Source organism: Sphingobium xanthum (assembly GCF_019737615.1).
Lineage (GTDB): Bacteria > Pseudomonadota > Alphaproteobacteria > Sphingomonadales > Sphingomonadaceae > Sphingobium > Sphingobium xanthum.
The window spans coordinates 57,672-114,823 of record NZ_JAHKKS010000010.1 but is presented as its reverse complement, the minus strand read 5'-3'; the positions used below and the strand labels follow the sequence as shown (position 1 = coordinate 114,823).

General features: G+C 65.2%; 51 protein-coding genes (2 of these 51 cut by a window edge). 29 read left to right on the top strand and 22 right to left on the bottom strand.

The genetic code is table 11. From position 1 onward, the window contains the following. Positions 1 to 317: the beginning of an HAD family hydrolase gene (locus KM135_RS15850; protein WP_221715008.1), read on the bottom strand. The gene continues 343 nt to the left of window position 1, outside the view; the window shows 317 of its 660 coding nt (coding positions 1-317); its start codon is at positions 315 to 317; the stop codon falls past the left edge of the window. Positions 318 to 468: 151 nt separating this feature from the next. On the opposite strand from KM135_RS15850, the gene KM135_RS15845 reads away from it, so the two are divergent. Next, positions 469 to 2,337 carry a hypothetical protein gene (locus KM135_RS15845; RefSeq protein WP_221715007.1) on the top strand — a complete coding sequence of 623 codons (1,869 nt, stop codon included), beginning with the start codon at positions 469 to 471 and terminating at the stop codon, positions 2,335 to 2,337. A gap of 82 nt (positions 2,338 to 2,419) precedes the next feature. Here KM135_RS15845 and KM135_RS15840 read toward each other — a convergent pair whose 3' ends face one another. The 4 genes from KM135_RS15840 to KM135_RS15825 form a co-directional block, all read right to left on the bottom strand. Then, complete coding sequence (locus tag KM135_RS15840) at positions 2,420 to 2,758, bottom strand: carboxymuconolactone decarboxylase family protein (protein WP_221715006.1); 339 nt, start codon at positions 2,756 to 2,758, stop codon at positions 2,420 to 2,422. Beyond that, positions 2,755 to 3,606 carry a p-hydroxycinnamoyl CoA hydratase/lyase gene (locus KM135_RS15835; RefSeq protein WP_221715005.1) on the bottom strand — a complete coding sequence of 284 codons (852 nt, stop codon included), beginning with the start codon at positions 3,604 to 3,606 and terminating at the stop codon, positions 2,755 to 2,757. The genes KM135_RS15840 and KM135_RS15835 overlap by 4 nt, the downstream gene beginning before the upstream one ends. 35 nt (positions 3,607 to 3,641) lie before the next feature. Beyond that, the gene (locus tag KM135_RS15830) at positions 3,642 to 5,723 is read right to left on the bottom strand and encodes an acetate--CoA ligase family protein (RefSeq protein ID WP_221715004.1); all 2,082 of its coding nucleotides are present in this window, start codon (positions 5,721 to 5,723) and stop codon (positions 3,642 to 3,644) included. A 248-nt stretch (positions 5,724 to 5,971) separates the two neighbouring features. Continuing rightward, positions 5,972 to 6,364 carry a carboxymuconolactone decarboxylase family protein gene (locus KM135_RS15825; RefSeq protein WP_221715003.1) on the bottom strand — a complete coding sequence of 131 codons (393 nt, stop codon included), beginning with the start codon at positions 6,362 to 6,364 and terminating at the stop codon, positions 5,972 to 5,974. Between the two features lie 233 nt (positions 6,365 to 6,597). On the opposite strand from KM135_RS15825, the gene KM135_RS15820 reads away from it, so the two are divergent. Continuing rightward, positions 6,598 to 6,939: a carboxymuconolactone decarboxylase family protein gene (locus tag KM135_RS15820; RefSeq protein ID WP_246606216.1), complete on the top strand. Its 342-nt coding sequence runs from the start codon at positions 6,598 to 6,600 to the stop codon at positions 6,937 to 6,939. A 13-nt stretch (positions 6,940 to 6,952) separates the two neighbouring features. After that, positions 6,953 to 7,075, top strand: coding sequence for a hypothetical protein (locus KM135_RS20050; RefSeq protein WP_281422187.1), 123 nt, complete (start codon positions 6,953 to 6,955; stop codon positions 7,073 to 7,075). Between the two features lie 46 nt (positions 7,076 to 7,121). On the opposite strand, the gene KM135_RS15815 is transcribed toward KM135_RS20050, so the two are convergent. Continuing rightward, complete coding sequence (locus KM135_RS15815) at positions 7,122 to 8,009, bottom strand: LysR family transcriptional regulator (protein WP_221715002.1); 888 nt, start codon at positions 8,007 to 8,009, stop codon at positions 7,122 to 7,124. Positions 8,010 to 8,096: 87 nt separating this feature from the next. On the opposite strand from KM135_RS15815, the gene KM135_RS15810 reads away from it, so the two are divergent. Together KM135_RS15810 and KM135_RS15805 are read left to right on the top strand one after the other, a co-directional pair. Further along, positions 8,097 to 9,254: an isovaleryl-CoA dehydrogenase gene (locus KM135_RS15810; RefSeq protein WP_221715001.1), complete on the top strand. Its 1,158-nt coding sequence runs from the start codon at positions 8,097 to 8,099 to the stop codon at positions 9,252 to 9,254. A 139-nt stretch (positions 9,255 to 9,393) separates the two neighbouring features. Then, positions 9,394 to 10,995, top strand: coding sequence for a carboxyl transferase domain-containing protein (locus KM135_RS15805; protein WP_221715000.1), 1,602 nt, complete (start codon positions 9,394 to 9,396; stop codon positions 10,993 to 10,995). Positions 10,996 to 11,042: 47 nt separating this feature from the next. Here KM135_RS15805 and KM135_RS15800 read toward each other — a convergent pair whose 3' ends face one another. Next, positions 11,043 to 11,360 carry a GIY-YIG nuclease family protein gene (locus KM135_RS15800; protein WP_221714999.1) on the bottom strand — a complete coding sequence of 106 codons (318 nt, stop codon included), beginning with the start codon at positions 11,358 to 11,360 and terminating at the stop codon, positions 11,043 to 11,045. Positions 11,361 to 11,506: 146 nt separating this feature from the next. Here KM135_RS15800 and KM135_RS15795 point away from each other — a divergent pair, with 146 nt between their 5' ends. The 3 genes from KM135_RS15795 to KM135_RS15785 are packed head-to-tail and all read left to right on the top strand — an operon-like array spanning position 11,507 to position 14,773. Then, positions 11,507 to 13,429 carry an acetyl/propionyl/methylcrotonyl-CoA carboxylase subunit alpha gene (locus KM135_RS15795; RefSeq protein WP_221714998.1) on the top strand — a complete coding sequence of 641 codons (1,923 nt, stop codon included), beginning with the start codon at positions 11,507 to 11,509 and terminating at the stop codon, positions 13,427 to 13,429. Between the two features lie 34 nt (positions 13,430 to 13,463). Further along, positions 13,464 to 13,919, top strand: a complete 456-nt coding sequence (locus KM135_RS15790) for a MaoC family dehydratase (RefSeq protein ID WP_221714997.1) — start codon at positions 13,464 to 13,466, stop codon at positions 13,917 to 13,919. After that, entirely contained in the window at positions 13,916 to 14,773 is an 858-nt protein-coding gene (locus KM135_RS15785; protein WP_221714996.1) for an HpcH/HpaI aldolase/citrate lyase family protein, read from the top strand. Before KM135_RS15790 ends, KM135_RS15785 begins: the two co-directional genes overlap by 4 nt. Positions 14,774 to 14,775: 2 nt before the next feature. On the opposite strand, the gene KM135_RS15780 is transcribed toward KM135_RS15785, so the two are convergent. From KM135_RS15780 to KM135_RS15750, 7 genes are all read right to left on the bottom strand, one after another. Continuing rightward, entirely contained in the window at positions 14,776 to 15,132 is a 357-nt protein-coding gene (locus tag KM135_RS15780; RefSeq protein ID WP_221714995.1) for a dioxygenase, read from the bottom strand. Positions 15,133 to 15,211: 79 nt separating this feature from the next. Then, on the bottom strand, positions 15,212 to 16,483 hold the full coding sequence (locus tag KM135_RS15775) for a four-carbon acid sugar kinase family protein (RefSeq protein ID WP_221714994.1): 1,272 nt from the start codon (positions 16,481 to 16,483) through the stop codon (positions 15,212 to 15,214). Then, positions 16,480 to 17,739, bottom strand: a complete 1,260-nt coding sequence (locus tag KM135_RS15770; RefSeq protein ID WP_343228209.1) for a ribulose-bisphosphate carboxylase large subunit family protein — start codon at positions 17,737 to 17,739, stop codon at positions 16,480 to 16,482. Before KM135_RS15770 ends, KM135_RS15775 begins: the two co-directional genes overlap by 4 nt. Positions 17,740 to 17,743: 4 nt before the next feature. After that, entirely contained in the window at positions 17,744 to 19,567 is a 1,824-nt protein-coding gene (locus KM135_RS15765; protein ID WP_221714993.1) for a beta-L-arabinofuranosidase domain-containing protein, read from the bottom strand. Between the two features lie 122 nt (positions 19,568 to 19,689). After that, positions 19,690 to 20,451: a FadR/GntR family transcriptional regulator gene (locus KM135_RS15760; protein WP_246606215.1), complete on the bottom strand. Its 762-nt coding sequence runs from the start codon at positions 20,449 to 20,451 to the stop codon at positions 19,690 to 19,692. A 101-nt stretch (positions 20,452 to 20,552) separates the two neighbouring features. Continuing rightward, positions 20,553 to 21,506: an aldo/keto reductase gene (locus KM135_RS15755; protein WP_221714992.1), complete on the bottom strand. Its 954-nt coding sequence runs from the start codon at positions 21,504 to 21,506 to the stop codon at positions 20,553 to 20,555. 98 nt (positions 21,507 to 21,604) lie between these two features. After that, on the bottom strand, positions 21,605 to 25,654 hold the full coding sequence (locus tag KM135_RS15750) for a glycosyl hydrolase (RefSeq protein ID WP_221714991.1): 4,050 nt from the start codon (positions 25,652 to 25,654) through the stop codon (positions 21,605 to 21,607). Positions 25,655 to 25,789: 135 nt separating this feature from the next. Between KM135_RS15750 and KM135_RS15745 the strand changes: the two genes are divergently transcribed. Beyond that, on the top strand, positions 25,790 to 27,868 hold the full coding sequence (locus KM135_RS15745; protein WP_246606212.1) for a beta-galactosidase: 2,079 nt from the start codon (positions 25,790 to 25,792) through the stop codon (positions 27,866 to 27,868). Then, entirely contained in the window at positions 27,865 to 29,061 is a 1,197-nt protein-coding gene (locus KM135_RS15740) for a GDSL-type esterase/lipase family protein (RefSeq protein ID WP_221714989.1), read from the top strand. The genes KM135_RS15745 and KM135_RS15740 overlap by 4 nt, the downstream gene beginning before the upstream one ends. A 6-nt stretch (positions 29,062 to 29,067) precedes the next feature. Here the strand turns inward: KM135_RS15740 and KM135_RS15735 are convergent, their stop codons facing one another. The 4 genes from KM135_RS15735 to KM135_RS15720 all read right to left on the bottom strand — a co-directional run bounded on the left by KM135_RS15735 (position 29,068) and on the right by KM135_RS15720 (position 35,898). Then, positions 29,068 to 31,281, bottom strand: coding sequence for a hypothetical protein (locus tag KM135_RS15735; RefSeq protein ID WP_221714988.1), 2,214 nt, complete (start codon positions 31,279 to 31,281; stop codon positions 29,068 to 29,070). A gap of 25 nt (positions 31,282 to 31,306) precedes the next feature. Then, entirely contained in the window at positions 31,307 to 32,902 is a 1,596-nt protein-coding gene (locus KM135_RS15730) for an alpha-L-fucosidase (RefSeq protein WP_221714987.1), read from the bottom strand. A 112-nt stretch (positions 32,903 to 33,014) separates the two neighbouring features. Next, complete coding sequence (locus tag KM135_RS15725; RefSeq protein WP_221714986.1) at positions 33,015 to 34,076, bottom strand: glycoside hydrolase family protein; 1,062 nt, start codon at positions 34,074 to 34,076, stop codon at positions 33,015 to 33,017. A 31-nt stretch (positions 34,077 to 34,107) separates the two neighbouring features. Then, a complete protein-coding gene (locus KM135_RS15720) occupies positions 34,108 to 35,898 on the bottom strand; it encodes an IlvD/Edd family dehydratase (protein WP_221714985.1) in 1,791 nt (596 codons plus the stop codon). A gap of 154 nt (positions 35,899 to 36,052) precedes the next feature. Here KM135_RS15720 and KM135_RS15715 point away from each other — a divergent pair, with 154 nt between their 5' ends. The 4 genes from KM135_RS15715 to KM135_RS15700 all read left to right on the top strand — a co-directional run bounded on the left by KM135_RS15715 (position 36,053) and on the right by KM135_RS15700 (position 40,176). Continuing rightward, positions 36,053 to 37,342: a sugar MFS transporter gene (locus tag KM135_RS15715; protein WP_221714984.1), complete on the top strand. Its 1,290-nt coding sequence runs from the start codon at positions 36,053 to 36,055 to the stop codon at positions 37,340 to 37,342. A gap of 4 nt (positions 37,343 to 37,346) precedes the next feature. Next, complete coding sequence (locus tag KM135_RS15710; RefSeq protein WP_221714983.1) at positions 37,347 to 38,186, top strand: ThuA domain-containing protein; 840 nt, start codon at positions 37,347 to 37,349, stop codon at positions 38,184 to 38,186. 235 nt (positions 38,187 to 38,421) lie between these two features. Further along, positions 38,422 to 38,628, top strand: coding sequence for a Bor family protein (locus tag KM135_RS15705; RefSeq protein WP_221714982.1), 207 nt, complete (start codon positions 38,422 to 38,424; stop codon positions 38,626 to 38,628). 18 nt (positions 38,629 to 38,646) lie between these two features. Beyond that, positions 38,647 to 40,176: an FAD-binding protein gene (locus tag KM135_RS15700; protein WP_221714981.1), complete on the top strand. Its 1,530-nt coding sequence runs from the start codon at positions 38,647 to 38,649 to the stop codon at positions 40,174 to 40,176. Positions 40,177 to 40,243: 67 nt separating this feature from the next. Here KM135_RS15700 and KM135_RS15695 read toward each other — a convergent pair whose 3' ends face one another. From KM135_RS15695 to KM135_RS15680, 4 genes are all read right to left on the bottom strand, one after another. Further along, positions 40,244 to 40,624: a response regulator gene (locus KM135_RS15695; RefSeq protein ID WP_246606211.1), complete on the bottom strand. Its 381-nt coding sequence runs from the start codon at positions 40,622 to 40,624 to the stop codon at positions 40,244 to 40,246. Between the two features lie 22 nt (positions 40,625 to 40,646). Continuing rightward, positions 40,647 to 42,605, bottom strand: a complete 1,959-nt coding sequence (locus KM135_RS15690; RefSeq protein ID WP_221714980.1) for a GAF domain-containing protein — start codon at positions 42,603 to 42,605, stop codon at positions 40,647 to 40,649. A gap of 195 nt (positions 42,606 to 42,800) precedes the next feature. Then, a complete protein-coding gene (locus KM135_RS15685) occupies positions 42,801 to 43,247 on the bottom strand; it encodes a hypothetical protein (protein WP_221714979.1) in 447 nt (148 codons plus the stop codon). A gap of 69 nt (positions 43,248 to 43,316) precedes the next feature. Then, positions 43,317 to 43,925, bottom strand: coding sequence for a TetR/AcrR family transcriptional regulator C-terminal domain-containing protein (locus tag KM135_RS15680; protein WP_221714978.1), 609 nt, complete (start codon positions 43,923 to 43,925; stop codon positions 43,317 to 43,319). A 73-nt stretch (positions 43,926 to 43,998) separates the two neighbouring features. Here KM135_RS15680 and KM135_RS15675 point away from each other — a divergent pair, with 73 nt between their 5' ends. From KM135_RS15675 to KM135_RS15605, 15 genes are all read left to right on the top strand, one after another. Next, the gene (locus KM135_RS15675) at positions 43,999 to 44,868 is read left to right on the top strand and encodes an SMP-30/gluconolactonase/LRE family protein (protein WP_221714977.1); all 870 of its coding nucleotides are present in this window, start codon (positions 43,999 to 44,001) and stop codon (positions 44,866 to 44,868) included. Continuing rightward, entirely contained in the window at positions 44,858 to 46,090 is a 1,233-nt protein-coding gene (locus KM135_RS15670) for an MFS transporter (RefSeq protein ID WP_221714976.1), read from the top strand. The genes KM135_RS15675 and KM135_RS15670 overlap by 11 nt, the downstream gene beginning before the upstream one ends. Beyond that, positions 46,087 to 47,622 (top strand): FAD-binding oxidoreductase, encoded by a 1,536-nt coding sequence (locus KM135_RS15665; RefSeq protein ID WP_221714975.1) that lies wholly within the window; start codon positions 46,087 to 46,089, stop codon positions 47,620 to 47,622. The genes KM135_RS15670 and KM135_RS15665 overlap by 4 nt, the downstream gene beginning before the upstream one ends. 11 nt (positions 47,623 to 47,633) lie before the next feature. Next, positions 47,634 to 48,002, top strand: coding sequence for a c-type cytochrome (locus tag KM135_RS15660; protein WP_246606210.1), 369 nt, complete (start codon positions 47,634 to 47,636; stop codon positions 48,000 to 48,002). Then, entirely contained in the window at positions 47,999 to 48,367 is a 369-nt protein-coding gene (locus tag KM135_RS15655) for a hypothetical protein (RefSeq protein WP_221714973.1), read from the top strand. Before KM135_RS15660 ends, KM135_RS15655 begins: the two co-directional genes overlap by 4 nt. 495 nt (positions 48,368 to 48,862) lie before the next feature. After that, positions 48,863 to 51,202, top strand: coding sequence for a hypothetical protein (locus KM135_RS15650; protein WP_221714972.1), 2,340 nt, complete (start codon positions 48,863 to 48,865; stop codon positions 51,200 to 51,202). A 30-nt stretch (positions 51,203 to 51,232) separates the two neighbouring features. After that, positions 51,233 to 51,634, top strand: coding sequence for a hypothetical protein (locus KM135_RS15645; protein WP_221714971.1), 402 nt, complete (start codon positions 51,233 to 51,235; stop codon positions 51,632 to 51,634). Between the two features lie 25 nt (positions 51,635 to 51,659). Beyond that, positions 51,660 to 52,130: a hypothetical protein gene (locus tag KM135_RS15640; protein ID WP_221714970.1), complete on the top strand. Its 471-nt coding sequence runs from the start codon at positions 51,660 to 51,662 to the stop codon at positions 52,128 to 52,130. Then, a complete protein-coding gene (locus tag KM135_RS15635) occupies positions 52,127 to 52,882 on the top strand; it encodes a hypothetical protein (RefSeq protein ID WP_221714969.1) in 756 nt (251 codons plus the stop codon). The genes KM135_RS15640 and KM135_RS15635 overlap by 4 nt, the downstream gene beginning before the upstream one ends. 17 nt (positions 52,883 to 52,899) lie before the next feature. Further along, complete coding sequence (locus KM135_RS15630; RefSeq protein WP_221714968.1) at positions 52,900 to 53,541, top strand: hypothetical protein; 642 nt, start codon at positions 52,900 to 52,902, stop codon at positions 53,539 to 53,541. After that, entirely contained in the window at positions 53,541 to 54,560 is a 1,020-nt protein-coding gene (locus KM135_RS15625) for a hypothetical protein (RefSeq protein WP_221714967.1), read from the top strand. The genes KM135_RS15630 and KM135_RS15625 overlap by 1 nt, the downstream gene beginning before the upstream one ends. Then, positions 54,557 to 55,228 (top strand): phage baseplate assembly protein V, encoded by a 672-nt coding sequence (locus KM135_RS15620; protein WP_221714966.1) that lies wholly within the window; start codon positions 54,557 to 54,559, stop codon positions 55,226 to 55,228. The genes KM135_RS15625 and KM135_RS15620 overlap by 4 nt, the downstream gene beginning before the upstream one ends. A gap of 18 nt (positions 55,229 to 55,246) precedes the next feature. Continuing rightward, positions 55,247 to 55,645 carry a PAAR domain-containing protein gene (locus KM135_RS15615; protein ID WP_221714965.1) on the top strand — a complete coding sequence of 133 codons (399 nt, stop codon included), beginning with the start codon at positions 55,247 to 55,249 and terminating at the stop codon, positions 55,643 to 55,645. Position 55,646: 1 nt separating this feature from the next. Then, positions 55,647 to 56,123 carry a hypothetical protein gene (locus tag KM135_RS15610; RefSeq protein ID WP_221714964.1) on the top strand — a complete coding sequence of 159 codons (477 nt, stop codon included), beginning with the start codon at positions 55,647 to 55,649 and terminating at the stop codon, positions 56,121 to 56,123. Further along, positions 56,120 to 57,152, top strand: partial view of a baseplate J/gp47 family protein gene (locus KM135_RS15605; protein WP_221714963.1) — the 5' portion only. It continues 692 nt past the right edge of the window; only the first 1,033 of its 1,725 coding nucleotides appear in the window; it begins with the start codon at positions 56,120 to 56,122; its stop codon lies off the right edge, out of view. Before KM135_RS15610 ends, KM135_RS15605 begins: the two co-directional genes overlap by 4 nt.

Genomic DNA, 57,152 nt, shown 5'->3' with positions numbered 1-57,152 from the left:
GTAGCGAGCACTTCCTTAAATCTGACCTTCTTTTCGCGATGGATGGTCGCGATCATGTCGTCGTCGATCGTGCCCATGCCCGCGGCGAGCGCGAAAGCCGGAATGGCAACCCGCGCGGGCGGGCCGACATTGGCGATATAGTCGTCCATCGTGAAGCGATGGCCCATCCCCTCGAACACGGCGGCATAGGCGAGGCTATGCAGCGGCATCGTGTCGACCAGCGTGCCGTCCAGATCGAACAGCAGCGCCTCATAGGCATCGAGATTGCATGCGAGCGGCCAGACAGCCTCATCGAGTCCGGACGAAAGCGACGACATGGCCAACCATTGACTCCCACACGAGCTTGGCAAATAACCTAATATGTTGAAAATGAAACGGTGTCAAACAACCGACTTGAAGTATAGTTAACAATATTCCGGCATCGCGCCGCACCATCGACAAATTCTCCGCTTCGATCTGAGGAACAGAATGACAGTAAATAAAGTCAATTCGCCACAGATTTTGGTCGATCAGCAGATCGACGCCGCACAAAATTTCACGGAAGACGGCAAGCACATCGAAGCGCTGGAGATTTACGAAAAATTATTTGCGGATGGCCCGCGCACACAGGCGCTCTACGATGGCGCTGCTCGCTCGGCGACGGCCGCGCTGCTCGACGGCACCTTCAATGAGGACTGGCGCCGCGCCCGGCGCGACGCGCTCTTCCGTCATCTGATCCTGCAAGCGGAGCGGTTCGACGCGCCGCCCGCTTTCGCGTTCCAGATTGCCCGCAGCCATTCGAGCGGCGGGAAGGATGTCTATGCCAGGACCGCCGCCGAGCTGAAGCCGGTCCTCACCGCGCTCAGGGACGAGGGGCTGCGCGACCGCAGCTTCCTGCTCATGGTCCTGCTGCTGCGCGCGCCGCTGCACGACTGGATGGATCAGGCCGCCCTCACGCGCTGGCATCTCGATCTGCTGCCCGATTTCGATGTGGGCGACATGGCCATCCCCTATAATGTCATGTTCGAGCGGCTGAGTGCGGCGCGCAACGTGGCCGATATCGCCAGCATGATCGCGAACACCCAACCCGATGCGCTGGCGCGCCGCTTTCCGCCGTGGAAACTGCTGCGCTTTCACTGGATCACCGGCTCCAGCCGCCTCGAGGCCGTCATGCCGGAGCTGCTCGCCGAATGGCGCGCGGGCAAGTCGACCTCGGACGAGGATCTGGCCGCGCTGCGCTCGCTCGCCCTGCGCCTGTTCGTCACGCAGAAGCTGTCCGGATCGCCGGGCGACGGCCTCGACCAGTTCGTCGCCGAATGGACCCCGATGCACCCGCCCCGCACGCGCGCCAGCGCTGCCGAAAGCGCGCGGGCCAAGCTCGTCTCGCGCCACTGGCAGGCGATCCATGCCGGGTTCGATCTCGTGCGGCGCCGTGCGCCCTTCCTCAAGGTCGGCAAGCGGCGCCCGCGCGTCGCGCTCTGCGTTTCCGGGCAATTGCGCGGCTATATGCGTGCCTTCCCGACCTGGCGCGAAAGCCTGCTCCGCGATATCGACTATGAAGTCGTCGTGCATAGCTGGGAGAAAGTCGGCCGCTCGGGCGCCGAGCCTTATCGCGCCTATCTGCCCTTTGCCGGCGGCACCTTCAGCGAAGCCTATCGCGCGCAGGCGCACCGCGCCGGCATGCCGGAGATGCACAAGCGCTATCCGGCCCTGTTCGCGGCGCTCCAGCAGGGCGGCATCGTCACGGCGGGCGAGCTTGGCGCCTTCTACGGCACCGATCATGTGGTGCTGGAGGATGACGCCGGCCCTGCCTTCCAGGGTTGGTCGAACAGCCGGAAGATGCACTACAAGGTCGCGGCTGCAGCGGGCCTGCTCGATCGGCTGGCCGGCGAGCACGACCTCGTGCTGCGCGTGCGGCCGGACAAGCAGCTCGGCCTCATCGCCTTCTCTTGGGGCGACATGCTCAAGGCCACCAGCGCCGCGCCCGTCATCTATGCAGACGGTGCCATGGGCCAGCAATATGGCAGCCTCCTCATCGGCGATCAGGTCGCGCTCGGCGAGCCCAAAGCCATGGCCGTTTATGCCGACACGCTCAATCTCGTGCCTCGTCTCGCCACGCAGCATCTCACCGGATGCAAGCCCGAGTTCGAGGGCCATGTCAGCCTCGCCCAGACCTGCTGGCATGCCGGCATCGAGGTGCATCGCCTGCCGGTGAAGATCGGCCGCCTGATGGAAGCCGAGCCCATGTCCGCGCCCGACATCGCCGCCGCACTGGAACAGGATGCCGCCGGCCGCATGGACGGGATGGATCAGGCGTTGCTGGCTGCGATCCGAACCGATCTGGGTGCAGGCAACTAACCCACTCCTCGCCTTTCCCCGTGCAGACGGGAAGACGGTCTCCCGCGTTCGCGGCCCGGACGAAAGAGAGGCCAAACGCGGCCTACTGCCCCGCCGCCGCCTCGCGCGCTTTCACCACATCGTGGAAAATCCGCGTCGCCACAACGGCGGAGGGCCAGCCCACGTAGAAAGCGAGATGGATCATGATTTCCTCCATCTCCTTCATAGTGATGCCGTTCTCCAACCCGAAACGGACGTGGTTTTCGAGCTGCGCGTGGCGGCCGGACGAAATGAGCGCGGCGATGGTGAGCATGGAGCGATCGCGTGGGGCGAGGCCCTCGCGCTCCCACACTTCGCCATAGAGCACCCGGTCGGTGATCTCGACGAAGTCGGGCGCGACAGCCTTGAGTTCATCGCCCTTTGCGGCGCTCGGCCTCCTCATCCATCCTTCTCCTCTTCCCGGTTATAATGGCCATGTCCCGGCTTGAACGTCTTGCTGTCGAGGAACTGGCTGAGGCCCTGCTCGCGGCCCTTTTCCTTATCGACGAAGGTCGTCTGGTCCGCCTTCGCCGTCAGATATTCAGCCGCCTGCTCCCAGTTCAGCTCGCGCGAATATTTGTACGCCATGCGCGCCTGACGCAAGACGGTCGGATTCTTGTCGATGAGGATCTTCGCCAGCTCGCGGGTGCGCGCCTTGAGCTGGTCCTTGGGCACGGCTTCGTTGACCAGACCCAGCTCCTTGGCGCGGCGGCCATCGAACTTCTCGCCAGTCATCACATAATAGAGCGCCTCGCGGTCGCCCATCAGGGTCGAAATCGCCTTGGAGACCACGCCACCGGGAATCACGCCCCAGTTGATCTCGGAGAGGCCGAACACCGCATCTTCGTCCGTAATGGCAAGATCGCAGCAGATGAGCGGGGTGAATGCGCCGCCGAAGCACCAGCCATTGACCATCGCAATGGTCGGCTTGGCGTAATACATGAGCGTGCGCCACTGCCAGGCCCGGGTTTCGCGATAGGCACGGTGGCGCTCGACATCGGAAATGCCATCAGTCGCGCGGAAAAAGTCCTTGAGGTCCATGCCGGCCGAGAAGGCGTCGCCGCTGCCGGTCAGCACGATGCACTGCGCGCGGTCGTCGATCTCCAACGCGTCGAACACCTCGTTCATCTCGCGGGCGAGGCCGACGCTCATCGCGTTGCGCTTCTCGGGACGGTTCAGATGCACCCAGGCAATGCCGTCCTCGAATTCGACTTTCACGGTATCGCCGCCGGGTATTGGTTTCTCGCTCATGATGCTGCTCGTTCCATTCTCGGGTCGGGTGAAGCTCAGGCCGTGACGATCAGGGCATCGAGGGCGATCGCCCCCTGCCCCTGCGCCAGCACCATGAGCGGGTTGATGTCGATTTCCTCGATGCCGATGCCGGCGCGCATGGCGGCCCCGACCTTGACCACGACGTCGGCCACGGCATCCACGTCGCGCGCGGGCTGGCCACGGAAGGGGCCGAGCAGCTTGGCGCCGCGCAGACCCATGATCCGCTCGACGGCGCGGGCATGGGATATGTCAGCCGGCAACAGTTCCGCCGCCTCCAGCGCCTCGATCCAGACGCCGCCAAGGCCGGCCAGCACGGACGCGCCCCATTGCGGATGATGCCGCGCGCCGACGATCATCTCGAGGCCGGGGGACGACATCTGCTCGACCAGCACGCCATCGATCTGTGCGCCGCCGATATTGGCGATCAGTCGATCCCAGCCGGCGCGCAGTTCCGCCTCGTCGCGCAGATTGAGGATCACGCCGCCGACATCGCTCTTGTGCGACAGCGCGACGGCCTGGGCCTTCAGCACCAGCGGGAAGCCGATGCGGCCGGCAAGGGCGAGCGCCTCTTCGACAGTTGTCGCAAGCCCGCCCTCTGGCACGCGGACGCCTATCGTCCGCAGGAAATCCTTGCCGAGATACTCGGGCTTCACGCCCGGCGCTGCCCAGCCGGACAGGCCCGTCGCGGCAGGCGTGCGATCATCGACATTGCGCAGCGCGGCGGCATAGCGATTGATGGCGGCGAAAGCGCGCATGGCCCGCTCCGGGGAGCGGAACAAAGGCGTCTCGCTCTCGCGCATGACCGCCAGGAATTCGGGATCGAGCGGGGCCTCGTCGCCGGTCAGCGCCATGATGACGGGCTTGCTGGCCGCCTGCGCCACCGGGATCACCGCGTCGGACTTGGAGCGCTGCTGCGGCGGCGCGCCGCTCGCCATCGGCAGCAACACGCCACTCACCGCCGGATCGTCGAGCATGATCTCGCTCGTGTCGCCATAAATGGCGCCGCTGACGAAGCCGGTCGTGCCGACATCGAGCGGATTGTCGATCTCCATGCCCGGCAGCTTCTCGCCGAGCCGCGCCAGCGTCGCCTCGCTCACCTGCGCCAGCGGCAGGCCGATATCCTCGGCAAAGTCGAAGCACATGCCGCGGATCGCGCCGCTGTTGGTGACGATGGCGAGGTCGCCCGCCACGGGGCTGGGATAGCGATGCAGGATAGCGAGCGTGTCGAACAGCTCATCCATCGTGTTGACGGCCACGACCGCCTCATTCTCCGCCGCCGTGCGCATCAGCGCATAATCGCCGGCCATGGCACCAGTGTGCGAAGCCGCCGCCGCCATACCACGCTGGCTGCGGCCGGGATGCAGCATCACGATCGGCACGCCCGCCGTCCGCGCGCGCCGCGCCGCCGCCAGGAAGCGCTCGGGATCGCGGATCTGCTCGGCATAGAGCCCGATCGCGTCGGCCGTGCCCGCCGCGATGATGAAATCGATGAGGTCGCTGCCGTCGATCACAGCTTCATTGCCGGTCGCAGCAGACAGCGAGACCGAGATGCCGCGGCCCTGCATCGCGGCGCGGATGTTGGACGCGGTCGCGCCGCTCTGCGCGATCACGGCGACGCTGCGCCGATTGCCGAGCGGCGCGGGCTGCACCGGCTCGAAGGTGAGCGCGATGCCATCCACGAAATTCGCATAGCCGAGGCAATTCGGCCCGAGCAGCGCCATGCCAGCCTCGCGGCAAACCGCCGTCACGCGCTCCTGCGCCAGCCGGCCTTCCTCGCCCGCCTCGGCAAAGCCGGAAGCGAAGACGATCACGCCGCCGACGTCGTGCCTGGCGCACGCCTCGACCATCGGCAGGATCGCGCCGCCCGGCACGTTCAGCACGGCGGCGTCCACGCCCATCGGCAGGTCGTCCGCCGACTTGATGCAGAGGTGTCCGTTGATCTCGTCGCGCGTCGGGCTGATCAGGTGGATGGTCCCGTCGAAAGCGAAACGCTCGACATTCGCCAGCACCACGCCACCCATGGTCCGGGCATCGGGCGAAGCGCCGGCAATCGCGATGGAACGGGGACGCAAGAGACGCGCCAGCGCGGCACTCATGGCTCCCGAAGCAGGCGCATCGATCCTCACATCCATGTCCGGCAAACCATCCTCCGTCCAGCCAGGCGCTTTTTGCGCCTTGTTTGACACCTGCCCCACCGGGTCCAATGCCGATTGTGAGAGCGTGCGATAGGATCACGCTATGAGTCTGGATCGCACTATCCGATACTTTCTAGATATACGCCAGGCTGATATTCCAGACGGGAGGGCAGGCCATACCCTGCACGATGACCGCGAGGCCGAACGCTTCAATAAGCGTCGATCTCCTTGAGCGCCTCGGCGACCAGTGCCCAGGTCTCCACGCCGCCCGCGATGCCCATGTACATGGTCGTCTGCAGGATGGTTTCTTTGATGTCGTCCTTGGTCGCGCCGCAGGTGATCGCCATCTTGGTCAGGCGCTTGACCGGCGTGTGCCGATTGAGTGCGGAGACCACGGCAAGCGTGATGAGGCTGCGTTCGCGCAGGGTGAGGCCGGGTCGCGTCCAGGTCTCGCCGAAGCAGGCGCGCGTGACATAATCCTCCAGCGGTGCGTTGAAATCATCGGCTTCCTCCAGCCGCGACACGGCCGCGTCGCCGAACAGCTGGCGGCGCATTTCCTTGCCGGCCTGGAAAGAGGGATCGTCGGTCTTGAGGAGGCTCATACACTTCGTCCTTTCGGCGTTGCGGGCGACAAGCGCCCTCGGAAACTCGCATTTCGCCGCGGCAGGGCATGTCCGGTTGGTCCGGTGCAACATCCTCTCGCCGCGTGGATCTGTGTCGCCTTCTGAGAGGCGCCGGACTGCGATATGAACGCTTGGCTTATGGCAAATGCGGTGCCATGCTGAATGGAGTTTGTAAATAGCAACTGCCAGCCTAGCCGCAAACACGGAGACGGATGATGAAAAGACCCTCGGGCGGACGCGGCAAGGAACTCGCCGCAGTGGCGCCGCTGCTCAACGAGATCACGCAGGACGTGCTTTACGACAAGGTGTGGGAACGCTCGCAGCTTTCCAAGCGGGACCGCAGCCTCATCACCATCACCACCCTGATCGCGCTCAACCGCAATCAGATCGAGGGTCATATGGAGCTCGGCATCGAAAATGGCCTGACTGTCGAGGAGCTTGGCGAGGCAATCTCGCATCTCGCTTTCTACGCCGGCTGGCCTTGCGCCGTGAACGCCGCCCGCGCGCTCATGAACGTCGCGCAGAAGCATGAGGGGGCCTCACGGGACGATTGAGGCACGTATGCGGGTGGAGGAGCTGGTCGCCCCCGACATCGCCGGCGCGCTGGAACAGGACGCCGCCGGCCGCATGGACGCGATGGATCAGGCGCTGATGGCCGCGATCCGGACGGATCTGGGTGGGGCGGACTGAACGGCCACCGGGCGCCCAGCCCTGGCGCGCCATCCGGCCTTGCCGTCTATGCGCTGATGAGCGACCCCGCCGCCAATCCCGCCCTGATCCGGGCCAGCAATGGCAGGTCCGCGAGTTGCGCCCGCTCCCCGTGAGGCGCGAAGACGAACCCGATCTCCCGCTGCAGGTCGAAGCCCGCCAACTGGGGCCAGGCGATGCCGGCGCGCCGATAGCTCTCCGGCATCACCGTCAAGCCCAGCCCCGCCGCGACCATCGCCATCACCCGCTCGTCATTGGTCGAGCGCATCGCGAAGAAGGGTCGCACGCCGCGCTCGGTAAAGTGCCGGCTGGTTGCCGCGAGCGCCTCGCAATGGCGCCGCACGATCATCGTCTCGGCGGCGAGCGCCTCCGCAGCCACGCTTTGCGCGCCCGCCAGCCGATGCCCCGCCGGCAGCGCAAGCCGGTAGCCTTCCGCGACAACCGACTCCTCGGCGAAGCGCGTTTCACCCGGCCGCACCAGCGACACAGCGAGGTCGATCCGCCCGCGCGCAAGATGGCCCTGCAGGTCGCGCTCATTGCCCTCGATGATCTCCACCTGCATGCCCCCCTCATCCGGCCCTGCCCCGGCCACGGCTGCGGCCAGGCAATCGGTGGGTATACTCAGCAGCCAGCCGATGCGCAGGCGCCGGACCGGTTCGGCCTCCGCAAGCACCCGTTCGGCGAGATTATATTCACTTTCGATCCGCCGGGCGTGGACCAGGAAGCGCGCTCCCGCTGCGGTCAGTTCGACCCGCTGGCTTGAGCGCAGGAACAGGGGGGCGCCGACCTGCCCCTCCAGCTTGGCAACGCCCACCGAGAGCGTCGGCTGCGAGACGTTGCAAAGCGCCGCCGCCCGCGAGAAATTACCCTGATCGACCACAGCGAGGAAATAGCGAAGCAAATAACGATCTAGCATAGAAATTTTCTATACGATGCCGCGATCAATTTCAATTTTTCTAATAGACCGGGAAGGTGTATCAGCCGCGACTAAGGAGAGGCCGATATGGATCAATTGGATTTCTCGCTCGGCGAGACCGCGGACATGATCCGTGAAAGCTGCCGGCGTTTCGCGACCGATCGTATCGCGCCCATTGCCGCGCGAGTCGACCGGGAGGACTGGTTTCCGACCGACCTCTGGCCGGAAATGGGCGACCTCGGCCTGCACGGCATCACGGTCAGGGAAGAAGATGGCGGACTCGGCCTCGGCTATCTCGAGCATGTCATTGCCTGCGAGGAAATCGCGCGCGCATCCGCCTCGGTCGGCCTCAGCTACGGCGCCCACTCCAATCTCTGCATCAATCAGATCGCCCGCTGGGGCAATGCTGAGCAGAAGGCGAAATATCTCCCCGGCCTCATCAGCGGCGCACATGTCGGCAGCCTCGCCATGTCGGAGGCCGGCGCCGGATCGGACGTGGTGAGCATGAAGCTGCGCGCCGAGGGCGTGCAGGGCGGCTATGTGCTGAACGGCACCAAATTCTGGATCACCAACGCACCCTACGCCGAGACTCTGGTGGTCTATGCCAAGACTGACGCAGCCGCCGGCTCGAAAGGCATCACTGCCTTCCTGATCGAGAAGGGCATGGAGGGTTTCTCCATCGGCCAGAAGATCGAGAAAATGGGCATGCGCGGCTCGCCCACGGCGGAGCTGGTGTTCGACGATTGCCACGTGCCCGAGGCCAATGTGATGGGCGGGATCGGCGAAGGCGTCAAAGTCCTCATGTCCGGTCTCGATTATGAGCGCGTCGTGCTCTCGGGCATCCAGCTCGGCATCATGCAGGCCTGCATCGACACGGTCCTGCCTTATGTCCGCGAGCGCAAACAATTCGGCAAACCGATCGGCGCCTTCCAGCTCATGCAGGCCAAGATCGCCGACATGTATGTCGCGCTCAACTCCGCCCGCGCTTATGTCTATGCCGTCGCCAAGGCGTGCGACGCGGGCAAGACCACCCGCTTCGACGCCGCCGGCGCGATCCTCCTCTCGTCGGAAAACGCCGTGAAGGTCGCTCTCGAAGCCGTCCAGGCCCTCGGCGGCGCGGGCTACACCACCGATTGGCCGGTCGAGCGCTACCTGCGCGACGCCAAGCTGCTCGACATCGGCGCCGGCACCAACGAAATCCGCCGCATGCTCATCGGCCGGGAACTGGTGGGGGCCGAGGCGTGAGCGGCCGACCCAATAAGCCCCTCCTCTTCAGAGGAGGGGGAAGGGGTGGTGACGATGCGCAGCATCGTTCGCGCAGCGACCAGTCCGCACCGTCCAGCACCACCCCAACCCCTCCTCTAAAGAGGAGGGGCTAAGAAGCATGAGCGGACCCGTCCTTCCCACTGCCATCGACCCCACCAGCGAAGAGTTCGCCGCCCGCGCGACCCACAACAAGGCCCTGCGCGATCGCCTCTACGCCGACGTCGCGACCGCGGCCCAGGGCGGCGGCGAGCGTGCGCGCGAGCGCCACACATCGCGCGGCAAGCTGCTCCCCCGTGAGCGCATCGAGCGGCTGCTCGATCCGGGCAGCCCGTTCCTGGAGATCGGCCAGCTCGCCGCGCATGGTCTCTACGACAATGAAGTGCCCGGCGCCGGCATCGTCGCGGGCATCGGCCGCGTCTCCGGCCGTCAGGTGATGATTGCCTGCAACGACGCCACCGTTAAAGGTGGCACCTATTATCCGCTCAGCGTGAAGAAGCATCTGCGCGCGCAGGAGATCGCCGCGGAGAACCGCCTCCCCTGCATCTATCTCGTGGACTCGGGCGGCGCCAACCTCCCGCACCAGAGCGAGGTCTTCCCGGACCGCGACCATTTCGGCCGCATCTTCTTCAATCAGGCGAACATGTCCGCGCAGGGCATCGCGCAGATCGCCTGCGTCATGGGCTTCTGCACCGCGGGCGGCGCCTATGTGCCCGCCATGTCGGACGAGAGCGTGATCGTGCGCAACCAGGGCACGATATTCCTCGCCGGTCCGCCGCTAGTGAAGGCTGCCACCGGCGAGGAGATCAGCGCCGAGGATCTGGGCGGCGGCGAGCTGCACGCCCGGCGCTCCGGCGTCGCCGACCATCTCGCCGAAAATGACGAGCATGCGCTGACAATCGTGCGCGACATCATCAGCCACCTCCCCGCCGACCGCGCGCCCGACATCCCGCTCATCGCCCCGCGCCCGCCGAAGTACGATCCGCAAGAGCTCTACGGCATCGTCCCTCAGGACGTCCGCGCGCCCTATGACGTCCACGAGGTCATCGCCCGCATCGTTGACGGCAGCGAATTCCACGAGTTCAAGGCGCTCTACGGCTCCACTCTCGTCTGCGGCTTCGCGCATATCTGGGGCATGCCGGTCGCGATCCTCGCCAATAACGGCGTGCTGTTCTCGGAAAGCGCCGTGAAGGGCGCGCATTTCATCGAGCTCGCTTGCCAGCGCCGCACGCCCCTGCTGTTCCTCCAGAACATCAGCGGCTTCATGGTCGGTGGCAAATATGAGGCAGAAGGCATTGCAAAACATGGCGCAAAACTGGTCACGGCCGTCGCCACCGCGCAAGTCCCCAAGATCACCGTGCTGATCGGCGGCAGCTTCGGCGCCGGCAATTACGGCATGGCCGGCCGCGGCTATTCCCCGCGCTTCCTCTTCTCCTGGCCCAACAGCCGGATCAGCGTCATGGGGGGCGAGCAGGCCGCGAGCGTCCTCGCCACCGTCCACCGCGACGCCGACAAATGGACGCCCGAGGAGGCCGAAGCCTTCAAGGCCCCGATCCGGGCGAAGTTCGAGGAGGAAGGCGACCCCTGGCACGCCACCGCCCACCTCTGGGACGACGGCATCATCGACCCCGCCCAGACCCGCGACGTCCTCGGCCTCGCCTTCGCCGCAACGCTGAACGCACCGATCCCGGAGAGGGCAGCCTTCGGGCTGTTCCGGATGTGAGGGGCATGGGCATCGCCCTCACTCCCACCCGTCATGCTGAGCTTGTTTCAGCATCCATTCGGACCTGCCGCAGGAAACCCAAGGCCGATCGCGAGATCGACCCATTCCGGATTGTCACTCTCAATCAGGTTGATCTTCCACTGCCGGTGCCAGCGCTTGAGCTGTTTCTCGCGCAGGATCGCACCTTCCATGGCGCCGAAGAGTTCGTAGCGGACGAGATGGTGAACGCCATGTCGGCTCGTGAAGCCGGGGACCGCGCCGGTACGGTGCTGGTAAAGCCGGCCAATAAGGTCAGATGTAACGCCGATATACAGCGTTCCATGGCGCGCGCTTGCAAGGATGTAGACGCAGGGCTGCTTTTCCATTCGGGATCAGAAGGTGCCGCACGATGGATGCTGAAACAAGTTCAGCATGACGATTTTGAGGATAAGCATCGCCCAAAAACCAACGTCATCCTGAACTCGTTTCAGGATCCATTCCGGCCTGCCGCTGCGATGGAGGACCGACGCCCATGATCACCTCCCTCCTCATCGCCAACCGCGGCGAGATCGCCTGCCGGATCATCCGTACCGCGCGCCGCATGGGTATCCGCACCGTCGCCGTCTATTCCGACGCCGACGCCAATGCCCGCCATGTCCGCAGCGCCGACGAGGCCGTGCATATCGGCCCCTCCCCGGCCCGCGAGAGCTACCTCGTCGGCGACAAGATCATCGCCGCCGCCAAGGCGACCGGCGCGCAGGCCATCCACCCCGGCTACGGCTTCCTCAGCGAGAATGCCGACTTCGCGCAGGCGGTCGCCGATGCCGGCCTCATCTGGGTCGGCGCCACGCCGCATTCGATCCGCGCCATGGGCCTCAAGGACGCCGCCAAGTCGCTGATGCAGGCGGCCGGCGTCCCCGTCACGCCCGGCTATCTCGGCGAGGACCAGTCGCCCGACCGGCTCAAGAGCGAGGCGGACGCCATCGGCTATCCCGTTCTCATCAAGGCCGTCGCGGGCGGCGGCGGCAAGGGCATGCGCCGTGTCGACGCGCCCGCCGATTTCGCCGACGCCCTCACCTCCTGCAAGCGCGAGGCCGCCGCCTCCTTCGGCGACGATCGCGTGCTTATCGAGAAGTACATCCTCTCGCCCCGCCACATCGAGGTGCAGGTCTTCGGCGATACGCACGGCAACATCGTCCACCTGTTCGAGCGCGACTGCTCGCTCCAGCGCCGCCACCAGAAGGTGATCGAGGAAGCCCCCGCGCCGGGCATGGACGCGGCCACGCGCGAGAGCCTCTGCGCCGCCGCCGTCCGCGCCGCCAAGGCGGTGGACTATGTCGGCGCCGGCACGATCGAGTTCATCGCCGATGCCAGCGCGGGCCTCTCCGCCGACCGCATCTGGTTCATGGAAATGAACACGCGGCTTCAGGTCGAGCATCCCGTGACCGAGGAGATCACCGGCGTCGATCTGGTCGAATGGCAGCTCCGCGTCGCCAGCGGCGAGCCGCTGCCGAAGCGGCAGGACGAGTTGTCGATCAATGGCTGGGCGATGGAGGCGCGGCTTTATGCGGAGGACCCGGCTGTCGGCTTCCTGCCGAGCACGGGCAAGCTCGAGACACTCGACATGCCCTCCTCCGTTCGTGTCGAGACCGGCGTCGAAGAAGGCGACACCATCTCCCCCTTCTACGATCCAATGATCGCCAAGCTCGTCGCCCATGCACCGGAACGTGATGAAGCATGCGATCTGCTGTCGGACGCCTGCGCCCAGGTGCTGTGCGCTCCGGTCAAGTCGAATGCCTGGTTCCTGAAGCGGCTTCTCAGCCATCCCGGGTTCCTCGCCGGCGACGTGACCACCGGCTTCATCGCACAAGACGAAGACGCCCTCACCGCCTCGCCCCAGCCGAGCCCAACGCTGCTGCAGGAGGCGGCGGAACGGCTCATCTTCGATGGCTGGAACGAGACGTCCGAATGGCGACCGCGCAGTCTCGATCGCACGCGTGGCCTGATCGGCTTCCGGCTGAACGCCGCGGCCGAAACGCGGGTGACGATCTATCGGGACAATGAACTCATCGAGCCATTCTCCTATGATCTCGCGCTCTATGACGGCGCCACAATTTACGAAACAAGCACGGGTTCGGTCCTTGGCGGGCGGGATGCCATCTACTTCGAAGATGGCGCAGCGTTCACGTTCACGCGTTCCGCGCAGGTCGGTGCCGCCACCGATGCCGGCAGCGGCGCCATCCTCGCTCCCATGCCCGGCCGAGTCATCACCGTGGAGGTGACCGAGGGCCAGAGCGTAACCAAGGGCCAGAAGCTGCTCACGCTCGAAGCCATGAAGATGGAGCATACGCTCACCGCGCCCTTCAACGGCACGGTCGCCACCCTCAGCGCCGCGCCGGGCGCGCAGGTTCAGGTCGAGGCGCTGTTGGCGCGCATCGAGCCGATCGCTGAATGATCGAACCGCCAATCCCAAGGATGAAAGCCCACCCATGACCGCCCGCTATTTCAACCAGCTCGCTATCGGCGACCACATCGTCCACCCGATCCGCCGCACGGTCACGGAGACGGACAACCTCCTCTGGTCGGCCATGACGCATAATCCCCAGCCGCTGCATCTCGATGCCGAGGCGGCCAAGGCGACAGAGTTCGGCCAGATCCTTGTCAACTCGACCTTCACGCTCAGCCTCATGGTCGGCCTCTCGGTCGAGGGCACGACGCACGGCTCGCTCATCGCCAACCTTGGTTTCGACAAGATCGTGCTGCCCAAGCCGGTGTTCATCGGCGACACGCTGCGCTGCGAATCCACCGTCACGGCCCTTCGCGAGAGCAACAGCCGCCCCAATGCCGGCATCGCGACGTGGGAGCATCGGCTCTATAATCAGCGTGACGAGATCGTCTGCCAGGGCCTGCGCACCGCCATGCTGCTGCGCGAACGCGCCGCATGAGGCATTTGCGCTCCCTGCTGTTCGTCCCCGGCGATCGGCCGGAGCGCTTCGCGAAGGCGGCGGCGAGCGGCGCGGATGCGATCATCCTCGATCTGGAAGACTCGGTCGTGCCGGATCGCAAGGCCGGCGCCCGCGCTGCCGTCGCGGAGTATCTCGCGAGCGCCCGCGATCTCCCCGTGATCGTTCGCGTCAATCCGCTCTCCAGCGAGCATGTCGATGCCGATATCGATTGCCTACGCGCCGTCGCGCCGGATGCGATCATGCTGCCCAAGGCCGAAGGCGCAGCCTCGATTGCGGCGCTGGATGCCCAGCTCGGCGACATCGACCCGCCGATCCTCCCGATCGCGACCGAGACGCCCGCCGCCATCTTCGAGCTCGGCTCCTATCGCGCCTGTGCGGATCGGCTCGCGGGCCTCAGCTGGGGCGCGGAGGATCTGCCCGCCGCCATCGGCGCCGCCACCTCACGCGAGGAGGACGGCCGCTACACACCCCCGTTCGAGATGGTGCGCAGCCTCACCTTGTTCGCGGCGCATGCGGCCGGGGTCCCCGCGATCGACACCGTCTTCCCCAACATCTCGGAGCTGGACGCGCTCGGCGCCTATGTCGCCCGCGCGCGGCGCGACGGCTTCACCGGCATGCTCGCCATCCACCCCGCGCAGATTCCGGTCATCAATCTCGGCTTCACCCCCGCTGACGACGAGATTGCCCGCGCTCGCACCGTCGTCGATGCCTTCGCGGCCCAGCCCCAAGCCGGCGCCCTCGCCCTCGACGGCAAGATGATCGACCGCCCGCATCTGGTGCAGGCCCAGCGCATCCTGGCGCTCGCGGAGCAACGCCGGGATCGGTCGTCCTGAATTCACCTGTCGGACCCGTTAACGGCGACGGGCGATGCATCGATGTGGAACGGCCCGAGCACGGTAGACGGCGTCGCCTCGGCCGCGCTTCGGTCGTTGACCATCACGGTCAGCATGCTGAGCCCGAGCACGTCCGACAGCAGGATCATTTCCTGGCGCTTGTCGTCGCACATCTGGCCGGTCGCGGTGAGGAACTCGATGCCGGCCATCCATTCGTCCAGGCTCGGCCGCGCCTCGCGGGCGAAGGCGTGCAGGTGCTTAACCAGCAGCGGAAGGATGCGGGCGAGACGGGGGTCGCGTGCCATCGACCAGCGCCGCATCGCCTCGGCCGTGATATCCTGCTCGGTCTTGAACGACATGCCCCTCTCCCCTCCGCTTCTTATGGGGAGAGGGATACCGCGCCTCGGGAAAGCGCGCAAATGCTGCCGGCGGGTGTGCCTACCCGCCTCTGCGCACCGTCTCGAAGAAATTCTCGCCGCCCATCTGGCCGCCCTTGAGCACGAGTTCCAGCCCGTCGATCGCGGGATCGGCGGCGTGCGCGCGGACCAGCGGGGCGCCCGGCTCGATCGGCGCGGCCCATGTCAGCGCATCGATGCCGAGCTGCGCGACGCCGTGGCTGGAGGTGTCGCCGCCCGCGAACAACAGCCGCTTGAGGTCGGCCCGGCGCACGATGTCGAGCGAAATCCGCCCGAGCGCTGCCCCGAGCTTTTCTCCGGCAGCCGGTGCCGCGGCATCGAGCGGGCCTTCAGCGGAGTGGATGACGGCACGATTGCCCTGCGCCAGCCCGGCAAGGGCTGCCTCAGCGAGCCGGGATGCCTCTGCCGATGATCCTTCGAGCAGGGCCGGCACATCCGCCGACACCGTTGCAAAACCGGAAGCTGGCGCGCGGGCGATCTGCCGGGCGGTGACGGGGGAGCAGCTCCCGCTGACGACCAGCAGCCGATCGACCTCGCTCGCGCGCACGGTCTGCAGCATCTGATCGATCAGCCCGGCAGCGCGCCATGCCAGAACCATCGCGCGCGTGATGCCCGAGCTGCCCACAGCGAACCGCATAGCTCGTTCGAGAAGAACAGCGCCGGTTGCGGCAAGATCGTCCATCGACACACCATCGAACAGCACAGCATCTGCATCGGCGGAATCGAACGCGCTTCCCGCCTGCCCGCTGCGCAACATTTCCAGCGAGACCAGCGCGATCCTTGCATCGCTCTGCGCCGCCAGATGCCGGATCAGATCGGCCTCGTGCATCGGCGTGACCGGGTGGCGCGACATCGTCGGATGGCGGTCGATCCGATAGACCGTATCGCCTGCCGCCGCGAACAGATTGCCGAACGCGACATAGCGCCGCAGATGCGGAGCGCCGACGGCAATGGCTGCGCGTCCCGGAAAACGGCGTAGACCGATGTCCATCGCACGCCCGATCGAGCCCACCGTCGGGCTGGAATCGAAGGTCGAGCAGGTCTTGTAGTGAACGATCGGCGCCTCGCCGAGCGCGCCATAGGCGGCCGGCAGGTTCGCCTCCATCCACGCGGGCGAGCGGCTGCGACTGTCCCCGGCAACCCCGATCGCCCGCACGTCGGCGAAGCGCGCGCGCAGAGCCTCGTCGGGCACGCGCAGGAACAGCACAGCCGGAACACCGCCCTCGGCAAGCTGCTCCAGTACATCGGTCGACCCGGTGAAATCGTCCCCATAATAGGCGTAAAGCAGGCTCACCCGCCAAACGCCCCCAGCGCCGCCTCCAGCTCGGGCGCGTCCTTCGCGGCCTGCTCGACAGGCACGCCGGCGACTGCCGCGTCCCATGCCTGACGCAAGGCGCGCACGCCCGCTGCCGGGCCGCCGGGATGCGCCATGATCCCACCGCCCGCCGCGAACATGCAGTCGACGGAGCCGAGCGCCTGATAGGTCGGGGCCGCCTGCCGCGCCGACTGGCCGGACGAGAAGACCGGCATTATCTCACAGCCGGGATGGGGTGCATCAAACATCGGCGTCAGGCATTCGCGCGCGGAGGCGATCACGCTTTCGTTGGTCTCGCAGAACTTGTTGTCGATGCCGTTCACATGCGTGTGATCGATGCCGGCAAGGCGCCACAGCTTCTGGAAAGCGATGTAGCTCATGCCGATCGTCGGCGAGCGGCCGAGCAGGCCCCAGCCATTGCGATGGCCATGGATCGGCAGCTGCGAGTGGGCGCGTAGAACCTTCATGGCCGGGAGGCCGATCGAGTTCATGCTCGCCATGATGCAGGTACCGCCCTGCGCCAGCACAAAATCGTGCCGCTCCAGCATCTCATCGATCTCGCCGGTGAGATTGGCGGCGTACATGACCTTCTTGCCGGTTCTGTCGGCATGATCGTTGATGACGCGCATCACCGCCGCAATGCGCTCGTTGAACGGGCAATGCGGCCCATCGGCCTGCAGTTCGTCATCCTTGATGAAGTCGATGCCCGCCTCGATCAGTCCGCGCACCTGCTCCGCCGTCGCTTGCGGCGAGAGGCCGACGCTCGGCTTGATAATCGTGCCGATGATCGGGCGGTCATGGACGCCCGCCAGCTTGCGCGTGCCCGCCACGCCGAATTGTGGCCCCTGATAGCGCGTCAGGAATTCCGGCGGCAGCGTGATGTCGAGCAGGCGCAGGCCGGAAAAGGCCTTGAGCTCGCTCAGATTGCCGTTGATCGTCGCCAGCAGATTGGGAAGCGAAAGGCCCATGTTGGAGATGGGCCAGGACAGCACGACGCGGGCAGCCCGGCGCGTCGCATCGCCTGACCTGGGGAGACCCGATCCCGGCAGCGACGGCGCGGCCACTTCGCCCAGTTCGACGATTTCCTCGACCCGCGCTGCATGCGCCTCGCGCAGTTCGTCGGTCTCGCCCGGCACGCGCACGAAGGTGCCGGTCGATTGCTCGCCGGCCATCGTCTCGGCCGCCTGCACGAGCGGAAAAGCGGTCTCGATCCAGTAGGTTGCGGTGACGCGCACGGGGTCAGGCAGTCTTGAAGTAGGTTGTCGTGCGCTCGGTATCGACCTGATAATAAGGCACGAACACCAGATTGCGCTGTCCGACCCTGGTCCGATAGCTCTCGGGATGGCCGGGCATCGGCTCCAGCGCGCCGGGGAGCGCAATCGTCTCCTGATCGATCCCGTCCCACGGATTGAGGCCGACATACATGACCGCGCCACGCATGACCGCCTGCAGGTTCGGGTTCTCCGGATCGATCGGCAAGGTGCGGAGCGGCTGCGGGATCGTCAGCTCGAGCGTGTCGCCCGCCTTCCAGCTGCGGCTGACCATAGCGAGCTGGCCAGGCGTCGCGGTCTGCGCGCGGCCATTGACCTTGAGCGTCGCGCCCTTGGTCCAGGCCGGGATGCGCAGCTTCATGGCGAACTTGCCGTTGCCTGCCTTGCGAACGGTGAGCTTGACCGTGTCACCGACCGGATAGTCGGTCTCCTGCAAGACCTCGACCGCGCCGCCGGCACGGTCCCAGGTGACTTCCGAGGGCGTGTAGAGATTGACGAGCAGATTATCGTCGTCGTGGAAATAGGCGTTGAGCACATAGTCCGCGACGCCCTGCACCAAAGTGCCGGAACAGCAGGGCCATTTCTGGTGATAGTAGCGCTTCTCGCCCTTGGCGCCGTAATCGGAATAATAGGGATAGCCGCCGTCGCTGTCCGGCAGGCGCGTGGCGAGCATCGTATTATAGAGCGTGCGCTCCAGCCCGTCGCCATATTGCGCCTCGCCGGTAAAGCACATCAGATAGCGCGCAAGCTTGAGGTCCGCGAAGGCGCCGCACGGCGTCTCGAAATGCGCCTTGGAGCTGGTCAGGCTCTTGGCGAGATTGCCCTGGCCGAGCACGACGAACTGCTCCTCCGGCCCCCAGCCGCCGCTGGCGAAGCGCTGCGGCTCCATGAACTTCCAGGCGTTGACCAGCGCCTTCTTGTACTTCTCGTCGCCCAGATGGAGATAGGCCTGTGCGCCGGAGGCATTGCCGATCGTGTGGCTATAGGCATGTTTGGTCGGCAGCACGTCCTGTCCCGCCGCGAGCGGATCGAACCACTCCTTGTTGAGCATGTAGTGGACAGCCATGTCGTGATATTTCTGGTCGCCCGTGATCTCGGCGACGTGGAAGAGATTTTCCGAAATGACATAGGTCTCGTCATAAGGCGGATCGACCTTGCCGATACGGTCGCGCGAGACCGGCGAAATATAGGGCCGGCACTTTTCGATGATGATCGGCAGCAGCGTCTTGGCCTGCTGGACGCCGCTCAGCCGATAGGCATCGACCAGCCCGACGACATATTTGTCCATAACATAGGCTGCCCACTGCGCCTGCGCACGCGGGCCGGCATAAGGGTTGCTGGCGGTCACCATCGCCTTGCCCCACTCGCTGACCAGCAGCGCAACTTTCTCGTGCGCGGCCTTGTCGCCGGTCGCGGCGCCGAAACGCGCCAAGCCGGAAATATACTGGCCCATGGTAAGGCCGGCGACGAAGCCGTCCTTGTCATACCAGCCGCCCATGTCCGGGCCGGGCGCCGGCAAGCCCGCATTCTGGCGGAAGACCTTGAGCACCCGATCATTGTCGAGCGCGAGGAAATGGGCATGGATATGATCGAACTGGCGCTTGATGCGGCCGCCGGTCAGCTTGACCGCGCCATAAGGGAATTCGTGGACCACTTCCTTGCCGCGCAGGGCGCCTTGCCGCGCCGCCGCCATGGCCATCGGGCTTGCCGCCAGCGAACCCGCAGCCGTGGCGCACGCCGCGCAATGGACGAAGTCGCGGCGGGAAATTCCGGCCTGTTCCAAGCCCTTCATATCAATCCTCTCATGCGAAGAGGGCGACTGATTCGCGCGCCCTTTCAGATCGGATTAGGTTTATAATAATACTAATGTGACACGCAAGCGCAGCGTGCATCGCGCCGTCTTTTGACGCGGGATCAGCGGCTTGGGCGGCGCTTGCTCGAGGCACCGGCGCGCTCGATGCGCGCGACGCCATGGCCGATCACGAATTGCATCGCTTCCGCCGCCTCATCGCCCTTGCCTGCCTCGATAGCGTCAACGATGCGGCTGTGCGCCGCCACGCTCTCGTCATGCACCTCGGTTTCGCGAACGGGCGAGCTCATGCGGAAGGACGCCAGCAGCGCCGTTTCGATGACCGCCGCGAGCGAGCGCATCAGCACGTTGCCAGATGCCTGGCCGACCGCCTTGTGGAAGGCGAGATCAGCCTCGGCGAATTCGCTCGCGTTGCTGGTCGCGGCCGCCATGCGCTCCACGCAGCGGCGCATCTCTGCAATGTCCTTGGCGCTCGCCTGCTCGGCGGCGGACCGGGCGGCGGCGGGCTCGATCGCGACGCGGATCGCGGCGAGGTCGCGAATGAACGCGATGTCGAACCCCTGCGTGACTTTCCATGCGAGAATGTCGGCATCGAAGAAATTCCAGTGCGCGCTGTCCAGCACAGTGGTGCCGACTCGCGTCTTGGACACGATCAGGCCCTTGGCCGTCAGCGTCTTGAACGCCTCGCGCAGCACCGTGCGCGACACACCGAAGCGGCTGAGCATCTCCGCCTCGGACGGCAGCTTGGAACCGGGCGGATAGACGCCGGACAGAATTTCGCCGCCCAGCGCGCGCGCCACCTGATCGTGGCTCGACAGTGTCGCATCGGCGAACCGGCCGAAATTCGAGTGGCCCTGCATTGTCATTCTGCCTCCAAAGGCCGCCGCACCCCCATGGTCGACCCAGCCTCAATTCATAATATTATCGCGCCCGCACGCAAGCTGACCTTGGGCCGGCCTGCCTACGATCATGATATAGTGCTACCGAGCAGCGCCTGCTTGATGACCGGGTCGGCCGTGTTGCGCCAGTGCCAATGCGGATAGAGTTCGGCGGGAGCCGTCAGCGCCTCAAGCCGGGCGAACACTTCAGGCGGAAGAATGAGGTTCATCGCACCAAGATTGTCGGCAAGTTGCGTCGCCTTCGACACGCCGAGAATCACGCTCGTGACCGCCGGGCGCGCCAGAAGCCAGGCAAGCGCGACCTGCGCCATGCTGGCGCCGAGATTGCCGGCAATCACGCGCAGCTCATCCAGCAGCGGGAAGCCCCTGTCGCGATCAAACGGCAGCGGATCGATCGTCGCCAGGCGTTCGTCCGGTTGCGCCGGCGCATCGCGTCGATATTTGCCGGACAGCACGCCGCCAGCAAGCGGTCCCCATATGGTGATGCCGATGCCGTAGCGCTTCGTCAGCGGCACCAGATCGCGCTCGATGTCGCGGCCGAGCAGTGAATAATACATCTGACCGTGAGTGAACGGCGCCCAGCCATTGGCACGTTGAAGCTCCAGCGCCGCCGCCACTTTCCACGCCGACCAGTTGGAGAAGCCGAGATAGCGCGCCTTGCCCGCGCGCACGACGGCGTCCAGCGCCTCCAGCGTCTCCTCGAGCGGGGTGTGCGGATCCTCGTTGTGCGCGATGTAGACATCGATCCAGTCGGTCCCAAGGCGGCGCAAGCTCTGATCCACGGCCCAATTGATGTGCCGTTTGGTGAGGCCCGTTTGCACGACGGCCTTGCCCATGCGCCCCATCACCTTGGTCGCGATCACGACGCCATCGCGATGCGGGGCCAGCGCCTGGCCCAGTACTTCCTCGGACTGGCCGCCCGCGTAGATATCCGCCGTGTCGAAGAAATTGATCCCGGCATCGAGCGCCTGACCCACGATCGCGTCGGCATCGGCGCCCTGCAGCTTGGCAATGCCGGACATGGCGTCGCCGCGCGTGAGGGTCAGCGCCGAAGGCCATGCGCGAAACGATCAGGCCGGTATTGCCGAGATGCGTGTAGTTCATGCTCGCCGCGCTCCGCTCACTTCACCGTCACCTCGTCCGCGAACAGCAGCCGCACCGGTCCCAGCAGACCGGAATCGAGCAGCGGCTCATCCTTGCCGTAGAAGGTCCAGGGGCTGAAGGTCACGCGGCCGCCAGCGGGCTTGGCTTCGCCGGCCTTGTACCAATCCGGCAGCGCGGTGATCTTGCGCGCCATGATCGTGGTCTTCTTGCCGTCGGCACCGAACCGCTCGCCGACCGGCCACTCGGCATCCACAAAATTGCCTTCCTCCGGCAACGCGGCGTCGGCGATCATGCGATTGGACCAGAGATTGGTGACGGCAAGAGACAGGCTGTTCGCGCCCGGCTTCACGACATCGGTGATATCGACGCGATACGGCTCCTTCCAGACGACGCCCAGCTGCTTGCCGTTCACGGTGACGCCGGACAGCACCTCCACCCGCCCAAGGTCGAGGAACACGCGGCGTCCCTTTTTGAGCATCGCGGCGGGCACATCGATCGTGCGCTCGTAAGTGGCTGTGCCCGAGAAATGGCGCACGGCGGCATCGGCATTGCGGCTCAGCGTTTCGAGGCGCGGCAAAGTGATCATCTCGGGCGCGCCGCGGCCAGCCTGGAAGCGGACGGTCCACGCGCCCTCGATGGCGATCGGGCCTGGCACCTTCGCCGTGAACTTGCCGCCGCCGTCGAGCGTGTATCGCCCGCTTTCCCATGCCAGCCCGCGCAGGCTGCCGTCGTCGCGCCGTTCGAGCGTGACGGGCGTCGCGGCCAGAGACGAAGGTGGTGGGCCTCCGGCGGCTTCCGCCGCGATCTCCTCCGGCTTCAACGCGCGCGGCACGGTGATCAGCGGCGTCGCATTGCCTTCGAAGAAATAGGTGACCCCGCTCGGCGAGGGCGCATCGCTGCCACCGGCAAAGACGCGACGACCGCTCTTCAGCCCGGTTCTTGCTAGCTTGCCGTTCAGATACAGGCTCGGCGTGCCCTGATCATAGATCAGAGCGACATGCGTCCAGCCGGCGACGGGTGTATGGCTGACCAGCACGGCCGGCACGCTGTCCGGCGCGACACGCTCGATCACGAACGCGCCGTTGCGGCCGATCGCAAGGCCCGCGACCGCCGTGCCCTCGCCATGCATGTCCCGGCCCGAGCGGGCGTTGATCAGATAATTCTTGCCGGTCTCGTTGATCCGTGCCTCAATCATCTCGTCCGGCATCAGGCGCAAATCGATGTCCGGCTTTGCCCAGAGCGAGAGCGTGAAGCTGTCGGCCGGCGTCGCGGCGCGGGCGGCGGGCTTCGGATCGAGCTCGGCCACGCGCTTGCCGTCCCGCGCGATCCATTCGATGCCCTTCGCGCTCGCCGCGCCGTCGAGCATGACGAAGGTCGAGCCGGAGGGCGCCAGGTCGAACGTCAATTTGGTCGTGTCGCCGCTCGTCGAGAACAGCGCCGCCCGCGTGATCGCTCCGGTCTCGGCGTTCCACAGCGATGGCACCGCGCTGCCGACCCGGAATGTGCAGGTGACCGTCTCGGCGCGGCGCTGGCGATTGGCCACGAAATACATGTCGCCCTTCGCCAGCGCGCGATGCATCCACACGACTTGGCCGTCCGGCGTCTGCGTGCGGCATTGCGCATCGGGCACGACGTTCAAAGCTGCCAGTGCATCGCCAATGCCGCCCTGAGCGAACACCATGCCGGCGCCGACCTTGCGCGGGGCACTCGCCGGCGCAGCAGTGCCCCACAGATGGTCAATTGCAGCGCGGAAGGCCGCATCGCCATCCGCCTTCCCGGCCATGGCCATGGGGTGGACCGGCTTGGGGCCGAGGATGGCCGCGCCCTGCTCGACCAGCGCGCGGATGCGCGCCGCGAGCTGCGGGGTCATGCTGGAAAGCGTCGAGGGCAGCACCAGCAGGCTGTAGCGCGCGCCATTAGGCAGAACGATCTTGCCGTCTTTCACGCTGGCCCGCGTCAGCAGCACCTCGGCATTGACGAGGTCGTAATTATAGCCCGGCGGCATCTTCGGATCGAAATATTGCCCGATCCGGGGATTGGTATCGGGGGAGACGTCGGGCCGGACATATTCGGCCTGGTTGGGGGTCTCTTCGCCCGCGAAGAACAGCACATCCGCGACATAGTGGCCCTGACGGAGCATATACTGGCTGCGCGCTAGATACTCGATCCACGGCCGCGCCTGCGCGAACCAGGTGTTCGAGCGATCGAGATTGACGCCCCATGGCCCCATCACCATGCCCGGCGCCGCGTTCGGATTGGACTGATGCGCGTAGCGATGGAACAGGAACTGGTTCACGCCCTGCACGAACATCTGGTCGCCCAAAGCCTTGAGCGAATAGGGATAGTCCTGCCAGCGGCTGGTTTCGGCCTCGCCGGTGAAGGCCTCCGCCGTGACCACGGGGCGGCCATAGGTATGCGCTGCGGACGCGACCATCTTGACCGTGCGGTTGTCAGTCCAGGGCGTGCGGGTCCAGAATTCGGTCGAGGGCACGTCGACGCGGCCGGAGACCTGAAGGGAATCGAACGGGCCGGGACCATAAGCCTCGACATGGAAGCGCAGACCGGCCGCGCGGGCATGCGTCTGCATCCGCTCATAGTAATTCTCGACCATCATGTCGGCGAGCGTGCGGCGGAAATCGAAGAGGAAGCGGTTCGAGACGTCGAGATCGCCGACGATGCGGCCGGTCAAAGCCGGGAGATAGGGCGTGATCGCATAGCCCACACGCTTGCGAAATTCGGCTGGCAGGCTCGGCGTCCAGTTCTGCAGGCCGGCCTCGTAGCTGTCGATCATCAGCATGTCGAAGCTCTTGCCCACCATCGGACCGGCCGCCGCGACCATGCGCTTCACGCTGTTCTCGAACTGGAAATCGACGGCCTCGGCACTGAGCTTGTCGACCTCAAGCCCGCGTCCCGCATCCGATGCGGCGACGTTGAGATGGCCAGTGGTCGTGTGCCCCAGCCGCAGGATCGCCCAGCGCCCGGCAGGCGGCGTCCAGGCGAGCGTGCCGGTCGCGTCGAGACGGTCCGTGATGTCGAGCACCTTGGCGGGATCGATTGCATCGGCGGCGCGCAAATCGCTCGGGTGGCTCTCGACCGCCACGGGCGGACGATAGAGATGTCCGGCCTTGGCATCCCAGCTGTCGATGCGCGGTGTCGCATGGAACAGCGCCTCGGCGAGCGTCATCTTGGCACGCGGGGTTATACGGAAATGGCGGGCGGTGACGGGCGCGAAGTTGAGCGCGCCCGGCGCCTCGATCCCGCGCTCATGCTGGACGGGCGCGGTCACCTGAGCGATGCGGGTCCAGCTCTTGCCGTCGTCCGATACCTCGATCGTTGCGGTGAAGGCACCCGCCTCGGCATCAGCGTAGAGCGTCACGGATTGGGCCGTGAACGGCTGCTTCATCGTCACGATGAGAGGCGCGGTCGGTGTGATCTCCACGCTGCTGTGTAGATCTCGATCGGTCAGTGAGGCCGGGACGACTGCGGCAGCCGCCCGCATCGACTGAACGGCATTGCGATAGACGGCATCGTCGCCAGCGCTTGCCGGATAGGCCAGCACGACCGCATCGCGATAATAGTCGCGCTTGGCATAAGGCTGTGCGAGCTTGAGCTTGAGCGGCTTTCCGCCCTCCACCGTCGTCTCGGTCCAGCTCAGCTGCTGCATCGAGCGCTCCGGCGTTATCCAGGGGCCGCCCGAGGACGACCAGCCCGGCGCATTGTGCATGCCGACCTTTAGACCAAGCTCATCGGCCTTGCGCATCATATGCGTCATGAGTTGGAGCCAGTCAGGGCTCAGATAGTCGACCGGCCCCTTGGGCACGTCGTTGCTGCCGTCGAAGGCCATGATGCCGCCCAACCCGATGTCGCGCATCGAGGTCAGATCGGCATCCAGCCCGGCCGCCGTCACATTGCCATTCATCCAGTGATAGAAGGTGCCCGGGCGCGCGTCGGCCGGCGGATTGCGGAAGTCCTCCGCGGTCGGCCCGGTTTCCACCTGCTGCGCGGCAGCGCTCCAGATAGGAAGGATCAGGGCGCTTCCGGCCAAGAAATATCCGAAACGCGCCATCCTCTCTCCTCTCGATTGTCTCGATCCGGCCCGTCGAATAGCAGGCCCGAACACAAATATCATATAAAACTATTATTTGGCAGCACCATCATGTTATGCGCTCCCCGCGCGTTCGAACGAGCGGAGAGGAAAGTGATGACTCGCTGGGCAGGATTGGCCTTGATAGCGGCTGCATTGGCCGCACTTCCGGCCCAGGCTCAGCCCGTGCCCTTCCCGCAGCGCGCGACCGCCTACCCCGATCGGCCCGCCATCGCGGTCGGCGTCGCCTGGTATCCCGAGCAATGGCCGGAGGCGCGCTGGGACACCGACCTCAAGATGATGCGCGAGACCGGCTTCAACACGGTGCGCATCGGCGAATTCGCCTGGAGCCGGATGGAGCCGAGCGAAGGCAAGTTCGACTTTGCCTGGATGGACCGCGCCATCGCGGCTGCGCAGAAGCACGGCTTCATGGTCGTTATCGGCACGCCGACCGCTGCCCCGCCCGCATGGCTGACACAGAAATATCCGGACACGCTGCGCATCGACGAAAACGGCGTGCGCGCCGGCCATGGCGGCCGCCGGCACTTCTCCTTCGCCAGCAAGCGCTATCGCGACTTCTCGCGGCGCATCGCGGCCGAGATGGCGAAGCGCTACGGCAAACATCCCGCCGTGGTCGGCTGGCAGATCGACAATGAAGTCGGGCCGCCGTCCTGGGATCCGGAATCAATCGCCGCGTGGCACGCCTTCCTCAAGCAGCGCTACGGCACGATCGACGAGCTCAACCGCCGCTGGACGACGCAGTACTGGAGCCAGTTCTACAACGACTTCGATCAGGTGCCGCTGCGGCAGACCGGGCAGCAAAATCCCGGTCTACTGCTCGATTTCCGGCATTTCACCACGGCCACCTGGACGGATTTCGTGCAGACTCAGGTCAAAGCGATCCGGCCGCTGATCGACAGCAAGGCCTTCATCACCACCAACACGATGTTCTGGAATGCGGGCTTCGACCATTTCGTCATGCACCGCGATCTCGATATCGCATCGTGGGACAATTACATCCCCGATGGCAGGCCGGACTGGGTCGCGAACGGCGCCAATCACGATCTGGTGCGCGGCTACAAGCAGCGCAATTTCTGGCTGATGGAAACGCAGCCCGGGCGCGTCGACTGGGTGCCGGTCAACAAGGCGCTCGATCCGGGACAGGTGCGCGAAATGGCCTGGCAGGCCGTGGCGCACGGGGCGGACGCGGTGCTCTATTGGCAATGGCGCCCGGCCGCCAACGGTCAGGAAACCTATCATGGCGCGATCCTTGGGCAGGACGGCAAGCCCAACCCCATCCAGCCCGAAATCGCGCGGGTCTCGACCGATCTGACAACAGCCGCGCCTTTGCTCGCGGACACCGCACCCGTGGCGGACGTGGCGATGCTCTATTCCTATGACAGCCGCTGGGCGATCGACATGCAGCGGCACCATCGCGACTTCGATCCGATCAAGGCCTTCATCGATTTCTACCGGCCGATCCGTGTGCAGTCGCAGGGCGTGCATGTCGTCTCGCCGGAGGCCGATCTCAGCCGATACAGGCTGGTCGTCGCGCCGAACCTGATGGTGATGACGCAGAAGGAAGCAACTGCGCTCGAAACCTATGTGCGCGGCGGAGGGCATCTCGTACTCGGCCCGCGCTCGGGCATGCGCGACGATGCCAATGCGCTCTATCCCGTGACACAGCCGGGGCCGCTCGCCGATCTGCTCGGCGCCAATGTCGCGCAATATTATGCGCTGGACGAAGGCGTCTCCGTGACCGGCGAGATTGCCGGCAAGGTCTCGATCTGGGCCGAAGAACTGGTGCCCACGGCCGCCAACGTGCGCACCATAGCCAGATATGGGGACAAGGGTGGCTGGCTCGATGGCAAGCCGGCCATCGTCACGCGCAAGGTAGGCGCCGGCAGCATCACTTATGTCGGCGCCTGGCTGGATGCGGCCACCATGTCCAAGCTCGCCGAGAGTCTGCTGGCACAGGCCAACATAGCGCCGCTGATCCCCGGCGCGCATCCGGATTTCGAGATCGCGGAGCGCGCCGGCGGCGGAAAGCGCGTCCTCATCGCGATCAACCATGGCAAGGAAGCGCATGCCCTAGCCTTGCCGCCCGGCGCCAAGCCCGCCGGTGGCGACTGGGCGAACGGAGAGGTCGCGGCCCATGGCGTCGCCTGGTTCACCTTGCCGGGAGGTGCGAAATGATCCGCCCGTTCCTACTCGCAGCGCTGCTGGCGAGCGCCAGTGCCCAGGCGGCGGAGCCGGAACGCTGGGTGCCCGGCTGGTCCGGCCCGCCCATCGGCTACGAGCCAGCGATCCGCGACGCCCTCGGCCGCCCGTTCAAGAACGAGACGGTGCGGCAGGATTTGCATGTCGGCATCAGCGGACGGACGGTGCGCATCCGCCTCACCAACGAATTGTCAGATACGCCGCTGCGCCTCGGCGCGGTCTCGATCCTGCGACTCGACGCGGATGGCAAGCCGGTCGCCGGAAGCTTGCGCGCGCTCTCCTTCAGTGGCGCAAAGGAGGTCCGCATTCCGGGACGCGCGCCGATCCTCTCCGATGCGCTCGACTATCCGGTGAAGGCCGGCGAGCGCCTCGCCGTGTCGATCTATTTCCCCGACGAAGTCGCCCCGCCCGCTCATGCGCAGATGGTCGATATCGCGACCGGCGACGCCACCGCTCTGATCGACCTGCCCAACCCCCGCCGGGCGCGGGCATCGGGGCTGGTCAGCGCGCTGGAGGTCAGCGGCACGGCTGTGACGCGCGTGCTCGTGACTTTCGGCGATTCCATCACCGAGGGCGCCGGCGCCTCGCGCGCGATGAGCTGGCCCGATCAGCTTGGCCGCCTGCTCGCGGGGCAAGCCAAAGGACGCTGCTGGGCAATCGCGAACGAAGGCATCAGCGGCAATCGCCTGCTCAGCCAGGGTCGCGGCCCTGCCGCTTTGTCACGGTTCGACCGGGATGTGCTCGGCATCCCCAATGCGACGCATGTGGTGGTGCTCGAGGGGATCAACGACATCGGCAATGTGCGCGATCCGGCCAGGGACTGGCAGCCGCCCGCCGAGAGCCTGATCGCCGCCTATGAGCAATTGCTCACGCGCGCCAAGGGACGCGGGCTCAAGGTCATCTTCGGCACGCTGCTTCCCTATGAAGGCGCTGCTTATGCGAGCCCTGAAGGCGAGCAGCGCCGCCAGACGGTCAACAGCTGGATCCGCGCCAACAAGGCCCGTTTCGACGGCCTGATCGACTTCGATGCGGCGATGCAGGAACCGGGCAAGCCCAATGTCATGCGCCTCTCCGAGCAGATCGGTGACCATCTCCATCCCAATGATGCAGGCTATGCATCGATGGCGAAGTCGGCCCTGCCCGTGATCCTCGCGCAGGGCTGTCGCTAAGCGCTCCTACCGCTCGACCCGGATCAGATAGCTCGTGGTCGCAGTGGCGCCGACAGCGATTTCCCAGCCCGGCTCGATCATCTTGCCGCGAATTTCCGGCCCGATCGGCCGTGACGCGCCGTCGAGCGCCTGCGCCGAGACGCCGATTGCGCCTTCCAGATCCTTGAGCTGGATCCAGCCGGTGATCGGCTCGATCAGGGTCGGCGCGGTGCCCCAGTCGGTCAGCATCGCGCGGCGCTCGTCCCACTTCTGGCCCGTATTCTCGACCTTGCCCGTGGTGGTGAGCAGCATCCTGTTCGACAGGTTCAGCGGCTTGCCATCGAGCGACGAGAGGGTGATCGCCGCGAAGCGATTGCGGATGTCGCCCGCTGCCAGATTGCGCGTCTGCACTTTGGGATTGGCGCTGACGAAGCCGACCAGCGCCTGACTGCGCGGCGCATTCACGCTGACGATGCCATCCTTGCCCTCATCGGTCTTCCAGCTGAGCTCGCCGGTATCCGAGACGATCGGATTGGCGGCTGGCAGGGGCGCCGGCAGGCTCGGCTTGCAGTCGAGACAGGAGACGCGCGAGCCATGGACCAGCGGGATCGTCTTGTCGAAACCCGGCGTGTAATAGGGCATCTCGGCGCGCGGCAGGCGCGAGGCTTCGCTGATCTGGTCGGTTGAATAGGAGCGCGTGAGCACCTTCTTCGCCGCCGACACGTCGCCGCGCAGGAAGATCATCGCGCCGACCGGCATCTGCGCCATTTTCGCCGGGTCGAGCGTGATGTCGAAATGGTCGGCAACGGCCGGCTTCCACTGCCCGCTGATCTTCGTCTCGAAGGTGTAGAAGAAGATGCCGTCCCAATCCTGCAGCGCAGCATAGGAAGCCAGGATCGGGATCATCTCGGCGCCATATTCGCTGGGCCAGGGGTGGTTCACTTCGCTGACCGTGTAGGGCTTGCCGACCGCCGCCGAGCGCGCCAGCTTCTGGATGATCGAGAGATCGGGCGCGTTGACCATCGGCTCGTTACGCTTCCCGTAAATAGCGGGATGCTGCCAATAGACGTGGGAATCCAGAATGTCGGACTTGATGGCGGTCCGCATCAGCGGCTGGTTGGCGATGAAATAGGTGTGGTCGGCGAGCGGGACGACCGGCGCCTTCACGCCCAGCTCGTCCTTGAGATAGCGCTTCATGTCGGCGTGGAAATCGACTTCCACCTGCGTCAGGAACGCCAGCTCGGCATCGAGGCGCAGGCGCGGTGCATCAGGGTGATTGCCACGGCGCATGAAGGGCACCTTCTGGTCGGCCGCCACGCCCGCCATCGTCCGCAGTTGCGCGACCTCGGCCGGTTTGCGGTTCTTCGCCAGCCAGTCATTGTAGAGACCGGTCAGAAGCGACTGATAATGCGGCGTCATGTCGAGCTGGGTATTCTTGCCGCCCGGCACGCGCTCGCCGCGCAGCCAGTTGCGCATCCAGAATTCCAGGATCGAATTCTCGTTCACCACCTCGACGGTCATCACCGCCGGATCGTCTGCGTAACGCAGGTTCGTGTAGGGGTTGAGATGGCCGATCAGCTGTTTGGCATACTCCTTCTGCAGCGCGACAAGCTCCGGCCCGAAATAGGTATAGGCCTTGGCATTGCCGATCAGATCGGCGTCCGGCACGCCATCGCCGGGCCTGAAGACGCGCCCGACATTCAGGTTGAAATTGACGTAGATGCCGCGTTTCTTCAGCTCGTTGAACCAATAGTCGAGCCGGTCCAGCCGCTCGGTGTTGAACTCGCGACTATTGTCGACATCGCCGCGGATCAGGCCGCGCGGGGGATTGGTGAACGGCCCGGCATTCGGTCCACGATCCGCGCCCCCGTTGCGCACTTCCGTTGGGGTGTCGGGTCGATCGATGAAGTGCATGCGCACGCAATTGACGCCGAGCCGCGCGAGCGCGGCTGCGTAGGTCTCTGCATCCTTGTGCGAGGGTATCTGCTCGCCGCCGACCGTCCAGCCGGTGAGGTTGACACCCCAGCAGCGGAAACGCTGGCCATCCGGCCGATAGAGATGACCGTCGCGCGCCTGGATGAAGCCATATTTACCTGCCGGTCCGTCGAGGAGGAAGCGCGCATCGGCCTCGGAATCGACCCGCGCCTCGTGGTCGACCGGAAAGGGCTGCATCGCGATATCCTGCGCCATCGCGGGCAGGGACACCATCGCCGCGAGGGTACTCAAAAGACGGAGCTTCATGCAACCCTCCCAGATCGACCGGGCATCAACGCACCCGAATTTTCAGCGCATAAGGATAATCGTTCGAGCCGGCGGTAGGCAGCGTGATGCGCAGGCCCTGCGGCGTCTGCTCCCAGCTGATCGTGCCACCCTCGAGCAGCTCGATGCTCTTGATCGGCGCCGCGAGATAGGGCGTGCCCTTGTACAGCGTCTTGACGAACACAGCCCCGTCCGCCGGACGCGCGAGGCCCATCGCGTAAACGACATCGCCCTTAGTGGTGAAGCGGATGTCGGCCGGCACGAAGCCCTTCTTCGCCGACTCTTCGACTTGCCCGCCGACCCGCACCTGCCCGGACTTGGTCGGGCCCTCGCCGAAATAATGGAACGGGCGCGTGCCGTAGATCGCCTCGCCATTTGTCTTGAGCCAGCCGCCCATGCCGCGCAGCACTGTCACGATCTCGTCGGGGATCGTGCCATCCGCCTTGGGGCCGACATTGAGCAGCAGATTGCCGTTCTTGCTGACGATATCGATCAGGTCCGCGATCAGCGACTGCGGCGTGCGATAACTGTCGTTCTGGGCATAGCCCCAGCTATGCACGCTGATCGACGTATCGGACTGCCAGGGCGTGAGCTTCAGCGCGTCGGTCTTGCCACGCTCCATGTCGAACATGGCGCTGCCCTCGGCGAACTGCGAGCCCTTGTAGGCGATGATGCCCTGCTGCTTCCGCGCGGCCGTGCGGTTGTAATAATAGGCGGCCGTATCGCGCATCAACGGCTCGTAAAGCGGCGCCGCGGTCCACCAGTCGAAGTAGATCAGCTCGGGCTGATATTTGTCGATCAGCTCGGCCGTGCGCGCCATCCAGTCGTCGAGGAACGCCTTGTCCGGCGGCATCCAATGCTGGAGCTGTTCGCCGTCCGGCCAGAGATCCGGATTGTCCGCGGGCAGGCCCGTCGGCATGGCAGGGCCGTAGAGTCCGGCATATCTCGGATCGCTCACGTCAGAGGGGAAGCTGCGCCCTTTGTGATACCACCACCAATGCTCGGCCCGGTGGGACGAGAGGCCAAAACGCAGGCCGGCCGCGCGCGTCGCCCTGGCGATCTCGCCGGTTGTATCGCGCTTCGGCCCCATTTCGGCCGCGTCCCATTCGGTGAAATCCGACGCATACATGGCGAAGCCGTCGCAATGCTCGGCGACGGGGATGACATATCTGGCGCCCGCATCGGCGAACAGCTTGACCCATTCGGCGGCATCGAACTTCTCCGCCCTGAATTGCGGAATGAAGTCCTTGTAACCGAATTTCGACTGCTGGCCGTAGGTCTTGACGTGGTGCTCATAGGCAGCGTTGCCCGGCACGTACATGTTGCGCGAGTACCATTCGTTCGCGAAGGCCGGGACCGAATAGACGCCCCAGTGGATGAAGATACCGAACTTGGCATCGCGGAACCAGTCGGGCGTGCGATATTTGGCGCGCAGATCATCCCAGTCGGCCTTGAACGGGCCATTTGCGACGCCTGCCTTCACGTCGCGCAGCTTGGCGTCGATCTTCCCCTGATAGTCCGGAACCTCCGCAGCGACCGGCGCGCAAAGCGCCAGTACGGCGCAGGCGGCGGATGCGCGAACGATGAACTTGATCGAGGTCACTGAAACATCTCTCCCGAGGCCGGCTTGCGGCCGATGGCTGCATCCGATTTCGAAAGTAAATCATCGTGTTCCGCGACGATCAAGCATTTTATCGTATCATAGGATTAATTTGTCAGATCCAGGGCTTCGACCGCGCCACCGCCAGCCCGCGCACGTCGTTCGGCCACTTGCCGCTGACCGCGCAGTAGAAATGATAGAGTGCGCCGTCATGATAGATGATGGCGGGCTTGTGGGCATATTTCTCGTCGATCGTCCCCGGCGCACCGACATCGATCAGCACTTCGTCTACCTTTTGAAAGCTGGTGGGGCTGTCCCCGATCGCGAGGAGATCGCGCGCATAGCCGTCCCTGGCCAGGCCGAAATAGAACATGCCCCATTTGCCCTCGTGCGACACCACCACCGGATCGCTCGCAAAGCGGAAATCCGGCGCCCCCGCCGGGCCAGGGCGCAAGAGCGGACTGGCCGGGTGCCGCGTCCAGCTCTTGAGGTCTTTCGAGATGGCAAGGCCGGTCTGTTCCTTCCACGGCTGACCGGTCGTCTTGGCGTTGTAGTAGAGATGGAAAGTGTCGCCGATCTTGGTCAGATACGGCTTGTAGAGCCCGCCGCGCTCCCATTCCGCGCCATCCTCCGCACGCAGGATGACCGGGCCGAGTTCCCAGCGCAGAAAGTCGTCGCTGAAGGCGAGACCGATCACGGCCGGCCCCTCCTCATAGCCGGCACTCGGATAGGCATGCCAGGCCGCCACATAGCGCCCGTCCACCTTGATCAGCCGGGCGGGCGACCGGAGTTCGTTCTCGCGCAGGATCGACGCGCAGGCGATGTTATGCCGCGTCACCGGATCGTCGGGATCGCGCGCCATGATGAGGCCGACCCGCTTCCAGTTCAACAGGTCGTCGGACTCGCAGATGCCGGTCTGATAGCCGCGCCCGTCGAAGCCGACATAGGTCAGGTAGAACTTGCCATTGGCCGAGAAGACAAAGGGGCAATCGACAGCTTTCTCGTCGAAACTGCCCGCCACGCCGGAGCCGCTGAGGATGCGCTGCGGATATTTGTAGGGCGTGCGATAGGGCGCGATAGGGTCGCGCGGATCGGTCGCGTCCGCGATGCCGGGCAGAGCCATGACACCGAGAGCAGCCGCCCCGCCGCCCAGCAGTCCGCGTCGATCGAGGATCATTGGTCTTCTCCAGCCGGTTGCTTCCCGCGCCTCAGTGATTGTCGCGCGGCAAGCCCCGCGTCTGGGCGATGCGCTGATAGGCCTCCGCGCCTTCCAGGATTGCCCCGGTGCCGAGTTGCCCGACGACCGAGCGCTGCAATTCCTGCCACGGCGTTTGCGAGGCTGGATAGGCATAGCCGCCCGCCGCCTCGAGCGCCCTGCGCCGCGCGTCCAGTTCAGCGTCATCCACCAGCACATCCGCGGTCGCACGCTTGAGATCGATGCGCACGCGGTCGCCAGTCCGCAGCAGCGCCAGCGCGCCGCCCGCCGCCGCTTCGGGCGAGGCATTGAGGATCGAAGGACTGCCGCTCGTGCCCGACTGACGCCCGTCGCCGAGACATGGCAGCGCATGGACACCGTCGAGGATCAGATGCGCGGGCGGCCGCATGTTCACGACCTCGGCGGCGCCGGGATAGCCGATCGGCCCTGCCCCGCGCATCACCAGCAGCGTCTGCGCGGTGATGCCGGTTGCCGGATCGTCGATCCGGTGATGATAATCCTCCGGCCCGTCGAACACGACCACCGGCCCCTCGAAGGCATCGAGGTCATCGGGGTTCGACAGGTAGCGCGCCCGGAACTCCGCCGAGATCACGCTGGTCTTCATGACCGCACTGTCGAACAGATTGCCGGACAGCACGATGAAGCCCGCCTCGGTCTTCAGCGGATCGGCATAGCGGCGGATGACCTTCTCATCCTCGATCTCGGCCGCGCGGCAATTCTCGCCGATCGTCTTGCCGTTCGCTGTCATCGCCTCTTCCGCGATCAGCCCCTGCCCGATCAGCTGCGCGACCACCGCCGGCACACCGCCCGCGCGATAATAATCCTCGCCGAGATACTCGCCCGCCGGCTGCAGGTTCACGAGCAGCGGAATGGCGTGACCATGATCCTGCCAGGTCCTGAGCGGCAGATCGACACCGATATGGCGCGCGATGGCGGCGAGATGGATCGGCGCATTGGTCGATCCACCGATCGCCGAATTGACCGCGATCGCATTCAGGAACGCGTCCTTGGTCATGATGTCGGAGGGCTTCAGATCCTCCGCGACCATCTCGACCACGCGCTTGCCGGTGAGATAGGAGACTTCCTGCCGGTCGCGATAGGGCGCCGGAATGGCGGCCGAGCCGGGCAGCGACATGCCGAGCGCTTCGGTCAGGGAGTTCATCGTCGTCGCCGTGCCCATCGTGTTGCAATAGCCGGTCGAGGGCGCCGACGAGGCCACGAGCTTGATGAACTGCGCATCGTCGATCTCGCCCGCCGCGAGCATCTGCCGCGCCTTCCAGACGATCGTGCCCGATCCCGTCCGCTCGCCCTTGTGCCAGCCGTTGAGCATCGGACCGACCGAGAGCGCGATAGCCGGAATGTTCACCGTCGCCGCAGCCATCAGGCAAGCCGGCGTCGTCTTGTCGCAGCCGATGGTCAGCACCACGCCGTCGAGCGGATAGCCGTACAGCGTCTCGACGAGGCTCAGATAGGCGAGGTTGCGATCCAGCCCGGCAGTCGGCCGCTTGCCCGTCTCCTGGATCGGATGGACGGGAAACTCGAGCGCGATCCCGCCCGCCTCGCGAATGCCTTCGCGCACCCGCTCGGCCAGCACCAGATGGTGACGATTGCAGGGCGAGAGGTCCGACCCCGTCTGCGCGATGCCGATGATCGGCTTGCCCGAGCGCAGTTCCTCCAGGCTCAGCCCGAAGTTCAGATAGCGCTCCAGATAGAGCGCCGTCATGTCGATATTGTCGGGATTGTCGAACCAGGCGCGGCTGCGCAGCTTTGGGCTATCGGTCATATCGGTTCTTGCTCATGAAAGGATGATGCGGGCCGGGCGACATCGATTATTCGCGCGCTCATGCCTGTCCTCTCCATAGATGTTGACGATGCCCGCACGGGCAATATAGTCATACTATATGACGGTAAGCAAGCCGTCGCCGAGGAGAGATTTGATGGCGGTTGCACCGGGTTCCCAGACGCTGACGGCGCAAGGCGGGGGCGTAGGCACGCCTTACCGCTCGGCACTGACACTGCTCGCCAGCCTCTTCTTCATGTGGGGCTTCATCACCGTCATCAACAACACGCTGCTGCCGCACCTGCGCAGCGTGTTCGACCTCAATTACACCGAGACCACGCTGATCGAGAGCGTCTGGTTCATCGCTTATTTCTTCGCCTCTATCCCTTCGGCCAAGCTGATCGAGCGGGTCGGCTATCAGAAGTCGCTGGTGATCGGCCTCCTCATCATGGCCGCCGGCGCGCTCGGCATGACGCTCGCGGCGAGCCTCCCCTCCTATGGCGTGACCCTCGCCATGCTGTTCGTGATCGCCAGCGGCATCACCCTGCTTCAGGTCGCCGCCAATCCCTACGTCGCGGTGATCGGCCCGGCCGAGACGTCCTCGTCTCGCCTCAACCTCGTGCAAGCGATGAACTCGGCCGGCACGATGCTCGCGCCCTTGTTCGGCGCTTATCTGATCCTCGGCCGCTCGAAGGGCGGCACGTCCGAGGCAGGCACGGTGCTGACCCAGGCCGAGAAGCTGGCGGACGCGCAATCGGTGATCCTGCCGTATGTGCTCGTCGCCATCGTGCTTGTGGTGCTCGCTTTCGTCATCGCGCGCTTCCTGCTCCCGGCCATGGGCTCGGCGACCAGCCGCGTCGCCAAGGAAGAGCGCAAGCGCCATTCGCTCTGGCGGCATCGCAATCTCGTGTTCGGCATCCCCGCCATCTTCATCTATCTGATCGCCGAGATCGGCGTCGCCAATCTATTCGTGAACTTCGTCAGCCAGCCCGACATCGCCAATCTGACCCATGAGGCGGCCGGGCGATACCTCACCCTGCTCTGGGGTGGCATGATGGTGGGGCGCTTCGTCGGCTCCGCGATCATGCAGCACGTGCCCGCGGAGAAAGTGCTCGCCGTCTTCTCGATCGGTGCCTTCATCGTGATGCTGGTTACCGTCTTCACCACCGGACCGGTCGCCATGTGGTCGCTGATCCTGGTGGGTCTCTTCCACTCGATCATGTTCCCGACAATCTTCACCCTCGGCATCCGCGGCCTCGGCCCACTCACCGAGGAAGGATCGGGCCTGCTGATCATGGCGATTGCTGGCGGCGCGCTGGTCGTCGTGCAGGGCTGGCTTGCCGACGAATATGGCCTACAGGTCTCGTTCCTGCTGACCGCCGTTTGCGAGCTTTACGTGCTCTTCTACGCGCTATGGGGCAGCAAGCCCACGAACGCGCTGGCCTGACGCGATGCTCTCCGCTCTCCTCGCCCTTGCGCTCGCCGCCGAAACCGCCACGCCAGCCCCCCCGCCCTCCGCGCGCAATCCGCGCAATTGGCCGGAACCGGTCATGGACACGATCCCACCCAAGCTTCCGGCGCTGAAGCGCGGCGCCGTGCTGATCCTCTCCAAGACCAATGGCTTTCGCGATCCCGAGCAGATCGATGCCGCGAAGGCAGTGCTGGTCGAGCTGGTCCGCAAGCAGGGCCAGGACGTGTTCGAGACAGAGAATGCCGCCATCATGAACCCGCGCGATCTCGCGCGCTTCTCGGCAGTCGTGCTCAACAGCACCTCGGGTAACATCTTCGACGAGCGTCAGCGCGCGGCCTTTCAAGGCTGGATCGAGAAAGGCGGCGGTGTCGTGCTGCTCCACGGCGCAGGTGGCGATCCGCAATATGACTGGAGCTGGTATCCGCAGACCCTGATCGGCGCGCAATTCATCGGCCATACCGGGCGGCCCAAGCAGTTCCAGCAAGGCACGATCGACATACGCGACCGGACGAACCCGGCCACCCGTGATCTGCCCGAGCGCTGGACGCGCACCGAGGAATGGTATTCCTTCGACAAGGTGCCGACCGGCAACGATACGCGCATTCTCGCGACGCTCGACGAGACCAGTTACGAACCCTATCCCGAGCGCACGCGCATGGGCGCCGTCCATCCGCTCATCTGGACGCGCTGCGTCGGCAAGGGGCGCATCTTCTTCTCGGCGCTCGGCCACAAGGCGGAGACCTATGCCGAGCCGCTCCACCAGACGATGATATCGGGCGCAATCCGCTGGGCAAGTCGTGCAGAGGGCGGCGGCTGCTGATCGCGTTGGCGGCAAACAACGTTTCGACCTGACCAGTATTGCCAACAGATAGCCGATTTGAGAAACATATCGTCGAGGTGCGCGGATCGCCCGGCTGACAATAAAACATACGGGCTCATGAGTCGGAGGAAGGACCATGCGGCCGTTGCTCGTCATTCTATCGTTGTCATTGCTTGCCGGATGCGCCGAGCACCGGCTGGTTGTTGCGCGACCGAATCCCACTGGCGCACCCAAGATGGTTGGGAGCAATTCGTTCGGATGGGGTGCGGTCCAGCGTCGCACGGTGGCCGAATGCCCGACTAATCTCATCGATGAAGTGCGCGTGCATCAGAATCTCGGCCAGGCGCTCGCCAGCGTGCTGACACTCGGCCTCTACATGCCGACGCGCATCGAATATGTCTGCGCGAATGTCCCATCACCTGTCGGCAGCACCGATCAGTGACACGAGGGGGTTGGCATCATGGCATTCGACACCTTCGTGCAGGTCGAAGACAATATCGACTGGGTCAATCATCACGAGAACATCGTCCGGCGCGTCACCAAGCGCCTGACCATCGACAATGAAGTTCCGCAGAGCCCGACAATGGCGGGCATGCGCGCCACCGCGGCACGGCTGCAGGTCATCGCCGCTGCGGCGGTGGCGGCGGGCGTGCAGGTTCGGGCTTGCGGCGCGCGCTGGTCCTTCTCAGACATTCCGGTCGCGGAAAATGGCTGGATCGTGGAGACCGACCGGCTGGGCTGGCGGTTCAACGTCGCTGAGGGGGACGTCGAGCCGACGAGCGTCACGCTCGCCGACGATCTGATCCTCGCCCAGTGCGGCGCAAAGATCTCGAAGATAAACGAAGCGCTTGAAACGCCCCAGAAGCGCCGCACGTTGCGCACGATGGGCGCGTCGAACGGCCAGACCGTGGGCGGCGCGCTCGGAACCGGGACACATGGCTCCGCGATCGACGTCGGCGGTCTGGAAAGCCAGGTCGCGGGCATCCAGCTTCTCACGGCAACGCAGAATCTGTGGATCGAACGCGCAAGTGCGCCGGTCATGACAGCGGCCTTCGCCGCCAAGCTCGGCGCGACGCTCGTGCGCGACGACGCAAAGTTCGAAGCCGCGATCGTGAGCCTGGGTTCGCTCGGCTTCGTTCACGCCGCGCTGCTGCGCACGACCGGACGCCATCTGCTCAACTCGTCACTGTCGCACATTCCGATGGGTCAGATCGCAACGGCGCTCAACACGCTCATGTTCCAGGGATCGGGCATCCCCGACATGACGCGCCGGCCCTATTTCTTCCAGGCAATCTTCGATCCGCGCGGTATGGACAAAGCATTCACGACGGTACGCTACAAGGAGGCCTGCCGTCCCGATTATCAGCCGGATTATGATCTCCACACCGGCTATGAGCCCGGAACCGACGTGCCGCGCATGATCGCCCACGCGATCACCGCCTTTCCCGATTTGCGCGACACCGCAGTCAGCCTGATGATGGCATCGGAACTGCGCGTGCGCGCCGACACACCGAACGAATGGCGGCTGCCTGGCGAAGTCTATACCTTCACCTCGGCACGGGAGGGCCTCGTCAGCACCGGCTTCGCCGTGCCCATCGGGCAGGTGACGACGGTGCTCAACATCCTGCGCGACGCATTCCTCACGCAGCCCAGTTCGCCCGTGGTTTTCACCTGCCGATACGCGCAGAAGTCGCCCGGCATCCTGTCGTTCATCCGCTATGATCCGACATGCGTGGTCGATATCGACGGCATCTCGACCGGGGCCTCGCTGAAGCTGGTCAAAATCGCCGCCGACAGGCTGGAAGCGGCCGGCATGCCGTTCACGCAGCATTGGGGCAAATTTAACAACCTCACGAAGGTGCGTGTGCGCAATGCTTATGGGAGCAGTGTCGACCGCTGGAATGCGACGCGCAAGCTGCTGCTGCCCGATGCCGCCGAGCGCAATGCCTTCTCATCGCCTTTGCTCGACAGTCTCGGTCTCAACGACTGACATCCGGGCAAATTGAAGCTGGCGCCCGCACGCCAGCGGCCTGGTACGCAGCGCCAGAACGCTGCCGTCAGTTGGCCAGACTCTGCAATGCCGCTTCGAGGGGGCCAAATTTATACGGCTTGGGAAAGAAGAGGTCGGCGAGGCGAGAGTCGATATCGGCCTTGGTGCAGTGACCGGACGTCAGGATGATATTGATCGCCGGCCAGCGTGCCCTTACGGCATCCGCCAGTTTGAGGCCGTCCATGGATCCAGGCATCCGAATATCGGAGAAGAGGATCCGGACATCGGTGCGCCTTTCGAGTATTTCGATCGCGGCGTCCGCGTCCGCAGCTTCGACGGGCTGCATGCCCGCCTCCTCGACGATGTCCGCCGCCATCATGCGCAGAAGCGGCTCGTCTTCCACAACAAGCACAACGGGACGGGCGACAGGCGTTGTCTGCGTCATCATGCTCTCGCAAAACCGCTCGCGGTCATTTGTCCTGCTCCTGCAATCGCGCCAGCGGCGCGGAGAAGCTGGCGACCAGTCCGGTCGGCAGATAGTTGACGGTACACTGACCCGCGCCGAGCAATCCCAATTGTATCAGGCGGGAGCCGAAGCCGCTCCGCGCGGGCTCCATCACGGGTGGACCATCGCTCTCGATCCAGTCCAGGTACAGCGTGGAGCGCCCATCGACTGCCTCTACTCGCCACTTGACGGCCACCCGGCCGCTCGGTTGTGACAGCGCGCCATATTTTGCCGCATTGGTCGAGAGCTCGTTCAGGAGAAGGGAGATCGAAAGTCCCGCCCTGGGTCCCAAATCGACCGGCGGTCCCTCTAGCATCGCTTGCCCCTCTCCAGCGTGCAGCGCGAGCACGCCCTGCGCAATCAGATCGAGCCGCGCGGCGAGCCAATCATCCTTCAGCAGGATATCATGCGCCGTGCTCAGCGCGATGATTCTCGAGGTCAGAGCCTCCACGGCATCGCGATCGCTCACATCCCTCAGCGTCTGGTCGGCGATCGCCTGAACGACGGCGAGCGTGTTCTTGAGGCGATGGCTGAGTTCCTGATTGAGGAGAGCCTGTTCGGCTTCGGCCCGCACCTTGGCAAGCGCTGCAAAGGTGCGGTTCGCGAGATTTCGGGCGAAGTTGCGCTCCATTTCGGTCCAGGATCGCCGCCCGCACGAATGCACGAACAGGACACCGACGAGTTCGCCCTTGCGAATGAGCGGTACCATGATCTGGGCGTGCGTGCCCATCTGCATATATATGTCACGATCGCTGGCCATGGCCGGCGCGATGCCGACATCGTCGATCGCCAGGACCTCGCCTTGCGACAAGGCACGCACCGTCGCGTCAAGCAGTGCCAGATCATATTTGCCACGCAGTGTGGCGACGCCATTGGCCGCCCACACGTGCTCGACTTCGAAGGTCCCGGCGGAATGATCGATCAGGGCGTATCCTGCGCGCTCGGCCCCGAGCGCCTGGCCAAGCGTTTCCGCTGCAGCATTCAGAACATCGCCGATATCAGACGCATCGTGCAATCGATCGCCAAGCTCGAGCAACGCCGAGACCCGTCGCTCAGCGCGTTTTCGTTCCGTGATGTCCTGCACAGTTCCGAACATCCGAACCGGCGTGCCGGAATCACCATGAACGAATTGCGCCCGGCGACCGATCCAGCGAAGCTCGCCATCACTCACCCGCCTGATCCGGTACTCGACATCGACCAGCGCCTCGCCTCGCGCCCGGGACTGCTCGTTCGAGGCAATGTGCCGGTCTTCGGGAATGACGGCGGTCTCGATCATTGCCGGCAGATGCGTGTCTGCCTCGGCAACGCCGAAGATGGTGCAGAATTCCGGCGTGACGGCCAGGACGCCGGTCACGAGATTGGCTTCGAATGCGCCGATATGCCCGGCTCTCTGGCTAGCTTTGAGGCGAGCCTCGCTCGCTTCGCGCTGCTTCAGCGATCTGCGAAGATCAAGTTGCATCATCACCTGATTGGCAAGGACGCGGAGCGTTTGCTGTTGCAAGGGCGTCAGGCCGCGTGGCTTCACGTCCAGGACGCACAACGTGCCGATCGGCAAGCCGTCCTGGGTCTTGAGCAGCGCGCCTGCATAGAAGCGCATGCCGGGATCACCTGTCACGAGCGGATTGTGATCGAACCGCGGATCCTTCGCCGCGTCCGGCACCAGGAGAAAATCGTCTTCGAGGATCGCCTTGGCGCAGAACGACCATTCGAGCGATGTTTCACGGAGGCCGAGGCCAACCTCGGCCTTGAAGAATTGTCGCCCGTCGCCAATCAAGTTCACGACGGCAAACGGCGTCTCGCAGATTTGCGCGGCAAGCGCAGCGACCTCGTCGAACGACCGTTCTTTGGGCGTGTCCAGCACGTCATAACTGGACAAGGCCGCAAGGCGGCGCATTTCGCGGTCAATGATGTCAGTCTCGGACATAGGCGAATACTAACCCGGTCGTATGCTTCGCCGAACAATATTGGAGACGATCAGTCGGGACGCGCCAACTCTATGCCAGAGGAATCGCGGATAGGCTATCGCACTCCGCATTGGCCGGCCGGGGAAGGCTCGATGGGCATGAACGTCAGGATTTGGGGATTGGATTGCCGCACTCCGCCTGATTTCGGCTGGTTTCTACTGATCGCTTTCAGTTTTGGGCAGCCCTTTCCAACCCGGCTCCAACGAATAGTCCGGCGCGCCATTGAAGACGAACAGAGGCCAGAAATACCGCCGCCATGGCCATGCCAGGACAGCATTGAAAACGATGGTCAGCACTGCGAAACTATACTCGACGACACCGTGATCGAGCACCAGATTCCAATAGACGATGACCACGTTCAGCGGCACGATCGCGACGATGGTCAACGGAATCGCGCGATTGAGAAGCATGGTGACACCTGTCACAACCTCTATCGCCTTCACCCAGTCAAAAAGTCCGCTAGCCAGCAGGGCTTTGGTGAACGCGATGGCCTCCGGCGTGTTGCCCATCGGCTGCAGCCAAGGCCACAGGAAATGCCACCCTCCCGAAAAAAGAAACCAGGCGCCCAGCAGCACGCGGCTAAGATGATAGGCGATCTTCATTGCAAAGCCCCTCCTCAATATTGATTCCAAAGCACCCGGATAGAACGCGACGTTCCGCTGGAGCCTTGCTCACTTCGTCGTTTCAGACGCCACCTTCGAATCGATCCCGGCAATCAAGGCCTCCAGCGCGAATTCGAACCCGTCATCGGAGGAATGATAAGCTTCGACGAACTGCCGCGTTTCGGGTCGCTGCTCGTAAAGAACCCAGCCGATAACCAGGCTCGCAAGCGCACCGGCTGCGGAGCTTGCCTGCGTTGCCGGTACGCCCGCGTCGCGCAGTGGCTGGAATAGCTTGGGAAACAGGTCTTTCTGGAGCTTCATGCTGGGACGTGCGATGGAAGCAATGATGCCGGTGTCACGATGAGATAGCAGCGAACGGCGCTGCCGTCGGCCCACATGTCTCAACCAGTCCTGCCAGCCCATCTTCTCCGATGACTCCGCAAGGCTGTCCTCCAGCAAACGCTCCATCATGACGCTGAGCAGTTCGTCCTTGCTCTTGACATGCCAATAGAGGGCCGGACTCTGCACGTTGAGCAGTTTCGCGAGCGCCCGCGTCGAGAGCTTGGCGACCCCTTCAGCATCCACGATTGCCCAGGCGGCCTCGATGATCCGTTCGAGGTTGATGCCTCCATCTGCTTTGCGCGGACGTCCCGCTCCGCTTCGCATATTGACCACCACGACCCGCTTCCTTATCATTGATAAATAATTCATAGGCCATAACTGGCAAGCGCATTTTTTTGGAGGGGTCAACATGCGGATCGATCGCGTCCCAACCGTACATTGTCTCGTGGGCGAAGGGCCGCTCTGGGATGTCGAGGAGCAGGCGCTTTATTTCATCGATATCGTCGGCAAGGCCGTTCATCGCTTCGATCCTGCCAACGCACAGACGCAAAGCTGGGACGTAGGCCAGATCATCGGATCGATGGCGCTGCGCGAACGCGGCGGCGCGATCGTCGCACTCAAGGACGGCATCTCGGCACTCGATCTGGCAAGCGGCGCGGTCGAGCTACTCGCGAGCGCCAATCACATCCATCCCCGCGCGCAGATGAACGACGGCAAAGTCGATCGACGCGGGCGTTTCGTGGTGGGGTCGGGCGATTCCGACATTCGGGACTGCCGGCCTTATGGAACGCTCTACAGCCTCGGCGCGGACCATGCACTCGCTGAGCTGGATCGTGACATCGCGATCAGCAACGGCCCCTGCTGGTCGCCGGACAACAAGACGCTCTATTTTTCCGACAGCCTACCCTACGAAATCTACGCCTATGATTATGACATCGAGACCGGCGCCGTCGCCAACAAGCGCCTGTTCGCCAACACGCGCGAACTAGGCGGCATCCCGGACGGCGCGACGGTCGATGCGGACGGTCTCATGTGGATCGCGATCTGCGAAGGACGCAAGATCGTGGCCTATCGACCAGATGGCAATATCGAGCGGAGCATCGACATGCCCGTGCGTTGCCCGGCCAGCGTCATGTTCGGCGGCCCCAATCTGGACGAGCTTTATGTGACGAGCATCGATCTCGCTTTGCTGGGGCAGGAGAATGATGGCGGCGGCGACGTGTTCGTCGTCACCGGACTTGGCGCTCGCGGCATTGCGGAGCCGCGCTATGCCGGCTGACGCGGCTCAACCGCGCGGGCTCCCGATCGGCGCGCTGTTGCTGATCCTCGCGATCGTCTTCATCAATTTCGCGAGCTTCAGCCTCATCATCCCGTTGCTGCCTTTTTACGGGCGCGAACTGGACGCTTCGCCCGTGCAGGTAACGATGCTGTTCGCGGCCTATTCGCTGGGCGGGGTCTTCGGCGAGATCCATTGGGGGCGCCTGTCCGATCGGTACGGTCGGCGGCGCATCCTGATCCTCACCACGGCCTGTGCCGCGCTCAGCTATGTCGCTTTCGCCTTCGTCGCGCACTATTGGCTTGCACTCGCAATCCGCGTCCTTTCCGGCTTCTTCGGCGGCACGATGGGCGTCTGCGCGAGTTATGTTGCCGATGTGACGCGGCCGGAAGAACGGGCGCGGAGCATGGGATTGCTGGGGGTCGGCATCAATCTCGGTTTTGCGATCGGGCCGGCTTTGGGCGGATTGCTCGCAGCACCCGAGGCTGGCCTATCGGGCTTCCGCTTGCCGATCCTGTGTGCGGCCGCCATTGCCGGCGCCGCTGCGATCTGGAGCATCCTCATTCTCGTCGAGACCAACGCCGGCGGTCGGTCGCGACCTTCGGCAAAGCTAGGCGATGCGTTCAGCTTCGTAGGGGGGCATCAACTGCTCATCCGCCTGTTCGCCATCACCTTCATCGGTATCGGCACCTTCGCCTCGATGGAAGCGGTGTTCGGACTTTGGACGGCGCGCAACTTCGGCTGGACGACGCACGAGCTGGGGCTGACCTTCATCGCGGTCGGTGCGACGGGCGTGTTCATGCAACTCGTACTCATCGGCCCGGCCACGAAGCACTTCGGCGAAGGCCGGGTGATCGTCGCCGGCCTCATCGTCCTCGCGCTGAGCATGATCCTGCAACCGATGATCCGCCAGCCAATCGCGGCCGTCATGCTCATGTCGCTGCTGATGGCGGGCCACAGCATCGCCTTTCCCACCGCCGGGGGCCTCATCTCGCGCAGCACGCCCCCGCAAGCGCAGGGCAGCGTCAATGGCCTGGTGATGGCCACCAATGCGCTCGGCCGGATCACGATCCCGCCTCTGTTCGGCTTCTTCTATCAGGCCGGCGGACCGGACATGCCCTATTATGCTGGCGCGCTCCTCGTGGGCATCGGCATCGTCTCCGCGGTGCAGGTCGTGATCCTGCGCGAAAAGGAACTCCGAACCAGGGAGGTCGTCCCCTCATGAGCCTTGCCAATCTCCCCGCCGCGCTCGCCGACTTCCGCACGGCCATCGGCGCCGCCAATGTCTTCTCCTCGGAGGAAGACCGCACAGCTTATGCGGACCATTATTCGCCGGACGAGACGCGGCATATGCCCGGCGCCGCAGTGGCGCCCGCGACCGTCGAGCAGGTGCAGGAGATCGTCCGCATCGCCAATCGCCACAAAGTGCCGCTCTGGCAGATCAGCCGTGGCAAGAATTTCGGCTATGGTGGCGCGGCGCCGGTGGTCAAGGGATCGGTCGTCCTAGATCTCACCCGCATGAAACGCATCGAGGTCGATCCGGAAGGCGGTACGGCGCTGGTCGAGTCGGGTGTCGGCTTCTTCGATCTCTACGATCATCTGCAGCAGAACAAGTTGCCCTTCTGGCTCTCCGTGCCGGGCAACAGCTGGGGGTCCGTTGCCGGCAACGCGCTCGATCGCGGCGTCGGCTACACGCCCTATGGCGATCATGCGGCGCAGATTTGCGGGCTGGAGGTTGTCCTGCCGACCGGCGAACTGGTGCGCACCGGCATGGGCGCCATGACCGGCTCGAAAACCTGGCAGCTCTATCGCAACGGCTATGGTCCCGGCTGGGACCAGATGTTCTGCCAGTCCAATTTCGGCGTCGTGACCAAGCTCGGCCTGTGGCTGATGCCGGAGCCGGAGGCAGTGCTGGGCTATGATCTGGAGTTTGACGGGATCGACGATCTCGGTTGGGTCGTGGACACGATCGCGCCACTGCGCCGCGAGGGTGTGATCCGGCAGGCGCCGTCGATCGGCAACTGGCTGCGATCCGCCTCGGTCATGACGACACGCGAGCAATGGACGAAGACCAAGGGCGCCCTCGGGGAGGATGTTGTGACCGCCATCCGCAAGCGCTTCAACATCGGCTGGTGGAGCGTGCAGCTGCGGACCTATGGTCATGTCGAAATGGCCGACGCGGCCGCGAAGGTGATCGCCAGGGCGTTCGATGGCAAACCTGTCCTTTCGATGAAGCCGACGCGCTGGTTGCGCAGCGATGGGAAGCCTGAGGGATCGCCGTTCAGCGGCGTGCCGATCAGCTTCCCGCTCGCCAACGCCAATTGGCATGGCGGACGCGGCGGTCATGTCGGCTATTCGCCCGTGCTGCCCGCAAAAGGCGATCTCGCCATGGATCAGTTCCGGCGGACCTACGCGCTCTACGAGAAGTACGGCATGGACTATCATGCCAGCTTCGCCTTCGGCGAGCGCTCGCTCACCAACGTCAATCAACTGCTGTTCGACCGTGACGACCCGGACATGATGGGCCGGGTCGATGCCATGTTCCGCGAGTTGGTCGCCGATGCGAAGGCCAAGCATTATGGCGAATATCGAACCCATATCGAATATATGGATCTGGTCGCCTCGACCTATGACCATGGCGGCGGCGCGCTCCGAAAGCTCAACGAGCGCGTGAAGGATACGCTCGATCCCAATGGCATATTGGCGCCCGGCAAAAGCGGCATCTGGCCTGCCGCATCGCGCGGAGAGCGGGCATGAGAGGGACAGCGATGGCAGCTGGGTTACTGTTGCTCGCCGTCGGGGCGGCCGCGCAGCAGACGCAAGCCCCCAAGGCGCAGACCGGCAATGCCATGACGCTCGGGGTCATGCAGGATCGCAGCGCCAGGACTGCCGGCGAGAGGCTCTATGTCGAGAAATGCGCGATGTGCCATCGCCAGATGGGCATGGGCACGGTGATCCTCGCCCGGCGCGTCGATCCGGCGCGAGCCATGCTGGAGGATCGCCGTGACCTGACGCATGACTATATCGTCGCTGCAGCGCGCGGCGGGATTGGCAACATGCCGCGCATCAGCCGGGGCGAGGTCAGCGATCCGGAACTGGATACAATTGCCGCTTATCTGACGAGGAGCCGAAAATGAGCGTCACGCGACGCGAGATGCTGACAGCTGTGGCGATCGCGAGCGCGACCAGTGGGATCCGCCTCTCCGCGGCTATATCCAATGGCATGCTGCTGGTTGATCCGTCGCTTCCGGCAGAAGCACGACGGATCGCGGAACGGCGCGATCACGCAAACCGGGTGACCGTAGAGGCCGACCTCGTGCGCCAATGGCGCGACGGGCTGGAAAATCGGATCGTCTCGGCAGGCGGTGCGCTTGCGCTGGTGCGCTGGGACAAGGCATTGATCCTGTGCGGCCTGGCGCGCGAGAGCGGATTGCGGGCGCGACAGGAGCGCCTGGGCCGCGCGACAATCCTCGTCACGATCGACAAGAGCGTCTCGGCCTGAATATTCCGACCTCGCTCGTCGTCGATTCAGCTGCGCGCGGCATGCCATTTACTCGTCAAAGACATGATGATCGACGCCGATGCGACCGTTTTCCGGTCCACTGCACGCGACCGGACGCAAGCTGACATATCAGTTCAACGCACCTGCGCAACGGAACGCCTCTATTAGCCACCCTGCATTCGGCAAGGACAATGCCCCGCATGAAGTCTGACGTGGCCAAAGAACGCGCCAATCCGGCATCGGCGTCCGTGAAGAGAGCGCCGAAGGTTCGTGGGCGATGCAGTTCCTTCGATTGACGGAGCAACAGGAATTAGCTTTAATCCTTAATGAAGCGGGTCGCAGAGTCGCCAACAGAGCGGCACTACTGCTTGGGACCGCCTTCGATCTTCGCATTGCTGTGCATGTCTCGGGCTTTGACGTTCAGACGACCCCAATGGTTCGAAACCCCTTCGACCTTGCGCGGTTGCCTGCGTCATCGACAGGGAGGACCAGCCCATGCCGCGCACACTCATCGTTCCTGGCGTCAGCGTCGAAGCCAGGTTTGACGTTCCGCCGCCCCTACCGGCTCGATCGGGCATCCTGGGCGCCGTCGGCGTGGTCGATAAAATCCCGCGCGAGGGCACGATCGGCCTGACGACGACGCAGGAATTGTTCGACCTGCTCGGCCCCTCGACGCGGTTCTCCTTTCCCGAAGTGGTCTCCGCGCTCGTGAACGGTGTTTCCGAGGTGATCGTTTCGCCCGTGGATCCGGGTTCCGGCGCCGTCGCCTCGCTGGTCTTGGCCGACGACGAAAATCAAGACGTTGTCGAGTTGCGCGCACGCGCCGTGGGACCATGGGGCAACCAGCTTTCGGCCCGCATCATCCGCGTCCTTGCGCAGGATCGCCGTACGGTCCGCCGCGTTTCGCTGGAAATCCTGCATAAGGGCCGGTCGGTGGAGCGGCACGACAATCTGGTCCTGCGCCCGGGCGATCCCAGCGACCTATTCACTGTCATCAACCGCGACAGTTCGGCGGTGGTAGCGATCGATCCGTCCTTTCAGCTGACATTACCGGTTGCCGACCCCGACGATCGCGGCTTTGAGGACGGCGCAGCCCGCGCCGCGACCCTCATCTTGCGCGGGGCAGGCAATGCCGACCTCATCAGCCTGTCATCCCGGACGCCGGGGGAGATCGGCAACAGGATCAGCGTCGAGTTCGGCGTGGGACGGGCTTCGCTCGTACTCAATGCCGCTGGCGATGCGCCCTCGGTCCGGGTGCGCGCCGCCGCGCCGGGAGCGGGGGGCGAAGGCACCAGCCTGACCGTCGTCGAGGAAGCAGGCGGCACGCGCGCCGTCACGGTCGCGCCGGCCGGAGCGACGGCCCGCACCTATCCCGGCCTTGCCAGCGTCGCGGCCGTGGTCGCCGCGCTCAACAGCGATCCCGACGTCCGCGCCGAACGGCTGGGCGATCTGCCGCCGGCAGCGCTCGCCGCGACCGCGCTCGCGCCGAGCCGTACATTGACCATCCGCGTGGAAGGCAACCGCACCACCGATTATGCCGACCTGTCGTCCGCACAGGCTATCGTCGACGCGGTGAATGCCGCAACGGGTGGCGATCCGGATGTTCAGGCGACCCTCGCCGGCGCTCCGGAAGCCCTGCCCACGGCCGGCGGCACCAATAACGGCTATCTTGCCGGCGGCCGCGATCCGGGTCCCCGTTTGCGCTACCGTGGCCGCGACAATCCAGCCGCGGACATCCTCGAATTGCGACCAGCGGCCGGGGTCGATGCGGCTCCGATCCGGGTGCGTGTGCTCGACGGCACGACAGCAGGGACCGTTCGTATCACCGTCGGCATCGAGGCTCAGGGCGCGCTGCAGGCGCGCGAAGCGCATGACGATCTGACGCTCGATCCCGACTCGCCGCGGTTCCTGCCTGCACTGCTCGCGGCCGAAAGCACGCTGATCCGCGCGATCCCGCTTCACCCGGCAACCGATCAGGGCATCACGCGCTGGCCGATGGCGACGTTCGCGCCGCGCAGCTTCTTGGGCGGGCGGCAGCCGGGCATCGGCGCCTGGCAGTCAGCGATCGACGCGCTCGCATCGGAAGATGCAGTCGATCTGGTCATTGCCGGTTTGCAGGACTGGCAGGACGAAAATCTGAGCGGTACGGCCGTGCAGCAGGCGCTGATCGGCCATGCCCGCGCCCAGACCGACAATGCCAAGCCGCGCATCGTGCTTGGCTCGGCGCCGCCATCGGCCAATCGCGACATCGAGGCGCTGATCGCGCATCGCGACGAAGTGACCGATCGTCGCTTCGTGCTGGTGTCGCCCAGCGGCGCGGAAGGCGCGCTCGCCGGTCTGCTCGGCCATTTACAATATTTTGCCTCGCCCACCTTCAAGACGGTCGCACAGCCAGGCGTTCCGCTGGTTCCCTATTCGGAAAGCGAGCTCAACAAGCTCGTCGGTCCCGATGGCAATCTCTGCGTCATCGCCGAGCGTCGGGGGCGCGGCACGATCTGCATCAAGGGCATTGCGACGGATGGTTTCCAGATCTCCGTCGTGCGTGTTGCCGATCGCTGCATTCGTGAGGTGAATGCGATCAGCCAGCGATTCATCGGCGAGCTTAACAATGCCGAACAGCGCACCGCGCTGGAGCAGATGATCAAGGCCACCTTTACCCAGATGGAGCGGGATGGATCGCTCGTGCCCTCGGTGGACGGCAAGTCGCCGGCCTTCGAGGTGCTGGTCTATGCCTCGCAGAACGATGTCGCGGCCGGCATCGCGCGGATCGACATCGCGGTCCGGCCAGTCCGGGCGATCGATTATATCTACGCCACGATCCGCGTGAAGAACTAGGCACCAGCAACGCCAAGGAGGGACTAGGCCATGGCGCTACCCAATCTCTACGACGCCAATCGCTCGCGCATCCTGGTGAACGGCGAGCCCATCGCCGGCGTGCGCACCATCGAGTTCCGGCAGGAGCGCGCGCAGGGCCAGGTCTATGCGCTGGGCCAGGCCGAGCGGGTCGGCGTCTATCACGGCCAGCTTCAGGTGCTGGGGCGCCTCCAGATCGCCTCGGCCGCGCCCGGCCTCGACACGCTGGCGCAGGCGCCCGACGCCTTCCAGCTGGTGGCGACGCTCGGCGGTTCGGCGGGCGGGCGCTCTGTGGTGTTCGACGAGTGCTTCATTCACGACAAGAGCCTCTCGCTGGGGACCGGCGGCCACGCCGAGACCGTCTATCATTTCACCGCGACACGGATGCGAGAGGAGGAAGCGCCGGCGTCCTGAGCGGGACGACGGGCGCGCAGGGCCGATGCGACAATCGATACCAGACCTGCCGGAAGCGGACGCCGGATATGATCCGGCGCTGGACCGCTGGTATCTTCGCCTCGGCGAGCAGAGCTTCATGCTGCGCGACTGGAACTGGGGCGAGCGCAAGCGACTGCTGCGCGCGGCCTGTTCGGCGGGGCAGGCCGATGGCGGGGCGCTGGCCGAGGGCTTCTGCGCGCTCCTCTTCGATCCCGCACCGCCGCCCGAACTGGCCCGGCTCTTTGCCTATGCCGGCCTCCATCTGCTCGGAGCCGATCGCGAAGACCGCCAGATGCCGCTCGCGGAGGCCGAGGCCGCTCTGGCGATGAAGTTCGGGCTGATGCCGTCCGCCGTCGAAGCCGAGCGCATCGCCGACGTCGAGGCGCTGGTTTCGGCTTCAGGACCGCAGACGCTGCCGGACAACGGCTGGAGCCGCATCGAGTTCGGCGAGACGGGCGCGGAAGACGCGGGATGACCGACCTCATGGCTCTGCAGCGACGGATCGCACCCGATTTCGACCGGCTCGTCAGTGCCTTGTCGCGGCTCGTGCGGGATGATGAGGAGAGCGACGCACAGGATAGCGTGCCCGGCGGTCTGGAGACAGACAGCACCCTCGACCATCCGCAAACTCGGTCGAGTAGTGCCGTTGATCCCGTTGAGACGCGCATTACGGGTCTCGTTGGTCGGGACGCCGCCGGTACCGATCCCGATCTCGCGCCGTCAGGCTCCCGGGATGAAGCCCTCTCGGGCGAGATTGCATCGCCCCGCATAGCAATGGTTCCGCGAGATGCGGGGCTGGGCAAGCCGTCCACGCCCGCAGACCCGGTTCGTGCCATGGCCAGCGTGCCGCTCCGCCACGCGGCAGCGCGGCATGCCCCTCGATCCTTGCCGCTACCGGCAACGGCGCGAGCGCGCTTGCCCGGATCGACGCCTGCTGCCCGCACGGCCGCGCCGGGGCGAGGCATAAGCCGTGCCATCGACCGCAAAAGCCCGGCCGCGTCCGGCCGGTTCGCAGTCGCCCTACCCTCCGGTCTCAAGGCGCCGTCGATAATCGACGCCGTCATGTCCGCCTGGCCTGCGCCGGAACTCTTAGACGCGCCCGCGTGGCGCGCGCATGAGAACAAGAGCGCCGAAACGCTGCCCGATCCCTTTGCCGACGCCGAGCTCGAACAGCGCCTTGCCGATCTGCTCGAAGACGCTGCCCGCACGGCGGGGATCGACTGGTAATGGCCCGCCCGATTCCCATGATCGACGACATCGCGCTCGATCAGGTCGCCTGGGTGCGGCAGCGTACGCGCCAGCGCATCGTTTCGCTGCCGATTCTGGGCCTGGAGGGCGATGTCCAACAGAAGCTCGGGCGCGGCAGTCATGAGGTCGAACTGGCTGGTGTGCTGTTCGGCGGCGGCGCGGCCGGTGCGCTCGCGACGCTGCAGGAAAAGGCCAAGACGGGCGCCGAGGTCAGCTTCACCGCGGACATCGTGAACGCCCTCGAACTCGAGAAGATGGTGCTGCTCGACGCCGAGTTCAGCGAGAGCGCGGGCATGCCCGATATGTATCAATATCGGCTGGCATTGCGCGAATCCCCACCCCTGCCCGAACCTGCGGAACTTTCGTCCTTTGGCGGTCTGGACGGTTTCGATGTCGGCTTCGACATGGGGGCGCTGGGCGACGTCATGGGCGACATCGCGGCCGCCGCAGGCGAGATCCAAGGCGCCATCGAGGCCGCGACCGAAGTGCTGGGCGCGATCCAGTCCATTGCCGGCCTTGCCGATCTGGCGGTCGGCAATCCGCTGAGCCCGTTGCTCGATGCGGCGTCTGGCATCGCGGCCACCCCGGACACCGGCAGCGCGACCGATGCGCTGGGCGCCCTGCTGGGAGGGGACTGATGCTCGACGTCGCGCTCTCGCTCACCGCCGGACGGCTGATCTACGACCGGCATATCGCCGCAATCCAGCTGCGGCAGACGCAATTGCCGGCGCTCGACCGGCTGGTCGCCATCCTTCCCAATGGCCTGCGGATCGATGCGGAACCGGGCGACGATGTGACCCTCATGCTCGATGGCGGCGACAGCGACGCGACGGTGTTCACCGGGCGACTCACCGACATTACCCGCTCGGCCACCGGCGTGAGGCTGGTGGCGACCAATGGCGGGGCAAGGCTGGCGGCCTATCGCCCTACCCTGAGCCTGCAATCGCTCTCGGCAGGTGACGCGATCCGAAACCTTGCCGACGAAGTCGGTATCGATGTCGATATCGAGGACGACGGCCCCGACCTTGCGCTTTACGCGCTGGACGGGCGGATGACGGCGGCGCAGCTCATCGCTGATCTCGCCCGCCTCTCGGGCCAGGGCGCAGCCTTCAATGGCGACGGGACGCTCGCAATCAACGCGGCCGGCGGATCGACGGAGCGCCTGGCGCTCAAATATGGCCGGGAAATCCAGGCGCTGGAGATGACCCAGGGCGACACGGACGGCCCGACGCTCCATGTCGTGGGCGAAGGCGGGGCGGCCCCCTCTTCGGCCAAGGGACGGCTGGTCGCCGCCGATTTCGATCGTGGTGACGCCGGCACGGCCGGATTGGACAACCGGCGGATCGCCCTCCCCGCCATCCGCACGACGGATGCCGCGCGGCAGGCTTCGGGCGCGCTGGAACTGGCGCGACGCCGGCGCGCAGCCAAGGTCCAGCTCACCACCTTCCTGCTGCCCCAGCTGGCGCCGGGGATGGAACTGGAATTTGCCGAGATGCCGGACCATCTGCCGCTGGCCGGCATGCGCGTCGAGGAAGTGGTCCACAGCGTGCGGCCCGGCAGCGGCGCGGTGAGCGTCGCACGCGGCACCGGCGAAACCGGCACGGACCCGCTGGCCTTCCTCGGCGATCTTGTGGGCGCGATCGGAGCCTTGCTGTGAGCCGCGCACTCTCCCTGCTTGGCGGGCTGGCGCAGCATCAGGCGGCGAACCGCCCGATGTGCGAACTCGCGCGCGTGGTCGCGGTGATCGACGGGTCGGATCCCGATCTGACGCACAGCGTCGACCTGAAACTCAAGGATAGCGGGCTCGATCTGCCCAAGGTGCCGCTGGCGTCGGGGGGGAGCGGCATGGCGCTGCTGCCGCGCATCGGCGACGTCGTGCTGGTGCTGTTCCCACGCGGCGATCTCTCCTCGGCGGTGGCGATCGCACAGGTCTATTCCGACCAGCGCCGCCCGCCCAAGTTCGACAAGGACGAGGCCGTCTGGTCCTTTCCCGGCGACAAACCGGACGATGAAGAGGACGCGATCGAACTGCGGATGAGCGTCAAGGACGGCCGCAAGGTGCGGATCGCGCTCGGCGGCAGCCAGGACACCAGCGTCACAATCTCCGACGGCAAGATCGAAATGGCGAGCGGCGATGTCGCCATGACCTTCTCCGAACCGGACAAGACGCTGACGGTGGAGGTCGGCGACAACAAGATGACCTTCGCGGACGGAACCGGCGTCACGATCGAGGCGGGCAACAAGCTGACCCTCAAGGCACGCGAAATCGTCATCGAGGGCGACACCAAGGTCAAGGTCAAAGGGGCCATGGTCGAACTGAACTGAGAAGGACGTGGGCCGGGAATGGGCAAGCCGATTGCACGAGCGGACGACCAGGTGATCGCGGTAGACACCCACATTGTGATGGTGCCCGCCGTCGCGCCGATCCCCACGCCGTTGCCGCATATGTTCAGCGGCAAGCTCGACGGCGGCCTCAGCACCAGCGTGAAAGCCAATGGACGCGCGGTCGCGACGCTCGGCAGCACCGCGACCAACCAGCCCGCGCATATCCCGACACCGCCCGGCGTCAGCTTCCAGAAACCGCCGTCCAACAACGGCACGGTGATGCTCGGATCGGCCAATGTACTCGTTCAGGGCAAGCCGGTCGCCCGCGCCGGGGACACGGCCCTGACCTGCAACGACCCGGCCGACATGCCGGTCGGCAAGATCGTGGCCGCCGGCACCGTGATGGTCGGAGGCTGACATGGCCGACAGCCGCAGCGTCGATCCCCGCTTCGCCCATCTCGGCCGGGACCTGCTGATCACGCCCTTCTTCCAGGCGACGGAATGGGATCTACTCGATCTCATCACCCATCCGCGCGGCACGGTTTATCGCGACGAGCAGGTCGATCTCGAAATCGCCGAAGGACCGGGCTGTCTCCAGCAGGCGCTCGTGCTGCGACTGCTGACGCCGCGCGGCTGCATGAGCGATCTTGCCCATCCCGATTATGGCAGCCGACTGCACCTGCTGATCGGCGAGATCGACGGTGCGGTAACGCGGGCGCGGGCCAAGGCCTATGTGCTCGAAGCGCTCGCGATGGAGCGCCGGCTCGACAAGATCCTCGCCGTCGACGTGCTGCCCGCCGCGGACGGCGCGGGTGATCGCCTGCTGATCTCGGCCAACGTGCTGCCCAAGGGCGCGACCGATCCGATCAGCCTCGGCCTGGAGGTCGCGCTGTGAACTTCGCCGAGCGCACCTATCCCGATATCGTGCGAGACCTGCTGACGGTCCTGACCGGCGGCACGATCCAGGAAGTGAAGGAGATCGGTGCGACGGCGCCCGAGCTCATCACGCTGGAAAACCATCCGGTGCGGCGCGTCAGCCATCTCGCCGGGACCGTCGTCGTCGGCAGGCCGGGCGCCGAACAGCGTGTGCCCTATCGCTTCACGGAGAAGGATTTCGATCTGGTCGGCACCGATGCCAATCCGATCGACAAGGTCGCGATCAAGCTTCGCAAGCCGCATCGTCTGGCGCCCAATTCCACGCTGGAGATCAACTATTATCCTGAGCGCCTGAAGCCGACCCCGATCACCGACGTGAATGTCGGCAGCGTCGCACGGACCCTGATCGAGACGATCTCTCGCGAACTGGCGACGCAGTATCAGCAGCTCGATCTCGTCTATAGATCCGCCTTCATCGAGACGGCCACGGGCGATGGCCTCGACAAGGTGGCTGCGCTGGTCGACGTCCGCCGCATCACGCGCGGGGCGCCGGTCGGCAAGGTGCGCTTCATCCGCGCCGCCGCCTCGCCCGGCGACATCTTCGTGCCAATCAACAGCGTCGTCACGGACGGCAAGGGCATCCGCTATCTCACCACAGTCGAGGGCCGGCTGCTCCCCAATCAGGCGATGACCGAAGTCTGGGTGCATGGCGAGACCGAGCGCACCAAAGTGGTCGAGCCGGGCGTGCTGATCGTGCTCGAACGCGCCATTGCGGGCATCGCCTCGATCACCAATGACGAAGCGACCTGGCTCGCGACCGAAGACGAGACCGACCGCCAGCTTTCCGACCGCGCGCGCCGCGCCGTTCATGCGACCGGCAAGGGCACGCTGGATGCCCTGCGCTTCGGCCTCGAAAGCCTACCCTTCGTGTCGGCCGCCGCCATTGCCGAGTTTCCCGATCCCGCCGTGCCGGCGCCGGGCCAGATCCTGCTGAGCGTCGCGCTCTCGGTCGATACGCCCAATAACCGCGCGATCGTCGAGCGGCGGA

Excerpts from the sequence above, each read along its gene's own strand:
- KM135_RS15735 (WP_221714988.1), bottom strand. The coding sequence starts at position 31,281 with ATGAAGCTCCGTCTTTTGAGTACCCTCGCGGCGATGGTGTCCCTGCCC.
- KM135_RS15765 (WP_221714993.1), bottom strand. The coding sequence starts at position 19,567 with ATGAAGGGCTTGGAACAGGCCGGAATTTCCCGCCGCGACTTCGTCCAT.
- KM135_RS15635 (WP_221714969.1), top strand. The coding sequence starts at position 52,127 with ATGACCGACCTCATGGCTCTGCAGCGACGGATCGCACCCGATTTCGAC.
- KM135_RS15790 (WP_221714997.1), top strand. The coding sequence starts at position 13,464 with ATGACCGCCCGCTATTTCAACCAGCTCGCTATCGGCGACCACATCGTC.
- KM135_RS15710 (WP_221714983.1), top strand. The coding sequence starts at position 37,347 with ATGCTCTCCGCTCTCCTCGCCCTTGCGCTCGCCGCCGAAACCGCCACG.
- KM135_RS15845 (WP_221715007.1), top strand. The coding sequence starts at position 469 with ATGACAGTAAATAAAGTCAATTCGCCACAGATTTTGGTCGATCAGCAG.
- KM135_RS15650 (WP_221714972.1), top strand. The coding sequence starts at position 48,863 with ATGCCGCGCACACTCATCGTTCCTGGCGTCAGCGTCGAAGCCAGGTTT.
- KM135_RS15805 (WP_221715000.1), top strand. The coding sequence starts at position 9,394 with ATGAGCGGACCCGTCCTTCCCACTGCCATCGACCCCACCAGCGAAGAG.
- KM135_RS15685 (WP_221714979.1), bottom strand. The coding sequence starts at position 43,247 with ATGAAGATCGCCTATCATCTTAGCCGCGTGCTGCTGGGCGCCTGGTTT.
- KM135_RS15625 (WP_221714967.1), top strand. The coding sequence starts at position 53,541 with ATGCTCGACGTCGCGCTCTCGCTCACCGCCGGACGGCTGATCTACGAC.
- KM135_RS15820 (WP_246606216.1), top strand. The coding sequence starts at position 6,598 with ATGATGAAAAGACCCTCGGGCGGACGCGGCAAGGAACTCGCCGCAGTG.
- KM135_RS15615 (WP_221714965.1), top strand. The coding sequence starts at position 55,247 with ATGGGCAAGCCGATTGCACGAGCGGACGACCAGGTGATCGCGGTAGAC.
- KM135_RS15835 (WP_221715005.1), bottom strand. The coding sequence starts at position 3,606 with ATGAGCGAGAAACCAATACCCGGCGGCGATACCGTGAAAGTCGAATTC.
- KM135_RS15655 (WP_221714973.1), top strand. The coding sequence starts at position 47,999 with ATGAGCGTCACGCGACGCGAGATGCTGACAGCTGTGGCGATCGCGAGC.
- KM135_RS15750 (WP_221714991.1), bottom strand. The coding sequence starts at position 25,654 with ATGGCGCGTTTCGGATATTTCTTGGCCGGAAGCGCCCTGATCCTTCCT.
- KM135_RS15755 (WP_221714992.1), bottom strand. The coding sequence starts at position 21,506 with ATGTCCGGCATTGCCAAGCTGCAGGGCGCCGATGCCGACGCGATCGTG.
- KM135_RS15810 (WP_221715001.1), top strand. The coding sequence starts at position 8,097 with ATGGATCAATTGGATTTCTCGCTCGGCGAGACCGCGGACATGATCCGT.
- KM135_RS15825 (WP_221715003.1), bottom strand. The coding sequence starts at position 6,364 with ATGAGCCTCCTCAAGACCGACGATCCCTCTTTCCAGGCCGGCAAGGAA.
- KM135_RS15660 (WP_246606210.1), top strand. The coding sequence starts at position 47,634 with ATGGCAGCTGGGTTACTGTTGCTCGCCGTCGGGGCGGCCGCGCAGCAG.
- KM135_RS15830 (WP_221715004.1), bottom strand. The coding sequence starts at position 5,723 with ATGAGTGCCGCGCTGGCGCGTCTCTTGCGTCCCCGTTCCATCGCGATT.
- KM135_RS15695 (WP_246606211.1), bottom strand. The coding sequence starts at position 40,624 with ATGATGACGCAGACAACGCCTGTCGCCCGTCCCGTTGTGCTTGTTGTG.
- KM135_RS15800 (WP_221714999.1), bottom strand. The coding sequence starts at position 11,360 with ATGGAAAAGCAGCCCTGCGTCTACATCCTTGCAAGCGCGCGCCATGGA.
- KM135_RS15815 (WP_221715002.1), bottom strand. The coding sequence starts at position 8,009 with ATGCTAGATCGTTATTTGCTTCGCTATTTCCTCGCTGTGGTCGATCAG.
- KM135_RS15610 (WP_221714964.1), top strand. The coding sequence starts at position 55,647 with ATGGCCGACAGCCGCAGCGTCGATCCCCGCTTCGCCCATCTCGGCCGG.
- KM135_RS15785 (WP_221714996.1), top strand. The coding sequence starts at position 13,916 with ATGAGGCATTTGCGCTCCCTGCTGTTCGTCCCCGGCGATCGGCCGGAG.
- KM135_RS15795 (WP_221714998.1), top strand. The coding sequence starts at position 11,507 with ATGATCACCTCCCTCCTCATCGCCAACCGCGGCGAGATCGCCTGCCGG.
- KM135_RS15740 (WP_221714989.1), top strand. The coding sequence starts at position 27,865 with ATGATCCGCCCGTTCCTACTCGCAGCGCTGCTGGCGAGCGCCAGTGCC.
- KM135_RS15670 (WP_221714976.1), top strand. The coding sequence starts at position 44,858 with ATGCCGGCTGACGCGGCTCAACCGCGCGGGCTCCCGATCGGCGCGCTG.
- KM135_RS15780 (WP_221714995.1), bottom strand. The coding sequence starts at position 15,132 with ATGTCGTTCAAGACCGAGCAGGATATCACGGCCGAGGCGATGCGGCGC.
- KM135_RS15665 (WP_221714975.1), top strand. The coding sequence starts at position 46,087 with ATGAGCCTTGCCAATCTCCCCGCCGCGCTCGCCGACTTCCGCACGGCC.
- KM135_RS15725 (WP_221714986.1), bottom strand. The coding sequence starts at position 34,076 with ATGATCCTCGATCGACGCGGACTGCTGGGCGGCGGGGCGGCTGCTCTC.
- KM135_RS15760 (WP_246606215.1), bottom strand. The coding sequence starts at position 20,451 with ATGACAATGCAGGGCCACTCGAATTTCGGCCGGTTCGCCGATGCGACA.
- KM135_RS15705 (WP_221714982.1), top strand. The coding sequence starts at position 38,422 with ATGGTTGGGAGCAATTCGTTCGGATGGGGTGCGGTCCAGCGTCGCACG.
- KM135_RS15700 (WP_221714981.1), top strand. The coding sequence starts at position 38,647 with ATGGCATTCGACACCTTCGTGCAGGTCGAAGACAATATCGACTGGGTC.
- KM135_RS15840 (WP_221715006.1), bottom strand. The coding sequence starts at position 2,758 with ATGAGGAGGCCGAGCGCCGCAAAGGGCGATGAACTCAAGGCTGTCGCG.
- KM135_RS15630 (WP_221714968.1), top strand. The coding sequence starts at position 52,900 with ATGATCGACGACATCGCGCTCGATCAGGTCGCCTGGGTGCGGCAGCGT.
- KM135_RS15640 (WP_221714970.1), top strand. The coding sequence starts at position 51,660 with ATGCGACAATCGATACCAGACCTGCCGGAAGCGGACGCCGGATATGAT.
- KM135_RS15690 (WP_221714980.1), bottom strand. The coding sequence starts at position 42,605 with ATGTCCGAGACTGACATCATTGACCGCGAAATGCGCCGCCTTGCGGCC.
- KM135_RS15720 (WP_221714985.1), bottom strand. The coding sequence starts at position 35,898 with ATGACCGATAGCCCAAAGCTGCGCAGCCGCGCCTGGTTCGACAATCCC.
- KM135_RS15645 (WP_221714971.1), top strand. The coding sequence starts at position 51,233 with ATGGCGCTACCCAATCTCTACGACGCCAATCGCTCGCGCATCCTGGTG.
- KM135_RS15715 (WP_221714984.1), top strand. The coding sequence starts at position 36,053 with ATGGCGGTTGCACCGGGTTCCCAGACGCTGACGGCGCAAGGCGGGGGC.
- KM135_RS15745 (WP_246606212.1), top strand. The coding sequence starts at position 25,790 with ATGACTCGCTGGGCAGGATTGGCCTTGATAGCGGCTGCATTGGCCGCA.
- KM135_RS15675 (WP_221714977.1), top strand. The coding sequence starts at position 43,999 with ATGCGGATCGATCGCGTCCCAACCGTACATTGTCTCGTGGGCGAAGGG.